Source organism: Exiguobacterium sp. ZOR0005, from assembly GCF_000798975.1.
GTDB lineage: Bacteria > Bacillota > Bacilli > Exiguobacteriales > Exiguobacteriaceae > Exiguobacterium > Exiguobacterium aurantiacum.
This window is the reverse complement of sequence record NZ_JTLB01000031.1, coordinates 1-57,671: the sequence shown is the minus strand read 5'-3', so window position 1 is coordinate 57,671 and position 57,671 is coordinate 1. Positions and strand designations below refer to the sequence as shown.

General features: G+C 52.8%; 52 protein-coding genes, 1 riboswitch and 1 other annotated feature (1 of these 54 running past the window's edge). Of the genes, 40 read left to right on the top strand and 12 right to left on the bottom strand.

Annotation, left to right across the window (positions count from 1 at the left end; genetic code table 11):
• Window positions 1-507, top strand: the 3' portion of a protein-coding gene (locus L971_RS13220; protein ID WP_047376242.1) for an epimerase. Its footprint begins 348 nt before the window's first position; only the last 507 of its 855 coding nucleotides appear in the window; the start codon falls outside the window, past its left edge; the stop codon is at window positions 505-507.
• Window positions 508-549: 42 nt separating this feature from the next.
• On the opposite strand, the gene L971_RS13215 is transcribed toward L971_RS13220, so the two are convergent.
• Window positions 550-1,527 (bottom strand): NAD(P)/FAD-dependent oxidoreductase, encoded by a 978-nt coding sequence (locus L971_RS13215; RefSeq protein WP_047376239.1) that lies wholly within the window; start codon window positions 1,525-1,527, stop codon window positions 550-552.
• Between the two features lie 267 nt (window positions 1,528-1,794).
• Between L971_RS13215 and L971_RS13210 the strand changes: the two genes are divergently transcribed.
• The 5 genes from L971_RS13210 (at window position 1,795) to ptsG (L971_RS13190) (ending at window position 8,292) form a co-directional block, all read left to right on the top strand.
• Window positions 1,795-3,006, top strand: a complete 1,212-nt coding sequence (locus tag L971_RS13210; RefSeq protein ID WP_024371282.1) for an NAD(P)/FAD-dependent oxidoreductase — start codon at window positions 1,795-1,797, stop codon at window positions 3,004-3,006.
• Window positions 3,007-3,135: 129 nt separating this feature from the next.
• On the top strand, window positions 3,136-3,453 hold the full coding sequence (locus L971_RS13205; RefSeq protein WP_024371283.1) for a YuiB family protein: 318 nt from the start codon (window positions 3,136-3,138) through the stop codon (window positions 3,451-3,453).
• A gap of 105 nt (window positions 3,454-3,558) precedes the next feature.
• Entirely contained in the window at window positions 3,559-4,404 is an 846-nt protein-coding gene (glcT, locus tag L971_RS13200) for a glucose PTS transporter transcription antiterminator GlcT (protein ID WP_024371284.1), read from the top strand.
• A gap of 217 nt (window positions 4,405-4,621) precedes the next feature.
• Window positions 4,622-6,148, top strand: coding sequence for a glucose-specific PTS transporter subunit IIBC (gene ptsG / locus L971_RS13195; RefSeq protein WP_024371285.1), 1,527 nt, complete (start codon window positions 4,622-4,624; stop codon window positions 6,146-6,148).
• Between the two features lie 113 nt (window positions 6,149-6,261).
• The gene (gene ptsG / locus L971_RS13190) at window positions 6,262-8,292 is read left to right on the top strand and encodes a glucose-specific PTS transporter subunit IIBC (protein WP_047376238.1); all 2,031 of its coding nucleotides are present in this window, start codon (window positions 6,262-6,264) and stop codon (window positions 8,290-8,292) included.
• Between the two features lie 46 nt (window positions 8,293-8,338).
• Here ptsG (L971_RS13190) and ptsP read toward each other — a convergent pair whose 3' ends face one another.
• Entirely contained in the window at window positions 8,339-10,057 is a 1,719-nt protein-coding gene (gene ptsP / locus L971_RS13185; protein ID WP_024371287.1) for a phosphoenolpyruvate--protein phosphotransferase, read from the bottom strand.
• A gap of 330 nt (window positions 10,058-10,387) precedes the next feature.
• Here ptsP and L971_RS13180 point away from each other — a divergent pair, with 330 nt between their 5' ends.
• Window positions 10,388-11,827 carry a leucyl aminopeptidase gene (locus tag L971_RS13180; RefSeq protein WP_047376237.1) on the top strand — a complete coding sequence of 480 codons (1,440 nt, stop codon included), beginning with the start codon at window positions 10,388-10,390 and terminating at the stop codon, window positions 11,825-11,827.
• Window positions 11,828-11,962: 135 nt separating this feature from the next.
• Window positions 11,963-12,622 (top strand): DUF429 domain-containing protein, encoded by a 660-nt coding sequence (locus L971_RS13175; RefSeq protein WP_024371289.1) that lies wholly within the window; start codon window positions 11,963-11,965, stop codon window positions 12,620-12,622.
• 4 nt (window positions 12,623-12,626) lie between these two features.
• Here the strand turns inward: L971_RS13175 and ytvI are convergent, their stop codons facing one another.
• Window positions 12,627-13,757, bottom strand: coding sequence for a sporulation integral membrane protein YtvI (ytvI, locus tag L971_RS13170; protein ID WP_047376235.1), 1,131 nt, complete (start codon window positions 13,755-13,757; stop codon window positions 12,627-12,629).
• Between the two features lie 84 nt (window positions 13,758-13,841).
• Here ytvI and L971_RS13165 point away from each other — a divergent pair, with 84 nt between their 5' ends.
• Window positions 13,842-14,621: a MazG nucleotide pyrophosphohydrolase domain-containing protein gene (locus L971_RS13165; protein ID WP_029334661.1), complete on the top strand. Its 780-nt coding sequence runs from the start codon at window positions 13,842-13,844 to the stop codon at window positions 14,619-14,621.
• Window positions 14,622-14,748: 127 nt separating this feature from the next.
• Window positions 14,749-16,659 carry an N-acetylmuramoyl-L-alanine amidase gene (locus L971_RS13160; protein ID WP_047376234.1) on the top strand — a complete coding sequence of 637 codons (1,911 nt, stop codon included), beginning with the start codon at window positions 14,749-14,751 and terminating at the stop codon, window positions 16,657-16,659.
• Between the two features lie 132 nt (window positions 16,660-16,791).
• Here the strand turns inward: L971_RS13160 and L971_RS13155 are convergent, their stop codons facing one another.
• The 3 genes from L971_RS13155 to L971_RS13145 are packed head-to-tail and all read right to left on the bottom strand — an operon-like array spanning window position 16,792 to window position 20,592.
• Window positions 16,792-17,832 (bottom strand): ribonucleotide-diphosphate reductase subunit beta, encoded by a 1,041-nt coding sequence (locus L971_RS13155; protein WP_029334663.1) that lies wholly within the window; start codon window positions 17,830-17,832, stop codon window positions 16,792-16,794.
• Window positions 17,789-18,295 (bottom strand): flavodoxin domain-containing protein, encoded by a 507-nt coding sequence (locus tag L971_RS13150; RefSeq protein ID WP_047376232.1) that lies wholly within the window; start codon window positions 18,293-18,295, stop codon window positions 17,789-17,791. Before L971_RS13150 ends, L971_RS13155 begins: the two co-directional genes overlap by 44 nt.
• Window positions 18,296-18,324: 29 nt before the next feature.
• Window positions 18,325-20,592, bottom strand: a complete 2,268-nt coding sequence (locus tag L971_RS13145; protein ID WP_024371295.1) for a ribonucleoside-diphosphate reductase subunit alpha — start codon at window positions 20,590-20,592, stop codon at window positions 18,325-18,327.
• 509 nt (window positions 20,593-21,101) lie between these two features.
• Between L971_RS13145 and L971_RS13140 the strand changes: the two genes are divergently transcribed.
• The 12 genes from L971_RS13140 (at window position 21,102) to L971_RS13085 (ending at window position 31,063) form a co-directional block, all read left to right on the top strand.
• Window positions 21,102-21,335 carry a DUF1871 family protein gene (locus L971_RS13140; protein ID WP_024371296.1) on the top strand — a complete coding sequence of 78 codons (234 nt, stop codon included), beginning with the start codon at window positions 21,102-21,104 and terminating at the stop codon, window positions 21,333-21,335.
• A gap of 12 nt (window positions 21,336-21,347) precedes the next feature.
• Complete coding sequence (locus tag L971_RS13135; protein WP_024371297.1) at window positions 21,348-21,596, top strand: NifU N-terminal domain-containing protein; 249 nt, start codon at window positions 21,348-21,350, stop codon at window positions 21,594-21,596.
• The gene (locus L971_RS13130; RefSeq protein WP_024371298.1) at window positions 21,593-22,393 is read left to right on the top strand and encodes a glycosyltransferase family 2 protein; all 801 of its coding nucleotides are present in this window, start codon (window positions 21,593-21,595) and stop codon (window positions 22,391-22,393) included. Before L971_RS13135 ends, L971_RS13130 begins: the two co-directional genes overlap by 4 nt.
• A gap of 3 nt (window positions 22,394-22,396) precedes the next feature.
• The gene (locus tag L971_RS13125) at window positions 22,397-22,891 is read left to right on the top strand and encodes an Lrp/AsnC family transcriptional regulator (RefSeq protein ID WP_024371299.1); all 495 of its coding nucleotides are present in this window, start codon (window positions 22,397-22,399) and stop codon (window positions 22,889-22,891) included.
• Window positions 22,888-24,072, top strand: coding sequence for an aminotransferase (locus tag L971_RS13120; RefSeq protein WP_047376230.1), 1,185 nt, complete (start codon window positions 22,888-22,890; stop codon window positions 24,070-24,072). Before L971_RS13125 ends, L971_RS13120 begins: the two co-directional genes overlap by 4 nt.
• Window positions 24,073-24,130: 58 nt before the next feature.
• The gene (locus L971_RS13115; RefSeq protein WP_047376228.1) at window positions 24,131-25,381 is read left to right on the top strand and encodes a lysine N(6)-hydroxylase/L-ornithine N(5)-oxygenase family protein; all 1,251 of its coding nucleotides are present in this window, start codon (window positions 24,131-24,133) and stop codon (window positions 25,379-25,381) included.
• Window positions 25,382-25,575: 194 nt separating this feature from the next.
• The gene (gene yugI / locus L971_RS13110; protein ID WP_024371302.1) at window positions 25,576-25,968 is read left to right on the top strand and encodes a S1 domain-containing post-transcriptional regulator GSP13; all 393 of its coding nucleotides are present in this window, start codon (window positions 25,576-25,578) and stop codon (window positions 25,966-25,968) included.
• A 93-nt stretch (window positions 25,969-26,061) separates the two neighbouring features.
• Complete coding sequence (locus L971_RS13105; RefSeq protein ID WP_029334666.1) at window positions 26,062-27,060, top strand: Gfo/Idh/MocA family protein; 999 nt, start codon at window positions 26,062-26,064, stop codon at window positions 27,058-27,060.
• 68 nt (window positions 27,061-27,128) lie between these two features.
• The gene (locus L971_RS13100; RefSeq protein WP_047376226.1) at window positions 27,129-28,292 is read left to right on the top strand and encodes an iron-containing alcohol dehydrogenase; all 1,164 of its coding nucleotides are present in this window, start codon (window positions 27,129-27,131) and stop codon (window positions 28,290-28,292) included.
• A gap of 106 nt (window positions 28,293-28,398) precedes the next feature.
• Window positions 28,399-29,748 carry a glucose-6-phosphate isomerase gene (locus tag L971_RS13095; RefSeq protein WP_024371305.1) on the top strand — a complete coding sequence of 450 codons (1,350 nt, stop codon included), beginning with the start codon at window positions 28,399-28,401 and terminating at the stop codon, window positions 29,746-29,748.
• A 102-nt stretch (window positions 29,749-29,850) separates the two neighbouring features.
• On the top strand, window positions 29,851-30,324 hold the full coding sequence (gene ytkD, locus L971_RS13090; protein ID WP_024371306.1) for an RNA deprotection pyrophosphohydrolase: 474 nt from the start codon (window positions 29,851-29,853) through the stop codon (window positions 30,322-30,324).
• The gene (locus tag L971_RS13085; RefSeq protein ID WP_024371307.1) at window positions 30,305-31,063 is read left to right on the top strand and encodes a S9 family peptidase; all 759 of its coding nucleotides are present in this window, start codon (window positions 30,305-30,307) and stop codon (window positions 31,061-31,063) included. The genes ytkD and L971_RS13085 overlap by 20 nt, the downstream gene beginning before the upstream one ends.
• 33 nt (window positions 31,064-31,096) lie before the next feature.
• Here L971_RS13085 and pckA read toward each other — a convergent pair whose 3' ends face one another.
• On the bottom strand, window positions 31,097-32,668 hold the full coding sequence (gene pckA, locus L971_RS13080) for a phosphoenolpyruvate carboxykinase (ATP) (RefSeq protein ID WP_024371308.1): 1,572 nt from the start codon (window positions 32,666-32,668) through the stop codon (window positions 31,097-31,099).
• A 316-nt stretch (window positions 32,669-32,984) separates the two neighbouring features.
• Window positions 32,985-33,104: riboswitch (SAM riboswitch) on the top strand.
• 130 nt (window positions 33,105-33,234) lie between these two features.
• Between pckA and metK the strand changes: the two genes are divergently transcribed.
• On the top strand, window positions 33,235-34,443 hold the full coding sequence (metK, locus tag L971_RS13075; RefSeq protein ID WP_047376225.1) for a methionine adenosyltransferase: 1,209 nt from the start codon (window positions 33,235-33,237) through the stop codon (window positions 34,441-34,443).
• 42 nt (window positions 34,444-34,485) lie between these two features.
• Here metK and L971_RS13070 read toward each other — a convergent pair whose 3' ends face one another.
• The gene (locus L971_RS13070) at window positions 34,486-34,974 is read right to left on the bottom strand and encodes a hypothetical protein (RefSeq protein ID WP_047376224.1); all 489 of its coding nucleotides are present in this window, start codon (window positions 34,972-34,974) and stop codon (window positions 34,486-34,488) included.
• A 162-nt stretch (window positions 34,975-35,136) separates the two neighbouring features.
• On the opposite strand from L971_RS13070, the gene L971_RS13065 reads away from it, so the two are divergent.
• Window positions 35,137-35,607 carry a GNAT family N-acetyltransferase gene (locus L971_RS13065; protein ID WP_029334672.1) on the top strand — a complete coding sequence of 157 codons (471 nt, stop codon included), beginning with the start codon at window positions 35,137-35,139 and terminating at the stop codon, window positions 35,605-35,607.
• A gap of 89 nt (window positions 35,608-35,696) precedes the next feature.
• Window positions 35,697-36,413 carry an alpha/beta hydrolase gene (locus tag L971_RS13060; protein ID WP_024371312.1) on the top strand — a complete coding sequence of 239 codons (717 nt, stop codon included), beginning with the start codon at window positions 35,697-35,699 and terminating at the stop codon, window positions 36,411-36,413.
• A 29-nt stretch (window positions 36,414-36,442) separates the two neighbouring features.
• Here the strand turns inward: L971_RS13060 and L971_RS13055 are convergent, their stop codons facing one another.
• Together L971_RS13055 and L971_RS13050 are read right to left on the bottom strand one after the other, a co-directional pair.
• Window positions 36,443-37,012 (bottom strand): class I SAM-dependent methyltransferase, encoded by a 570-nt coding sequence (locus L971_RS13055; protein ID WP_024371313.1) that lies wholly within the window; start codon window positions 37,010-37,012, stop codon window positions 36,443-36,445.
• Window positions 36,966-37,949 carry a TIGR01212 family radical SAM protein gene (locus L971_RS13050; protein ID WP_024371314.1) on the bottom strand — a complete coding sequence of 328 codons (984 nt, stop codon included), beginning with the start codon at window positions 37,947-37,949 and terminating at the stop codon, window positions 36,966-36,968. Before L971_RS13050 ends, L971_RS13055 begins: the two co-directional genes overlap by 47 nt.
• Window positions 37,950-38,119: 170 nt before the next feature.
• Here L971_RS13050 and L971_RS13045 point away from each other — a divergent pair, with 170 nt between their 5' ends.
• From L971_RS13045 to L971_RS13025, 5 genes are all read left to right on the top strand, one after another.
• Window positions 38,120-39,304, top strand: coding sequence for an MFS transporter (locus L971_RS13045; RefSeq protein ID WP_231557612.1), 1,185 nt, complete (start codon window positions 38,120-38,122; stop codon window positions 39,302-39,304).
• A gap of 131 nt (window positions 39,305-39,435) precedes the next feature.
• Window positions 39,436-40,182 carry a bacteriorhodopsin-like gene (locus L971_RS13040; RefSeq protein ID WP_024371316.1) on the top strand — a complete coding sequence of 249 codons (747 nt, stop codon included), beginning with the start codon at window positions 39,436-39,438 and terminating at the stop codon, window positions 40,180-40,182.
• Between the two features lie 58 nt (window positions 40,183-40,240).
• Window positions 40,241-40,458, top strand: a binding site (T-box leader).
• A gap of 41 nt (window positions 40,459-40,499) precedes the next feature.
• Window positions 40,500-42,902 (top strand): leucine--tRNA ligase, encoded by a 2,403-nt coding sequence (gene leuS / locus L971_RS13035; RefSeq protein ID WP_024371317.1) that lies wholly within the window; start codon window positions 40,500-40,502, stop codon window positions 42,900-42,902.
• A gap of 118 nt (window positions 42,903-43,020) precedes the next feature.
• Entirely contained in the window at window positions 43,021-44,088 is a 1,068-nt protein-coding gene (locus L971_RS13030) for a hypothetical protein (RefSeq protein ID WP_047376223.1), read from the top strand.
• Window positions 44,089-44,103: 15 nt separating this feature from the next.
• Window positions 44,104-44,613, top strand: a complete 510-nt coding sequence (locus tag L971_RS13025; RefSeq protein ID WP_024371319.1) for a hypothetical protein — start codon at window positions 44,104-44,106, stop codon at window positions 44,611-44,613.
• Between the two features lie 28 nt (window positions 44,614-44,641).
• On the opposite strand, the gene L971_RS13020 is transcribed toward L971_RS13025, so the two are convergent.
• The gene (locus L971_RS13020) at window positions 44,642-45,913 is read right to left on the bottom strand and encodes an NAD(P)/FAD-dependent oxidoreductase (protein ID WP_197053180.1); all 1,272 of its coding nucleotides are present in this window, start codon (window positions 45,911-45,913) and stop codon (window positions 44,642-44,644) included.
• Window positions 45,914-46,055: 142 nt separating this feature from the next.
• On the opposite strand from L971_RS13020, the gene L971_RS13015 reads away from it, so the two are divergent.
• The gene (locus L971_RS13015; protein ID WP_047376221.1) at window positions 46,056-47,753 is read left to right on the top strand and encodes a polysaccharide biosynthesis protein; all 1,698 of its coding nucleotides are present in this window, start codon (window positions 46,056-46,058) and stop codon (window positions 47,751-47,753) included.
• Window positions 47,753-48,463, top strand: coding sequence for a pseudouridine synthase (locus L971_RS13010; RefSeq protein WP_047376220.1), 711 nt, complete (start codon window positions 47,753-47,755; stop codon window positions 48,461-48,463). Before L971_RS13015 ends, L971_RS13010 begins: the two co-directional genes overlap by 1 nt.
• 85 nt (window positions 48,464-48,548) lie before the next feature.
• On the opposite strand, the gene L971_RS14990 is transcribed toward L971_RS13010, so the two are convergent.
• On the bottom strand, window positions 48,549-48,770 hold the full coding sequence (locus L971_RS14990) for a DeoR family transcriptional regulator (RefSeq protein ID WP_081637897.1): 222 nt from the start codon (window positions 48,768-48,770) through the stop codon (window positions 48,549-48,551).
• Window positions 48,771-49,077: 307 nt separating this feature from the next.
• Here L971_RS14990 and pepV point away from each other — a divergent pair, with 307 nt between their 5' ends.
• The 8 genes from pepV (at window position 49,078) to L971_RS12970 (ending at window position 57,646) form a co-directional block, all read left to right on the top strand.
• Complete coding sequence (pepV, locus tag L971_RS13005; RefSeq protein WP_029334680.1) at window positions 49,078-50,463, top strand: dipeptidase PepV; 1,386 nt, start codon at window positions 49,078-49,080, stop codon at window positions 50,461-50,463.
• A gap of 60 nt (window positions 50,464-50,523) precedes the next feature.
• Window positions 50,524-51,675: an MFS transporter gene (locus L971_RS13000; RefSeq protein ID WP_024371324.1), complete on the top strand. Its 1,152-nt coding sequence runs from the start codon at window positions 50,524-50,526 to the stop codon at window positions 51,673-51,675.
• A 5-nt stretch (window positions 51,676-51,680) separates the two neighbouring features.
• Window positions 51,681-52,256 carry an RNA 2',3'-cyclic phosphodiesterase gene (thpR, locus tag L971_RS12995; protein ID WP_024371325.1) on the top strand — a complete coding sequence of 192 codons (576 nt, stop codon included), beginning with the start codon at window positions 51,681-51,683 and terminating at the stop codon, window positions 52,254-52,256.
• Window positions 52,226-53,065 carry an NERD domain-containing protein gene (locus L971_RS12990; protein WP_047376219.1) on the top strand — a complete coding sequence of 280 codons (840 nt, stop codon included), beginning with the start codon at window positions 52,226-52,228 and terminating at the stop codon, window positions 53,063-53,065. Before thpR ends, L971_RS12990 begins: the two co-directional genes overlap by 31 nt.
• A gap of 21 nt (window positions 53,066-53,086) precedes the next feature.
• Entirely contained in the window at window positions 53,087-55,252 is a 2,166-nt protein-coding gene (gene pulA / locus L971_RS12985; RefSeq protein WP_047376216.1) for a type I pullulanase, read from the top strand.
• Window positions 55,253-55,302: 50 nt separating this feature from the next.
• Complete coding sequence (locus tag L971_RS12980) at window positions 55,303-56,088, top strand: phosphotransferase family protein (RefSeq protein WP_052200398.1); 786 nt, start codon at window positions 55,303-55,305, stop codon at window positions 56,086-56,088.
• A 295-nt stretch (window positions 56,089-56,383) separates the two neighbouring features.
• Window positions 56,384-57,031: a tRNA (guanosine(46)-N7)-methyltransferase TrmB gene (gene trmB / locus L971_RS12975; RefSeq protein ID WP_047376212.1), complete on the top strand. Its 648-nt coding sequence runs from the start codon at window positions 56,384-56,386 to the stop codon at window positions 57,029-57,031.
• A 105-nt stretch (window positions 57,032-57,136) separates the two neighbouring features.
• Window positions 57,137-57,646, top strand: a complete 510-nt coding sequence (locus L971_RS12970) for a hypothetical protein (RefSeq protein WP_231557611.1) — start codon at window positions 57,137-57,139, stop codon at window positions 57,644-57,646.
• Window positions 57,647-57,671 lie beyond the last annotated feature (25 nt).

The window sequence follows — 57,671 nt, the reverse complement described above, 5'->3', positions numbered from 1 at the left end:
CATTACGATTACCACCTCGAAGCAGATCATGACTACGGACAAGGTAAACGGGAGGCCGAATCGTACTTCTTTCATCGCGCCTCGTTCCCGGTCGCGACCGTCCGCTTTCCGATCGTGCTCGGTCCGGACGACTATACGGACCGTCTCAAGTTTTATGTCGACGCGATTCGTCGGGAAGAGCCGATCGTCCTCCATCATCCGGAAGCAAAAATGGGCTTCATCTCAAGCTTTGAGGCGGCCGCCTTTTTGGAATGGGTCGGCCGGGCGAACGTGACCGGGCCGTTCAACGCGGCGAGCGACGGGTTGATCTCGATGGGCGCGCTCATGGAGCGGATTGGTCATCATCTCGGTAAACCGGTCCACATCGTCAAAGACGGGGAGTCGTCCCCGTACGACACGGACGTCGATTACTACATGTCGATCGCGGAGGCGAAAAAAGCCGGATTCGTGTTCACGCAACTTGATGATTGGATTGACCGCGTCATCATTCAGACGATTCGCAAATAAAAAAAACGGCCTCTCATCAATCAAGATGAGGGGCCGAATTGATTATTTCCCGGCAAATACCGAGGTCGAGTGTTGCGGGTGGCGTGCTGTCGGGTCGACGAGCTGCTTCACTTGGTTGACGGCGATCGGTGCTTCGCCGAAGCCGGTCGCGATCAATTTCACTTTGCCTTCGTACGTGGCGATGTCACCGCAAGCGAAGATGCCGGCGACTGTCGTCTCCATGCGTGAGTCGACACGGATCGTGTTCTTCTCGAACTCCATGCCCCAGTTTTTGATCGGGCCGAGTGACGAGACGAAACCGTAGTTGCAAATCAAGTCATCGACTTCGACGAACTTCGAGGTGCCGTCCTTGTCGGTCAACTCGATCGATTCGATGTGCGTCTCACCAGAGAGCGACTCGATGTTATATGGTGTCCAGACGTTGATCGTCGATGCCTTCATCTGTTCGACCGTGTGCTCATGGGCACGGAAACGGTCACGGCGGTGGACGATGTGGACTTCTTTGGCGATGCCTTCAAGCATGAGCGCCCAGTCACCGGCTGAGTCGCCGCCACCGGCGATCATGACGCGGCGGTCACGGAATTTCTCCATGTTGTCCACGAAATAATGAAGGTTGGCAAAGTCTTCGCAACCATCAATCCCGAGCGGACGTGCGGCGAATGCCCCGTTCCCGGCAGTGATGATGATCGCTTTCGTATGATACTCGTCTTTGTTCGTCGTGATTTGGAACGTGCCGTCTTCTAACCGTTCCACCGTCTCGACCGTCTCGCCTAAACGATAGTCCTGCTCGAACTGGTCAGCCTGTGCTTTCAGCTGGTCGATCAAATCTTGGGCTTTCACTTTCGGGAAGCCGGCGATGTCGTAAATATATTTTTCTGGATAGAGCGTTGACAATTGTCCGCCGAGTTGTGGCAAACTTTCGATCAACGTCGCATCGAGTTGTCGCATACCTGCATAAAATGCGGTGAACAGTCCGACCGGGCCGCCACCGATGATGATCACATCTTTCGTCGATTTCATCGAATTCCTCCTCAAAACGTATACATCTATTATAGTGACATTCGTCAATTAAATCCATTCTGTACAAACATGCAATACATTCAAAAAAAATTCAAGAAGATAAGCTTTTCCATTGAGAAAACGAAACAAAGAGCGTACAATGACATAGAAGCAATTGTGAACATTGGTTGAACAAGGTTTAGGCTTTATTGTGAACAATCATGTGAAAAAAGACACAACATGGTTGTTCAAGAAAACAAAACTATGAAACATAAGGTGGAAATGAACATGAAACGACCTAACATTGTTATTCTCGGCGCGGGTTTTGGCGGGCTCATCACAGCAGTCAATCTTCAGAAGACACTTTCAGCCGGAGATGCGAACATCACGCTTATTAACAAGCATGATTACCATTACCAGACAACGTGGCTTCACGAGCCAGCGGCAGGAACGATGAAACCGGATCAAGCTCGCGTTTACATCAACGACGTCGTGAACCCGTCACGAGTGAAATTTGTCAAAGGGATCGTCGATCGCGTCGATACTACGGCTAAACAAGTATTGCTCGAAGACGGTTCGACTGTTGAATACGATTATGTCGTGTTCGCGCTCGGCGGCGTACCGGAAACGTTCGGTATCCCAGGTCTCAAAGAGAACGCGATGACGATCAGCTCGCTCAACAGCGTCCGTAAAATCAAAAACCACATCGAGTACTCGTTCTCAGAATATAAATCAAAAAATTCGACAGATCGCTCTTACGTCACGATCGTCGTCGGTGGCGCAGGCTTTACCGGCATCGAGTTCCTCGGCGAACTCGTCAACCGTATCCCTGAGCTTTGCAAGCAATACGACGTACCGCGTGAAGCGGTTCGCATCGTCAACATCGAAGCGGCGCCAACGGTTCTCCCAGGTTTCGACCCGGAACTCACGACGTATGCGCAGAAATGGCTCGAGCGTAACGGCGTCGAGATGAAACTCGGCAACGGAATCAAAGGTGTCGAACCTGGTCTTGTCACGTTCGGTCCACTCCAAGGTGACACGACGGAGACGATCGCTGCGAACACGATCCTTTGGACAGGCGGCGTCAGCGGTAGCCCAATCATCGAGAAATCTGGCTTTGAAGCGGTCCGTAACCGCGTCATGGTCGAAGCGGACAACCGTGCCCCTGGCCACGACAACGTCTTCATCATCGGTGACTGCTCGGCCGTCATGGACCCGGTATCAAACCGCCCATACCCGCCGACAGCCCAAATCGCGACGCAACAAGCACATAACGTTGCGAAAAACATCGCGGCCCTCATCAACGGAAAATCGACTTCGAAGTTCACGTATGAGAGCAAAGGGACAGTCGCTTCACTCGGCCATAACGATGGGATTGGAATCGTCATGGGCAAAAAGATCTTCGGTCGCAACGCTTCGTTCATGAAGAAAGTCATCGACAACAAACACTTCATCGAGCTCAAGAAATATGGTCTTGTCCTTAAAAAGGGTAAATTCTAATTCAGTTGAGCCAACGCGCAGCCTGTTCATGAGAACGGGCTGCTTTTTCGTGTCGACAATCCGGTGAACTTCTTTGACCAAGCGGAAGTCGATTCGGTATAATAGATATCGGGAAAAGGGGGCAATCGCATGCATATCATCCAGGCCGTCATCGGCGCGATTTTATATTTGGTCATGTTCTTTAGCATCGGCTTCATCTTGAACATGTTGCTGAAAAAGACATGGACGCTCGTGTTCATCTATCCGATCTTCGTCATTTTGATGATTGATAACGTCAAGCTCTCAAGTTACGTCACAGAAACGTCGACGGCACTCGCGAACGTGTATGAACGTTTGCTCGGGCTGCAGTTTCTTGACATCTTCATGCTCGGTTTCGGCTTGCTCGGCACCATTTTGGCTGGCGTGACGATTCGATTCTTGCGCAAGAGCGGTTATTCGATGTTCTAAAGACGACAGAAATGTTCGTCTTTTTTGTTTTCCGCCTACTTTTTTAGAAGCTGAACCGATATACTAGATAAGATAACGATTTAATTAGTAAGGGATGCGATACGAATGACATTACCGATGTATACGATCAAAAAAGTGTTGAATAATAGCGTTGTCATTTGTCAACATGATACGGATCCGGAAGTCATTCTACTTGGGAAGGGGATTGGCTTTGGCAAGAAGGCGGGCGATCTCGTCGACCCGGCCAGCGTCCCGGAGAAAGTGTATCAGTTGACCGATAAAGAAGAACAGTCGCAGTACCGTGAACTCGTCAAGCACGTCGATGAGGACTTTATCGCCTTCATGCAAGAAATCGTCGGCTTCATCGAGATGAGTACGGGCAAAAAGGTCGATGAACATATTCATATCGGCTTGACCGACCACTTGTTCTTCACGATGAAACGAATCGAACAAGGGATGGAAGTGACGAATCCGTTCTTGCTGGAGACCGAATCGCTCTATCCGAACGAGTACGCGCTCGCCGAACGCATCGTCGATATGATTCATGAGCGGCTCGACGTGTTGTTGCCGGACGCCGAGGTCGGTTTTATCGCCCTTCATATCCATTCGGCGACGACGTTTAAAAACGTGCTCGAAGTGAACCGTCACAATCAAATCATCGGGCAAATCGTTCAGACGATTGAGAGTCGGTTGAACGTCAAAATGGATCGGACTTCACTCGATTATAAGCGCTTACTTCGGCACTTACGGTACGCCGTTGAGCGGGTTGCGACCGGTGAGCTCGTCGAGGCCCCACAAAAAATAGAAAAGGTATTGCGTGAAGAATATCCGCTATGCTATAGTACTGCTTGGGAGCTGATGGGTATCATGGAACGCGAATTAAAGCGTCCTGTCCCACGAGGTGAAGCGACATATTTGACGATGCATCTCCAGCGCCTTACAAGTAGATAAATGATACCACGTATCTTACGTGTTACTGATTCGATCAGGCATGAGTAAGGAGTGGAACGGCTTACGATTTCTCCATTGGGAGAGGTCTACGTTCTATCCCTTGTTCATGCCTGTTTCTGTTTTTATAAACGTTTATTATGAAAACGTTTAGATACGTCGGTTGTCTGACATCTACAGTCGTCTTTCCGTACAAACCATTTCAAAAGGAGGATTTATCATGTTTAAGCAGATTTTTGGTGTTCTTCAAAAAGTCGGTAAAGCGCTTATGCTTCCTGTTGCGATCTTGCCGGCCGCCGGTCTTCTTCTTGCATTCGGTAACGCGATGCAAAACCCGGCCCTTACATCACGCGCTGGTTGGTTAACGAACGCAGGCGTCGTGAAATTCGCTCAGCTCATGGAGCAAGCGGGTGGCATCATCTTCTCGAACTTGGCACTCTTATTCGCTGTCGGTGTCGCAATCGGTTTAGCAGGGGACGGCGTTGCCGGACTCGCAGCTATCGTCGGGTTCCTCATCATGAACAAAGTTATGGGTGTGTGGCTCGAGCTCACGCCTGAAATTATCGCACAAGGTGACCCGGCTTACGCATCAGTCCTTGGTATCCCGACACTTCAAACAGGTGTATTCGGTGGTATCATTATGGGTCTGATCGCCGCCTGGGCATATAACAAATACTTCAACATTCAACTGCCGCAATTCCTTGGCTTCTTCGCTGGTAAGCGTTTCGTCCCAATCGTCACGGCTGTCGCCGCGGTCGTCGCTGGTTTCGTCATGCTTCTCATCTGGCCACCAGTTCAGCACGGCTTGAACTCATTCTCAAACTTCATGTTGACTGAAAACCGCACGCTCGCGGCGTTTGTCTTCGGTTTGATTGAACGTTCATTGATCCCGTTCGGTCTTCACCACATCTTCTACTCGCCGTTCTGGTTCGAGTTCGGCTCGTACACGGATGCAGCTGGTACGATCGTCCGTGGTGACCAAGCGATCTTCTTCGCACAAATTCGTGACGGCGCTGAACTTACAGCCGGTACGTTCATGACTGGTAAATACCCGTTCATGATGTTCGGTCTTCCAGCAGCAGCACTCGCGATGTACCATGAAGCACGTCCTGAGCGTAAAGCAGTCGTCGGTGGTCTTTTGGCTTCGGCAGCACTTACATCGTTCTTGACTGGTATCACTGAGCCGATCGAGTTCTCATTCTTGTTCGTCGCTCCACTCTTGTTCGCAGTACACGCCGTCTTCGCTGGCCTTTCATTCATGGTCATGCACATCTTGAACGTCAAAATCGGGATGACGTTCTCGGGCGGTTTGATCGACTACCTTCTCTTCGGTGTTCTTCCTAACCGTACAGACTGGTGGCTCGTCATTCCGGTCGGTCTCGTATTCGCAGTCGTTTACTACTTCGGATTCCGCTTCGTAATCCGCAAGTTCAACCTTAAAACACCGGGCCGTGAAGATGAAGTCGTTGAGCAATCAACTGCTACTGGTTCGGAACTTGCACAAGATATCCTCGTTGGTTTCGGTGGTTCACAAAACATCAAACACTTAGACGCTTGTATCACACGTCTTCGCGTTGAAGTTAAAGATAAGAACCAAGTGAACAAAGAAGAGTTGAAACGTCTCGGGGCAGCTGGTGTCCTTGAAGTCGGAAACAACATTCAAGCGATCTTCGGACCGCGTTCGGATGCATTGAAATCAGAAATGCAAGCGGTCATCGCGTCAGGTAACGAAAAGAAAGCTAACTAATTTTAGTTGAAAGCCAATCCTTTATGGGTTGGCTTTTTTTGTATCGGGAAAACGGTTTCAGCCATATGTCAGATGGGGAAAAGTAAGTATTCTGACAAAAGGAGGGAACCAAGATGTGGAAGAAAGTGTTTGGTGTCTTGCAACGGATCGGGAAGGCACTCATGCTTCCGGTTGCGATCTTGCCGGCAGCCGGTCTCTTACTGGCGTTCGGTACCGCATTCCAAAATCCTGATCTCGTTGCACTCTTACCTTTCTTGGCAAACGATTCACTCATCCTCGTCTGGCAGGTCATGACCGATGCCGGGGATATCGTGTTTGCCAACTTAGGTCTGTTGTTCGCCGTCGGGGTCGCCATCGGGTTGGCCAACGGGGACGGTGTCGCCGGGTTAGCAGCTATCGTCGGGTATTTGATCATGAACAAAGTCATCAGCACGTGGAACGGGATCACTTCGGATATCGTCCAAGGGGACCCGCAGTACGCAACGGTGCTCGGTATCCCGACGCTCCAAATGGGGGTGTTCGGGGGGATTATTGCTGGTCTAGTCGCCGCATTTGCCTATAACAAATACTTCAACATCAAGTTGCCGGATTTCTTAGGGTTCTTCGCCGGGAAGCGGTTCGTCCCGATCGCCACAGCGGCGTTCAGTTTGATCATCGGGATCGGGCTCGCTTACATTTGGCCGCCGATCGGAGTCGCGATCAACACGTTCTCAAGCACGATCATCGAAGCGAACGTGGCCGTCTCGGCCTTCGTCTTCGGGTTGGTCGAGCGGTCGTTAATCCCGTTCGGGCTACACCACATTTGGTACTCTCCGTTCTGGTTCCAGTTCGGGGAATACACGAACCAAGCCGGGGATCTCGTCCAAGGGGACCAACGGATCTTCTTCGCGCAGTTGCGTGACGGCGTCGAGTTCACGGCCGGGACGTATATGACCGGGAAATTCCCGTTCATGATGTTCGGGTTGCCGGCTGCCTGTCTCGCGATGTATCACACCGTACCGAAAGAACGTCGGAAAAACGTCGAAGGCCTTTACTTCTCGGCAGCGCTCACGTCGTTCCTCACAGGGATCACAGAGCCGGTCGAGTTCTCGTTCGTCTTCGTCGCACCTCTTCTATTCGGGATTCACGCGGTATTTGCCGGACTGTCCTTTATGACGATGCACTTACTGAACGTCAAGATCGGGATGACGTTCTCGGGCGGACTCATTGACTATCTGTTGTTCGGGGTATTACCGAACCGGACGGCCTGGTGGCTCGTCATCCCGGTCGGCCTCGTGTTCGCCGTCATCTATTACTTCGGGTTCCGCTTCGCGATTCAAAAGTTCGACTTGAAGATTCCCGGACGTGAAGCCGTGGTCGAAGGAAAAGAGGCACGTACCGTCGTCGGTGACGATTTGCCTTATGAAGTGCTCGTCGGTCTAGGCGGACCGGAGAACATTAAGCACCTCGACGCCTGTATCACGCGACTTCGTGTCACTGTAAACGACGTCAAACAAGTCGATAAAGATTTGCTCAAAGACCTTGGTGCCGCCGGTGTCCTTGAAGTCGGAGACAACATTCAGGCGATCTTCGGGCCGAAGTCGGACACGCTCAAATCTCAAATCGCCGCGATCATTGAAGGCGGCGAGTACAAGCCGAAAGAAAAAGCTGTCATCACACCTGAGGCGGCGGAACAGGCCGATCATCGCTTCCTCGCACCGATGTCAGGTGTGATCTTGTCACTCGACGATGTGCCGGATCAAGTGTTCTCCGGTCGGATGATGGGTGAAGGATTTGCCATCGAACCGAGCGCGGGCCAAGTCGTGTCTCCTGTCACCGGACAGATCACGACGTTCTTCCCGACGAAACATGCGATCGGGTTGCTCGCGGATGATGGACGAGAAATCCTCATCCACGTCGGTCTCGACACCGTCAATTTGAAAGGGGAAGGCTTCACGTCGAAAGTGAAAGAAGGCGATCGCGTCGAAGCGGGGGATGTCTTGCTCGACGTCGACCTCGACTTGATTCGCGATAAAGTACCGTCGCTCATCACGCCGATCATTTGGACAAACGGGGATGGCAAAACGGTCATCGTGCCGTTCGGAGAAACGGTCGTCGCGGGTGAGGCGCTCGACTTCAGAACGGATGATAAAGGGGCGGAATAAAACAAAAAAAGATGGCTCTCACATCGTGCGAGAGCCATCTTTTTGATTACGCCTTAATATCGAATTTTTCGCTGAGGAAGTTCACGACTTCTTCTGCTGTATCCATGTTGAGAACTTCGTTGACGATCGCTTCTGTTTCCGATTTCGTCAAACGTTTCACGAGGCTACGTGCGCGCAATACGCTCGAAGCTGACATCGAGAACTCGTCAAGTCCGAGTCCGAGAAGGATTGGGATCGCGAGCTCTTCTCCTGCCATCTCGCCACACATGCCGACCCATTTGCCTGCTTTGTGCGCTTCTGTGATGACGTTGTGGAGAAGATTCAAGATGGCCGGGTTGAACGGTTGGTACAAGTACGAGACTTTCTCGTTCATGCGGTCCGCTGCCATCGTGTATTGAATCAAGTCGTTCGTGCCGACCGAGAAGAAGTCGACTTCTTTCGCGAACTGTTTCGCCATGACGGCTGTCGATGGGATTTCAACCATCATCCCTGTCTCGTAGTTGCCGACAGCGACGCCTTCTGCTTTCAACTTCGCTTCTTCTTCGAGAAGAAGGGCTTTCGCGGCACGGAACTCTTCGAGTGTCGCAATCATTGGGAACATGATCGCGAGGTCACCGTGAGCCGAGGCGCGGAGAAGGGCGCGAAGTTGTGTGCGGAACAAATCAGTTTCCTCAAGGCAAAGACGAATCGCACGGTAGCCGAGGAATGGGTTCATTTCTTTCGGCAAGTCGAGGTAAGACAATTCTTTGTCGCCGCCGATGTCGAGTGTACGGATGACAACTTGTTTGCCTTCCATGCCTTCAAGGACTGTCTTATACGCATTGTATTGCTCTTCTTCAGTCGGGAACGTCTCAGAGTCCATGTAGAGGAACTCGGTACGGTAGAGACCGATCGCGTCCGAACCGTTCTTCAAAACGCCTTCGAGGTCGTTCGGTGTTCCGATGTTGGCCGCAAGTTTGACTTTATGGCCGTCGGCTGTGACCGACTCTTCGTTGACGAGTTGTTTCAACTCTTCTTTATACGCTTCGAATGAAGCACGTTTTTCGTTATATTCGTTGACGAGTTCTTCAGACGGGTTGACGAACACGTCGCCCTCTGTGCCGTCGATGACGACGAGATCGCCATTTTTGATTTCTTCAAGCGCTACTTTTGTTCCGACGACAGCCGGGATTTCGAGTGAGCGTGACATGATAGCCGAGTGTGACGTACGGCCACCGATGTTCGTCGCGAATCCTTTGACGTACTTACGGTTAAGTTGTGCTGTGTCAGACGGCGTCAAGTCTTCTGCGATGATGATGACTTCTTCAGAGATTGAAGCGGGTGTCATGAATGTCACGCCAAGAATGTGAGCCATGACGCGTTTCGTGACGTCACGAACGTCCGCTGCGCGCTCACGCATGTATTCGTTGTCCATCGACTCGAAGATCATGATCATCGTTTGAGCCACTTCGTCGAGGGCTTTCGCGGCGTTCATGTGTTCGCTTTCAATTTTCTCGTTCACTTGTGAAACGATCTCTGGATCTTCCACGATGAGCAAGTGTGCCGAGAAAATCTCTGCTTTGTCTTCACCAAGTTCACGAAGTGTGATTTGGCGAATTTCTTCGAGTTCTACTTTCGACTGAGCGATGGCCGCCTCGAAGCGTGCCTTTTCAGCTGCTACATCCTCGATTTTGTTCGTTGGGATGTCGAATGAAGGTGTTTCCATGACGAATGCTTTTGCGACTGCGATTCCCGCAGATGCGCCAATACCTTTAATGTGTGACATAAGCGTAGTCCCTCTCTTCAAAGAAATAGTGTGCTTCCAACGTTACCTCGTTAGTTCTTACCCGAAATGAAAAAGGAATTAACGAAAACGCAGAAGATTAGAGTAGCAACGGTCTGCGACTAGGGGAAGCCTCGACCGAACAAAATGGCCTCACCTCAAGAATAAGGGGTGCCGGATTGCGTACTTACCTATCCTATCATAAAATAAAACCTCGTCACAACGAGGAGATGGCGCCTGAATTCGAAGATTTCTTGACTCTTACGCATACCGTTTCATTATTTTAGAGAAGTTCGTTATGCTAACTATATATAAAGAAGGGAAGTGACACACATGTATCAAGTAAAAGACTTGGATTGGACCGATTCATATGACACGATTGTCGTCGGAATCGGGGCTGCCGATACGATCGATGAGGGGCTCGATGCCTTGTATAATGGTCGGGTCAAGTCGCTCATTCAATCAGCGGACATCTCGACGAAGACTGGGGAACTGTCAATCGTACCGACGTTTGAGGGGACAGTGAAGCGAATCTTGTTTGTCGGGCTCGGACAACGTAACGAGAACACGACAGAGAACGTCCGCAACTGGTTCGGGAAAGTGGCGAAAGAGATCAAGGCCCGTGCGTTCACAGACGTGGCGATCGCGCTCGAGACGTTCGAGTCGAACGGTGCTTTGTTCGCTGAAGCTTACGAGATGGCAACTTACGAGCACCCTACATACAAGTCGGCGCCGAAAGACAGTGCGCCGGAGGTGACGATCACCTTGCTCGGGAATGTCGATCAGACGGAAGTCGAGAAAGGGGCCGCCCGAGGTCGCGGGGTCAACGTGGCTCGCAAGTTGACGATGATGCCGGCGAACATTTTGACGGCAGAGGCGCTTGCCGACTATGCGGTCGAATTGGCAGAGCGCCACGGGTTTAACCATCGTATCGTGGAGAAAGAAGAAATGGAAGGGCTCGGGATGGGCGCGTTGCTGGCCGTCAATCAAGGGTCAAAACTCCCGCCGAAACTAATCGTGCTCGAGTATAACGGGGCCGGGGAAGAAGCCCCGATCGCCGTCGTCGGCAAAGGCGTCACGTTCGACACGGGCGGTTATTCAATTAAGCCGAAAGACGGAATCGTCGGTATGAAAGGCGATATGGGTGGGGCGGCGACCGTCATCGGGTTGTTCGAGACGCTCGCGACGACGAAACCGGCTGTCAACGTGCTCGGTGTCATTCCGGCGACAGATAACATGATTTCCGGTGACGCCTTCAAACCGGACGACGTCATCACAGCGATGAACGGGAAGACGATTGAAGTGTTGAATACAGACGCCGAAGGGCGCCTCGTCCTTGCTGACGCGGTGACGTTCGCGAAGACGTATGACCCGCAAGTGATCATCGATGTGGCGACGCTCACGGGCGGTGTGCTCGTCGCGCTCGGAACCGATGTCACAGGCTGTCTGACGAACGACGATGCACTCTACGGCGCACTCGAAGAAGCGAGCCGTGAGACGAATGAACTCGTCTGGCAAATGCCGTACTTCGATGTGTTCATCAATAAAGTCCGTAAGTCGGAAGTGGCCGATTTGAACAACTCGCCGGGCCGTTTCGGTCACATGATTTTCGGCGGCGCGTTCGTCGGTGAGTTCGTCGGAGATACGCCGTGGCTTCATCTTGACATCGCCGGCACGAGTGAACGCCCGGCGGCGAACGAACTCGGTCCTAAAGGGCCGACGGGTGTCATGGTACGCACGCTTTCCACTTTACTCGACGGGTGGAATCGTTGAAACTAGGAGTGGGATTGGTTGGCTTTGCCGTTCTAACCGGCTTCGGTTACACGGCTTGGCCTTCTCAATGGTTGTTAGGGATCACCGTCTTTTGTGCGGTGTTCGGAATATTGGTTTTCATGCAGGAGGTACGCCGTGGTAGGAGTAGGAATTGATGGGGCACGGGGAAGCTGGGTACGCATCACGTACGACAGCATCTCGCTTTGCCTGACCATCTCAGAGCAGTTAGAAGATTTGTTGATCGATGGGGCGGTGCATTTCGTCGACATGCCGAAAGAGTTAGGGACGACCGAGAAACCGGATCGTACTTGTGATGCTTACTTGCGGTCGCAGTTGACGAAGCGGAAGTCGTCCATCTTCACACCTCCGATTGAAGAAGTGTTGAATGAGGAGACGTATGAAGCGGCGAACCTGAAGAGTCGCGAGCTCATCGGGAAAGGGATCAGCAAGCAGGCGTGGAACCTCGCGCCGCGCATCCGGGAGTTCCAAACGTTGGACCGTGACGATGTGTTCGAGTCCCATCCTGAAGTCTGCTTTGCGGTCATGACGGGACGCGAGGCCGAGTTCAGTAAGAAGACGGAGGCTGGTGAGGCAGAACGGATTGAGCTGCTACGCCGCTATTCGAACAGCTCGCCGTGGAAATGGAAGATGTCGAACGTACAGGTCGATGATATTATCGATGCCTGTATATTGGCCGTCGCCGCATATGAAGCGGGAACGACCGGGATGTCGACTTATCCCGACCGAACTGAAGGAGAACCGTTCGTGGCGGTACCCACGATGAAAGAGCGATGACGTGTCATCGCTCTTTTGGTATGGTCGTCGGTCCGATGATGAAGCGCCACACGTAATAAAAGACGCGAGCGTTGTACAGTGCTTTCAACAACACGGCGATCACTGGTCCTAATATGAACCCAAGGACGCCGAAAAGTTTGAGTCCGACAAATATCGAGACGAGAGCGGCGAGCGGATTCAACCCGATATGCGACCCGACGATCTTCGGCTCGGCCAAGTTGCGTTGAACGATGACGATGATGTAAAGGACGAGCACGCCGATGGCGACGAACCAGTCACCCGAGATGGCGGCATAAGCGGCCCAAGGGATTAACAGTGTCCCGACACCGAGATAAGGCAATAAGTCAAAGAAAGCGGCGAGGAGAGCGAACGAGAGTGGGTTGTCGACCCGGAGGATGAACATGCCGACGAGGACGATCCCGAACGTGATCGAGATGAGCGTCAACTGGGCCCGGGTGTATCCGAAAAGAGCGGCCCGTAGGTTCAACATGACCTCTTCGAACTCTTTAAACCCTTTGCGCTCGTTCAAACGATCGATTTGCCGCATGTAAGCCGGCCAGTCTTTCGTGATGAAAAACCAAGCGAGGACGATGACGATGAAGAGCAACAAGACGAGCGGCAAGGCGCCGAGCAGGCTTTGCAACAATCCGGCGAGACCGCGTGAGAGCACTCCGATCGCCGCCCCGAGCTGCACACCGAGCTCGGTGATGCCGCCTTCGATCGACGTCGTTTGACTCGGGTTAAGCCGCTCGATGCTGTCGTAGGCGTCATTGACGAACGGGGCGATCTTCTCATTGAACACACGCTGAGCGAAAGCGGTGAACGTCTCGATTTGAGTCGGGAGTTTTTCCGCCGCGATCGTCGCGTAACGAATCAATTGGGAGACGACGATGACGATCACCCCGGAGACGAGTCCCATGACGATGAGAAGAGCGAAGAGCGTCCCGAGGGCCCGCGGTATGTTGGCTTTTCGTTCAAACAAGTTGACGAGCGGTACGGTCAACAAGGATAACAAGAACGCGAGGACGAAAGGATACGTGTACTGAAAGATGATACCGAGCAACCAGATGACAGCACTCATCCCGAGAACGACGAGGACGAGACGAACAAGTTGCCAAAGCCGGACAGACGACATGAGGCATTGCCCCTTTCCGTACAATTGGATTGAGCATAGTATACCATGCGGCTGGTAAATAGAGCAGAAGGATAGGTGAAGGAAATGAGAGAGATACAACGACAAGTGGATCAGATGATCATTCATTTAGGGGGGTATTGGCGACCGTTGTCGGGCCTTGCCCGTTTGTTAGAAGAAGTCGGGGAAGTCGGGGGTGCGCTTCACGATGATGACAACACCGCGCTCGTTGAAGAGTTGCTAGACGTCTTCGTCATTTCGACGTGTCTCGCCAATCAGTATGCGATCACGCTTCATTCCCCGACAAGCGATGCCGACGATGCACCGATTCATGTGACGTATTTCGCGCTCGCCCGTGAAGCGGGGGAGGTCGCTCGCATTTTGAACGCATACGAAGGGGACAAAAAATTGAAGGCCACCGCCACACCGGGGTCGTTGCAGCGACACATCGAAGGCGTACAACGGGCAGTCGTAAAGATGGCCGAGCGGGTCGGGCTAGACGTATACGAATCGATCGGGGCACTCGTGGAAGAAAAGTCGTCGCGGGACTTCGGGCGGTTCGATCATACACCGGACCCGATTACCGAGCCGTCGGTGCGATCCTTTTCTCGTCATGTGACGGGACGGTATTGGGGCGGGATTGAACCTAAACCTTTCGAGACATTTGACCGATATAAAGAGAGAGAACATCATTTGACCCGTTTCTTCAAGGTCGCCCCTGTCGAAGGATTGGACGGGTTTGTCATTCGTTTGCGTGATCAAAATTGGACGCTGACGGATGAGACGCTCAAATTAGCACCTGGGTTTTACATCACAGAAGAAATATATGGGAATGACAAATACATGGTCATTCGACAACTTAACTAAAAATCATTCCCCTTTTTATCAAAAATATTCATCTTTTTTTCAAATACTTACTTTTTTTTAAAAAGCATTATGCTAATATGAAGTTGTTGTTAGTAGTAAGTAGCGCGAGAGGAAAGGAATATTTTGGATGAAAATGAAACTATTGAAGGTTGCTCTTATCCTGTCGCTTCTTTTGTTCGGTGCCCAAATCCCAGCGGTTGAGGCCTCAACATTAGATGGCGAAACGACTGTCAATTTGAACGTACGTTCGACAGCAAGCACGACTGGAACGCTCATCACGACGTTACCGAAAGGTACAAAAGTAAAGTATGGGATTCATAACCAATCATGGCATAAAGTGTATTTAAACAATCGTACATACTATGCCTCGGCCCAGTACATCAAACCGATGACGGCGCCGACGACGGTAACGACCCAAGCTGCTTCGTCAACAGGCGTGACGACGGAGAACTTGAACATCCGTGTAACATCACATCGCGATGCCCAAGTCTTTACAACGCTCAAAAAAGGGACAGAAGTCCAGTATGCTCCCCATAACACATCATGGGTGAAAGTGTTTTTGAGCGGGAAGACGTATTATGCGGCAAAGGCGTATATCGCGCCGAAAGTCGTGGCGGCAGCCCCGCAAAAGCAAACCGGTTATACGAACCGGACGATCGAGTTGTTCAATCGGACGTTGCAGACATCTCCGGTCGTCAAGACGATTCCGGCGAACCGCACGGTCACGTTCAGCATCCACAACTCGAGCTGGTCGGTCATCTATGAAGGGACGAGCACTTATTTCACGCCGACGCGAGGCATCACGGCCGGCACGCTCCAACCATCGGTGACGAAAGAAAACGGTTATGCCAACCGCGAAATGAAATTGTTCGAAACGCGCAACCAAGCTTCAAAAGTTATGAAAGTTCTTCCACTGCATACACCGGTCGTCTCGAGTAAATATAATTCGAGCTGGTCGATCGTATACGATGGAAGTGCCACGTATTACACGCCGACGGCATGGATCACACCAGGGGCACCACCGGTCCAACCGCCGACGACAACGACGCCGGAACCGGCGAAAGTACAAGGGTATGCGAACCGAAACATTAACTTGTTCGGCCAAACCCATCAGAGTTCACCCGTCTTGCTCGTGTTACCACAGTTCACGGCAGTGACGTACAGCACGCACAACTCAAGCTGGTCGGTCGTCCATATCGGGACACAGACGTACTACACGCCGACATCATGGTTGACGGCTGGCACGGCACCGTCAGCACCAGTCGCCTCACCGCAAGGAAAAGTGTTCACGAACACACCGGGCGATGCGTTGAACGTTCGTTCGACGGCGTCAGCAAGTTCTGCCATTCTCGGCAAGCTCGCTCACGGGACGCAAGTCGACCATTACGGATTGACGAACGGCTTCTATAAGATCAAGTACAACGGACGCGACGGCTTCATCTCGGCGGCGTTCACGATGGCGACGAAACCGAGCGTATCGAGCGGTGCTGTCATCGTCCTAGACGCCGGCCACGGCGGAACCGACCCAGGTGCCGTCAGCGGATCGCTGTATGAGAAGACGGTCGTGCTCGACGTCACGAAACGCGCTGAAGCGTACTTGCGTTCGAAGTACGACTATCAAGTACGTTTGACCCGTTCAACGGATGTTTATTTGACGCTCGACCAACGTGTACAAATCGCCAAAAACCTTCGGGGAGACTTGTTCGTCAGCTTGCATGCGAATGCGGCGACTTCGTCAGCGGCCAAAGGGATTGAGACGTTCTACTCATCATCTTCTGCCCATAGCGCCCGGAGCCGCGTGTTAGCGACAAACATTCAATCGAACTTGGTGTCGTCGATGTCAGGCATGACGAATCGTGGTGTCAAAACGGCGAACTATTACGTCATCCGTTACAACACGATGCCGTCAGCGCTCGTCGAACTTGGTTTCATCTCTTCACCGCAAGATATCATTCATTTACGTAGCGAGGCATCGCGTCAACGCATGGCTGAAGCCATCGCTGAAGGGATCGCTCAATACGTCAGAGCATATCACTGATTCTGACCTGCTCGCGCAGGACGATGTCAACAAGCCCTCGACCACGGTCGAGGGTTTTAGTTTTGTAAAGAGACAAAAGCACAAAGGCGCAGGACTCCATCTGAATGATGGGGTCCTGCGCCTGTTCATGATTTATAAGTCGTCGAAGCCGTTAGCGTCCGTGACTTTCGCGTAAGAGCGAGATTTTTGTTCGAAGAAATCGGATTTCGTCGCATTGAGCGAGTCGTCCGAGTAAGCGCGGATCCAAGGCATGACGTCTTCATTGAAGCCTTCATACAAGTCGTTCAAGCCGATGACGCGCAGGCGCTTGTTGGCGAGGTACTTGACGTAGTCGCGCATCTCGCTGACGTCCAGGCCGTCGAGGTCACGGAGGACGTATTCGCACCATTCGATCTCTAAGTCGACCGCTTCTTTCATCGTGTCATAGACGAATTGGCTGAAGCTGCCGTCGGCGTCGATTTCCGGGTTCTCCGTCAAGACGGCGCGGAGCAGCTGGCTGACGAAGTACGAGTGTTGCATCTCGTCACGTTGGATGTAACTGATCATCGTCGACGTGCCGACCATCTTCTGGTGGCGGGCCAAGTTATAGAAGTAGGCGAAGCCGGAATAGAAGTTGATCCCTTCGAGAATGATTGAGGCGACGAGCGATTTGGCGAACGTTTCAGCCGTCTGCTCGGCCCGGAAGTCTTCGTATAAGTCCAAGATGAACTGGTTCCGTTTCATGACCATCTCGTCGTCTTTCGCGATATCGAAGATGCGATTTTGTTCGCTGAGCGGGACGAGGCTCGAGAGGACATAACTATATGATTGGTTGTGGACGACTTCTTGTTGGGCGATGACCGCCAGCACCGCATGGACCGATGAGTCAGACGAGAACATCGACGATTCGAGGATGTAGCGCGTCTGGACCGAGTCAAGGATCGACAACAAGCCGATGATGCGTTTGAACGCGTCTTGCTCGCGCTCGCTCAACTGAGGCCATTGCTGCATGTCTTTTGACATCGAGATCTCGTCTGGGATCCAGAAGTTCGAGAGCAGCTGTTTATAAATCGTGTAAAACTGCGGATAGGCGATATCGTTCCAGTTGACGATGGAACTCGTCTCGCCCCCGACGATGGCTGTCGCCCGGTTAGGATGTTTGGGCGACAGTAGTTTGATCTTTTGAATGGTCATAAGCGTATACTCCTTCTTCGGCGTTTCGTGCCAACCGCTCTGTCCAGTGGCGGACGTTGTACGGCTGGTTGCGCGGCGACTGTTCGATTTTCAACAGTTCGCCGACGAGGGGGATTCCATATTTCGAAAGGTGGTACGCCATTTCGTCAACGGCTCGACAGAAGTGGACGAACATTTTATCACCGGTGCCGAACACGGCAGCTTGTCGGATCGGAACGGACAACTCCTTCAAGACGAGGCGGAACGTGTCTTTCATCTCGTCAGGGAGCACCCCGTCGGCCCACGTGTATGACCCGAAGTAGACGAGGTCATACGACGCAAGTGACATCGCTTCCCGATGCCCGATGCGATCGGTCTCGAACGTGACGACCCGGTCGCCGCGTTCGAGGTGGGTCGCCTCGACGAGCGCGGCGACTTCCTCCGTATTTCCGCTCATTGAACTATAAACGATTGCGATGTTCATGGTCGGTCCCACCTTTCTTTCCACTCAACTTATGAAGAGCAAGACTCACACTCGTCGACTTCGACGGTCGTCGAGCGCGTGTAATAGATTGATTTCATGCCGAGCGACCATGCCTCGAGATGCATCGTGAGGAGTTCGGTCGCCTTGACATCGTTTTTGACGTACAAGTTGAAGCTGATCGCTTGATCGATGTGGCGCTGACGTGCCGCGTTCTGACGGATGCTCCAGAGCTGGTCGACTTCAAACGCTGATTTATAGAACCAGTTCGTTTCTGGGTTAAGATCAGGTACCGTGACCGGGATCTTATAGTTTTTCTTCTCTTCCGAGTAGACTTTCTTATATACCGGGTCGATCGATGCGGTGCTGCCGGCGATGATAGCCGTCGATGAGTTCGGAGCGACAGCCATCATGTAGGCGTTGCGGACACCGTTTTGATGGACCGCTTCGGCGAGGCCGTCCCAGTCGAGGTCGTCGTGTGAACGGTAGTTGCGGCGCTTGAAGTACTCACCCGTATGCCATTCAGAGCCTTCGAACACGCGGAACGCGCCTTTCTCTTTAGCCAGTTCCATCGACGCCTGGATTGTGAGGTAGGCAATCTTCTCATACAGTTTTTCTGCATACTGGACAGCGTCGACCGACTCCCAACGGATCCCCTCGAGGGCGAGCAGGTGATGCCAGCCGAACGTACCGAGACCGACGGCCCGATATTTTTGGTTCGTGATCATCGCTTGCGGCACTTCAATCGTGTTCAAGTCGATGACGTTATCGAGCATCCGCATTTGAATCGGGATGAGTCGTTCAAGGACGTCCGACTTGACGGCGCGGGCCAAAGCGATCGAACTCAAGTTACAGACGACGAAGTCGCCTGGCGTCTTCGTGATGACGATTTTCCCGTCCTCGGTATACTCCTCGTCGATTGTCGTCGGCGACATGTTCTGAGCAATCTCTGAGCAAAGGTTCGAGCTGTAGATCATGCCGGCGTGTTTGTTCGGGTTCGCGCGGTTGACGGCGTCCCGGAAGAACATGTACGGCGTGCCGGTCTCGAGTTGCGAGCGCATGTACCGTTTGACGAGGTCGATGGCCGGGACGCTCACACGCGAGAGTTCCGGCGTATTGACGCAAGCCATATATTTCTCCGTGAACGAACCGCCGTTCTCCGTCTCGTCGTAGAAGTCTTCAAGGCTGAAGCCCATGACCGTACGGATCTCGTGCGGGTCGAACAAGTGCCAGTCACCGCGGGCTTCGACCGTACGCATGAACAAGTCTGGCAAACAGACGCCTGTGAACAAGTCGTGCGTCCGGAGGCGCTCATCACCGTTGTTCAGTTTCGCGTCGAGGAACTCGAAGATGTCCTTATGCCAAATGTCGAGGTAGACCGCGATTGAGCCTTGGCGCATGCCGAGCTGGTCGACCGATACGGCTGTGTTGTTCAACTGCTTCATCCAAGGGAGGGCACCGCTTGAGACGCCTTTGAATCCTTTAATGTCACTGCCGCGTGAGCGAATCTTGCCGAGGTAGACGCCGATTCCGCCGCCGCCTTTTGAGAGTGTGGCGACGTCCGTGTTCGAGTCATAGATCCCGCGGAGCGAATCGTCGACCGTGTCGATGAAGCACGAGCTGAGTTGGCCGTAAGACTTGCCGGCGTTCGATAACGTCGGCGTCGCGACCGTCATATATAGGTTAGAGAGCGCCCAGTAAGCCTCTTCGACGAGCTTCACGCGCTGCGCTGCGTTTTCTTTTTGCATGAGCGTCATGGCGATGACCATGAACCGCTCTTGCGGGAGCTCATACAAGTTTTTGACGTGGTCGCGTCCGAGATAACGGTCCGACAACGTCCGGAGCCCAATGTATGTGAACAAGCGGTCACGTGACGGATCGATCAACGTCTCTAAGTAATCGATGTCTTCTTTCGAATACGTGTCGATCAAGGCGGATGTGAAGATACCTTTCTTCGTGAGCGTCTCGATCATCGGATAGAGAGCACCGTAACGCATCGACGCATCGTAGCCGCGATTGCGTGCCGCTTCCAAGTAGAGGCGGTTCAAGTACATCTCGGTCGCCACGAACGTCCAGTCCGGCTCCTCGGCCTTCAACATATCGAGGGCGTGCATCGTCATAAGGTCATATACTACATCTTGTGTCAGTGTTTTGGATTCGAGCGCTCGAACCAAACGTTCTTCATATCGTTCCACACTGAGTTGTGGGTAGCGTTGTGTGATGGATTGGATCAAAGTCGAGACGTCTGTGAGCGTTGGTGTCACAGGCAACATCGTCTCGTGGTGGATAGGGGATGTCAAAATGATCACTCCTTCTTAAGATGTAGATATTATAAAGGTATAACTCGGAATACCGTGCATACCGTCAATATAGAGATAAGCGTCGTTTTTGCTTTTAACTATATATTGACGTTTTTTTGTCTTTTTAATCATAAATCACCTATATTTAGTTTTGCAATCCTTGACATTCACCAAACCGTTTCACGGTATATTGCTTTCACCGTAAAATGGCGCTGTCATCCGATTTGAGATGGGATTTGAGATAGAAAAAAATTTATATGCAGTTGCTCGGGTGACGGCGCTGATTTTTATGTAAGCGGTCAATTGAGTCAAAAGGAGAAAGAAAACACACATGTGATTATTTTCACGTATAATTGCCTCCACCTTTTTGACGACGTCCGAATACTATATATAGAAGATCGACACTTTTGAAAAGAGGGAAATCAGAGCGGGTGCTAGCGTCTGGAGGGAAAGTGAGGTAGATTGAGGAGGTAAGGTTTGAAATGAGCTTAAAAAGAAGGGTTTAACAAATGAGAGCAGAAGACTTATTATTAGCATGGGACCCACTCGGTTACGGGGTCGGGTCGTATGGACCAGAGTTTGATGACATCGTGGTGGCGCTCACGCAACTCGACACAGAAGGCGAATTGGACGCACATATCCGACACGTGTTGACGGATGCGTTCGGCGAATGCCCGCCTGAGTCGGAGACACGCGCCATGGCGAGACAATTACTCGCGTCTTCACAATCTTGTCAACTATAAGGGGGAACTTACATGTTACGAATCGATCCAACACCTAATCCAAACGCAATGAAAATCACACTTCCAGAAAACGTCTTCGGCACGAAAAGCCAAAGCGTGAAAGCAGGCGAGGCGACAGACCAACCGCTCCTCGCGAAACTCGTTGAAATCGAAGGCGTCGAGAGCGTCTTCGCGTATGGTGATTTCGTCACCGTATCAAAAGAGAACGGCGTCAGCTGGGAAGCGATCTTACCGCACGTCGAAACTGCTTACCGCGGATGAACCCGCTCGTTTCAATCGTCATCCCGGTTTATTCGCGGGAGACGGAACTGACCGAACTGCTCGAAAGTCTCGTCGTCCAGACGTTTCAGCAGTTCGAAGTTATCGTGATCAATAATGACGGGCCGCCAAAACAACATCTTTTGGCGCCTTTTTTGAATCGCTTGTCGATTCGGTTGGTAGAACTCGGAGAGAACCATCACGTCAAGGCCCGAAACCGTGGCGTGAACGAGGCGAAAGGTGATTATATTTTGTTGCTCGATGACGATGATCTGCTCATGCCACAACACATCGAGCAGGTGCTTCGAGACATCGAGACGGCCGACCTCGTCTTTCCTGACGCCGAACTGTTTCGTTTTGAATGGAAGGACGGCCGCCGTGTCGTCACCGATTGGGAACCGTTCGCCTATGACCTCGATTTCGAGCGCCTCCGGCAAGACTCGACATATATCCCGTCCGGCACGTTATACCGGAAACGGATTCACGATAAGATCGGTCCGTTCGATGAGTCGGTGTACAACTACTGGGACTGGGACTTCATTTTGCGGGTGAGTGAGCACGGCACGATCGTTCATCCGGCGCGGGCGACCGTGCTGTACGCGTTCAACGGCAGCGACAACTTGTCGGCGAAACAAGATGAGACGCGCCGCCGCTACTTTGATCGTTTCTGTCAAAAGCACGGGCTCACCGATATGGAGATGAAAAATTTTCACATCGTCCAGTCCGAGCGACGGGAATTTGTGAGACCGACAGAGAGAACGTTCACAGGGGGATTCCCCGGTAGAACGGAAGGAGAATAAACCATGTATACATCAAAAGAACTAGAACTTTTAGAGTTGCTTGAAGAAAAAGGATATCTCGAGACGAAGATGCTCGCCGAGATGCTCGCCACCGATGTCGCGACGGTCGAGGCGATGCTTGAGAAGTTCAAACAGGACGGGATCTTACTCGGATTCCGGGCCATGGTGAACTGGCAAAAAATCAACCGGCATGACGTCACAGCGTTCATCGACGTCAAAGTGACACCGAAACGCGGACGCGGGTTCGATGAAGTCGCCGAGCGGATTTATCGCTTCCCCGAAGTGACGGCGCTCTATTTGATGTCAGGCGCCTACGACTTGCAAGTCGTCATCCGGGCGAACTCGCTCCAAGACGTCGCCTCGTTCGTGTCCGACAAACTGTCGCCGCTCGACTCGGTCGTCTCGACGACGACGCACTTCAAGTTGAAGACGTATAAACATGACGGCATCTTGTTCACCCCGCAAGTCGAAGACAAACGGTTGAACATCACGCCATGAAGTCGCTATCGAATCAAGTCGTCTCGATGAAGCCGTCCGGCATCCGCCGTTTCTTTGATTTGGCACAAACGATGGAAAACGTCGTCTCCCTCGGGGTGGGGGAGCCTGACTTCATCACACCGTGGAACGTGCGTGAGGCGAGCTACGCGGCGCTTGAACAAGGCTATACCGCCTATAGCGCCAACGCCGGACTACTCGAATTGAGACAAGAGATTGCAAGTTATATGAAAGAACGGTTCGACGTCGAGTACGACGCCGGCACCGAGCTGATCGTCACGACAGGAGCGTCTCAAGCGCTCGATATCGCGTTCCGGGCTTTGTTGAACCCTGGGGATGAAGTCATCGTCGTCGAGCCGGCGTTCGTCTCGTACGGACCGCTCATCGAATTGGCGGGCGGAAAAGTCGTCCCGGTCGCATGTCGTCCCGAGACGGGTTTCCGTTTGAACCGTGACGACGTCGAGGCGGCGATCACGGAACGGACGAAATCGATCTTGCTCTGTTTCCCGTCGAACCCGACTGGCGCGACGATGACCGGTGAAGAACTCGGTCAAATCGCGGAGCTCGCGACGAAGCATGACCTTTGGGTCGTCAGCGACGAGATTTATGCGGAGTTGTCGTACGATGAGCCGTTCACGAGCTTTGCGACGCTTCATGATATGCGCGACCGGACGATCGTCGTCAACGGCTTCTCGAAGGCGTTCGCGATGACGGGATGGCGACTCGGCTTCACGTGCGCACCCGAAATCGTGACGCGCGAGATGCTCAAAGTTCATCAGTATGGGATGATGTGTGCCCCGACGCTCGTCCAGTTCGGCGGGCTCGAGGCGTTGCGGAGCCGAGACCAACACGTCCCGAAGATGGTGAAGAGTTATCGTCAGCGCCGGAACTATTTCATTCAAGCGCTCAATGATGCCGGACTACCGACCCATGTGCCGGGAGGAGCTTTTTATGCGTTCCCGTCGATTCGGCATACGGGTTTGTCGAGTGAAGAGTTCGCCGAGCGGCTCTTGCTCGAGGAGCGGGTCGCCGTCGTACCGGGCAACGCGTTCGGGGCGAGCGGGGAAGGGTTCGTCCGCGCGAGTTACGCGACGTCAATCGAACAGTTACAAGAAGCGATTCGTCGCATCGACCGGTTCATGAGCCAGTTCGAAGTGACCGTCACATCAGACTCTCAGCAATGAGGGTCTGTTGACGTTTTATTGCGATAATGAATGGGAATAAAGGGGCGAGGTGAGGGAAATGGAACGAGTGGATTTTGTCGCCGTCGGTTGTGGGCCCTACAATTTAGGGTTGATGGCGTTGGCGGACAAGACGACGTTACGAGGCGTGTGTTATGAACAACGAGCCGAGATGATGTGGCACGAGGGGATGCTGATCGATGGGATGACGATGCAAACGCATTATTTGCAGGATCTCGTCACGGTCGCCGACCCGACGAACGAGGCAAGTTTTTTAAATTATTTGAGTGAGACAGGGCGACTGCAGACGTTCATCACGCAAGAACGAAACACGATTCCTCGGACGGAATACAATCGTTACCTTAGATGGGTGGCCGAGAGCCTGTCGACCGTCAAGTTCGGTCACCGGGTGTCGGATGTGACGGCCGACGAGGAAGGGTATGTCGTGACGGTCGAGTCGAACGGACAGACGACGCAACTTCGTGCTGCACACGTCGTGCTCGGTACGGGCATGACGCCGCTCGTTCCAGACGGATTCGAGCAAGTCATCCATACGAGCGAATATATGACATATCGGGATGTGTTGAAAGACAAGTACCGTGTCGGCGTCGTCGGGAGTGGACAAAGTGCAGCGGAAGTGTTCCTCGACTTGCTGCGTGACGCGACAGATGAGCAACGGGTCGACTGGATTACTCGGTCGGACCATTTCGAGTCGCTTGAGGCAGGGAAGTTAGGCGATGAGATTTTTAGTGTGGACTACGTTCGTTACTTTCACAGCTTATCGTACTCGTCACGACAAGCGTTGCTCGGGTCGTTCGAACGGTTCCGGCATGGGGTCAACCCGGAGACGATGACAGCGATTTATGAGACGATGTATCATCGAACGGCAGAAGGTGGGCCGACCGGGCAGCAAACACAATTACTCACGCAAGTTGAAGTCGAAGCGATCACTTATGATTGGTTGACCCATCAGTTGACAGGCAAACATGTGTATACGGGAGAAGTGGTTGAACGGACGTACGACCTCGTCGTCGTCGCGACGGGATATCGTCCGCTTCTTCCGTCTTGGATTGACCGATTGCCAATCGTATGGGAAGCTGAGGATGCATGGCGAGTAAGTGAAACGTATGAGGTCCAGATGGAAGAGAAGCTAAGTGGGAAGTTGTTCACGCATACGAACATCGAACATTCACACGGTCCTGCCGCGACGAACCTCGGCATGGCGGTGTATCGAAACGCGATCATCTTGAATGAGATGGCGGGGGAGACGCTGTACAAAGTAAACGTACAGAAGCCGTTCACAACGTTTTGAACAAAAAAAGGGCTAGGCCTCAGCCTAGCGGAATCAGGGGGGAATACTTGAAGTCTTGCTTGATTTGTATTTACCCCGAGGTCCAACTTTAAAACGTAAAAATGTTTCCGAATAATCTTTTTTACTAATTTCTACACTTTATCGAAAAAAGTATGTTATAGTAAGTTGATGAATTTAGCATAGGAGTGTTTGTAATGGCAAAATACGAAAAAGATCAAGTTTTAAAAGGTAAAGTAACAGGAATCCAACCTTTCGGTGCGTTCGTCGCACTCGATGACGAGACTCAAGGTCTTGTCCACATCTCTGAAATCTCACACGACTACGTGAAAGACGTGAACGAGTACGTTCAAGTCGGTCAAGAAGTTGAAGTGAAAATTCTTGAAGTTGATGAAGCTTCTAAGAAAATCAAGCTTTCAATGAAAGCGACACAAGAAGCTCCAAAACGCGAAAAGTCGGCTAAACCGGCTCGTCGTGGTGGCCAACGCCGCAACGAAGCTTCTAACTTCAAGCAAGAAGAAGCACCAGGCTTCACTGTCCTCAAGGACAAGCTCGAAGACTGGATCAAAAACACGAACTTCAAAAAGTAAGTGATTGAGACGACCTATTCGTAGGTCGTCTTTTTTTTTGTACAGGAAATTGGGCACTCCTTCCCGAACAGTACAAAAAAAGGAGGGATTGTCATGAACATCGGAATCATTGGAACAGGAGGGATTGCCACTTCGGCCCACATCCCGCAATATATCGCGGCCGGCGCAAACGTCGTTGCCGTCATGAACCGGACCCGCGAGCGCGGTGAGGCGGCGGCCCGACAATTCGGGATCGAGCGCGTGTACGGGACCGTCGAAGCGATGCTTGAAAACGAGACGCTCGATGCCGTCAGCGTCTGTACGCCGAACGCGCTTCATAAAGAGCAAGTCATCGCGGCGCTTGCGGCCGGTTGCCACGTCCTTTGCGAGAAGCCGCCCGCCATCTCTGCCCGTGAAGCGATGGAAATGCTAGAAGCGGCCAAAGCGGCGAACCGGACGCTCCATTATGGGTTCCATTACCGGCATCGTTCAGATACGCAACTGTTGAAACGAATGATTGAGGCAGGTGAACTCGGTCATCTCTATGCGGCGACCGCGCTCGCGCTAAGACGTCGCGGTATCCCGGGATGGGGCGTGTTCACGGACAAAGAGCTGCAAGGGGGCGGCGCGTTATTGGACCATGGCGTCCACATGCTCGACTTGGCGCTTTACTTGATGGGGTACCCGAAACCGGTCGACGTGATCGGACATATCGGTCAATATCTCGGGACACGACCGGGTGTCGGCTTGATGGGGACGTGGGATCCGGACACGTTTTCCGTCGAGGACACGGCACGGGCGATGGTGAAGTTCGAGAACGGTGCGTCGCTCTTATTTGACGGGAGCTTCATGGCCAACGTCGGTCCAAGAGACACGATGCGGGTCGAATTACGGGGTACGGAAGGCGGGGCGACACTTTTCCCTCTACACGTCCACACGGAAGCGTACGGTGCACTGTTCGATCAGACGCCGGCCCATCTCGAACATGTCGACCCGTATGCCGTCCAAATTCAAACGTTCCTTGACGCCTGCCAGCGAGAGCCGGAGTTTGAGCAAGGGGAACAGGCTGTCATCCTGCACACGATCATCGATCGCATCTACGGGGAGGCGTGATGCTTTTCATTCGAGAAAAACAGGGTATATAGTGTAGGTGTTACATATTTTCGTGAGGAGGATGAATCATGCACAACTTTGAATACAAAAACCCGACGAAACTCATTTTCGGGACACATCAAATCGAAAAATTGGCCGGTGAGCTCAAAGCGCTCGACGCGAAGAAAGTGATGCTCGTCTATGGAGGCGGGAGCATCAAAAAGAACGGGACGTATGAAGAAGTCGTCGCCGAATTGAACAACGCCGACATCGACTTCGTCGACTTCTCGGGCGTCGAACCGAACCCGCGTATCGAGACGGTGCGCCGTGCGGTCAAACAAGCGCGTGAAGAAAACATCGACGCCTTGCTCGCCGTAGGGGGCGGATCGGTCATCGACTGCACGAAACTGATCTCGGCGGCCATTCCGTACGATGGCGACGCATGGGACATCGTGCTCCGCGACCACATCCCGACAGAAGCGGTCCCGTTCGGAACGGTGCTCACGCTCGCTGCTACCGGTTCTGAGATGAACTCAGGCTCGGTCATCACGAACTGGGAGACGCAAGAAAAATACGGCTGGGGTCATCCGCTCGTCTATCCGACGTTCTCGATCCTCGACCCGCGTTACACCGTATCGGTACCGAAAGACCAGACGATTTACGGCATCGTCGACATGATGAGCCATTGCTTCGAACAATATTTCCACCCGAACGATGCGCCGGTCCAAGAGCGCATGACCGAAGGTGTGTTGAAAGCGGTCGTCGAGTCGGCGCCACAACTCGTCGATGATTTAGAGAACGTCGATTTGCGCGCCATCATCTTGTTCTCGGGCACGATCGCCTTGAACGGCGTGTTGCAAATGGGCGCATCAGGTGACTGGGCGTCTCATAACATCGAACACGCCGTCTCGGCCGTCCACGACATTCCCCACGCCGGCGGTCTCGCCATCTTGTTCCCACGCTGGATGGAGCACGTCCTTGATGAAGGCAACGCGGCGCGCTTCGCTCGCCTCGGGACAGAAGTGTTTGACGTCGAGTCAGGAGAGAACGCCATGGAGACGGCACAACGGACGATCCAAGCGATCCGTGCGTTCTTCGACAAACTAGGGGCGCCGAGCTCGCTTCGTGACTACGATATTGACGAGTCGACGTTTGAGGCCATCCTTGACTCGGCGATGAAACGCGGGTCGTTCGGACGTTTCCGTACGCTCGAGCGGGAAGATGTGGCAGCCATTCTTGAGTTGAGCAAATAAGGCGATTTCATGCCTATTTTGCAATAATGATTGAACGAATCCGGCGTTTCCGTTTATGATGAGTCATGTATGGCTCTTTGATGAGCGATTTAAAGGAGGAAATGATATGTCAACTGTACGTTTCGATTATTCTAACGCCCTGTCTTTCGTCGGGGAACATGAGATCGATCAAATGCAAGAAACGGTAAAAGCACTTCACTCGGTCATCCACGATCGCAGTGGGGCGGGCAGTGATTTTCTAGGCTGGGTCGACCTTCCAACGAACTTCGATACGGACGAGTTCGCCCGCATCAAAGCGGCAGCGGAGCGGATCCGTGCCAACTCGGACGTTCTCGTCGTCGTCGGAATCGGCGGTTCTTATCTCGGTGCCCGCGCGGCGATCGAGATGCTCCAACACTCGTTCTTCAACGTGTTGTCAAAAGAAGAGCGCCAAGCGCCACAAGTGTTCTTTGCCGGACATAACATCTCGTCAACTTACATGACAGAGTTGCTTCACGTCTTGAAAGACAAAGACGTCTCGGTCAACGTCATCTCAAAATCAGGGACGACAACTGAACCGGCCATCGCTTTCCGTGTTTTGAAACAGTTCATGGAAGAGAAGTATGGACAAGACGGCGCCCGTGACCGCATTTATGCGACGACGGACCGGGCCCGCGGTGCCTTGAAGACGCTCGCTGACGCTGAAGGCTACGAGACGTTCGTCATTCCAGATGACGTCGGCGGCCGTTTCTCGGTCTTGACACCGGTCGGGTTACTTCCGATCGCAGCTGCCGGAATCGACATCGACGCCCTCATGGAAGGCGCCCGTGACGCGGAGAATGCGTACAGTTCACCTGAGCTTTCAGAGAACGAGGCGTATCAATATGCGGTCGTGCGTAACGCCATGTATGCGAAAGGCAAGTCGATCGAGCTTCTCGTCAACTACGAGCCGGCTCTACACTATGTCTCAGAATGGTGGAAGCAGCTTTATGGAGAGTCGGAAGGGAAAGACAACAAAGGGATCTTCCCGGCGGCGGTCGACTTCTCGACAGACCTTCACTCGATGGGGCAATACATCCAAGAAGGACGCCGTGACTTGTTCGAGACGGTCATCCGTGTCACGAACGTTCGCCACACGATGAACGTGCCGGAAGACGCGCAAGACCTTGACGGCTTGAACTTCCTTGCCGGCGAGACGATCCAATTCGTCAACGACAAGGCGGCAGAAGGGACGCTCCTCGCTCACACGGACGGAAACGTTCCGAACCTCGTCGTCGAATTGCCGGAAATGACACCGTATCACCTCGGCTACATGTTCTACTTCTTCGAGAAGGCATGTGCGATGAGCGGTTACATCCTCGGTGTGAACCCGTTCAACCAGCCAGGCGTTGAAGCGTACAAAGCGAACATGTTCGCGCTTCTCGGAAAACCGGGCTATGAAGAGCAAAAAGCAGAGCTTGAAAAGCGTTTGAAGTAATGAGTTCAAGTCGATCCACTTCGGTGGATCGATTTTTTTTGTTTGAAACTAGGGTGAGACAAGGTAAAGTGAGAGTAGACACGGGAAAGAAAGGGATGGACTATGTTGACATTCACGGACTACTATCATAATCAAGTCGAGTTGAGCTTCACCCACTATCCGTTCTCAGACAAACCGCTTCACGTCTGGGTCGTCGCCCGTTACGGCGACAAATGGGTTTTGACGAAACATAAACAGCGAGGTCTTGAGTTTCCGGGGGGGAAAGTGGAGCCTGGGGAGCATGAAGATGACGCGGCCATCCGCGAGGTGTTCGAAGAGACCGGGGGAGTCGTCGAGTCGCTCCATTATCTCGGACAATACCGGGTGCTCGGACGGGGGGACACGGTCATTAAAAACATCTACTTCGCCGTCATCGAACGGTTCGAGGACCATCCGGCCATCGAAGAGACGGACGGCGCCGTTCTTCTCGATGAGTTGCCGAAAAATCTGCTGCGCAACCATCAATACAGTTTTATGATGAAAGACCGGGTGCTCCCGGAGACGATGAAGGTGCTCCATGCTAAGAAAATGGTTTGACCGGGTCGAGGTGCTCCCGCCTTATGCGGGGTACCCGGTCCATCGTGGATGGTACGAGACGCGCGACGGCGAGGACGTCGTCGCGTATACGATCACACCGAAACGTCCGAACGGACAAGTCCTCTTTTATTTGCGCGGCGGTACAGGTCGAATCGGCGATGTGCGGCTTCCTCGCTTGATGCAGTTCGCCGCCCGCGGCTTCCACGTCGTCGCCCCGGTATACCGTGGCAATCATGGAGGGAGCGGGAAAGAGGATTTTGGCGGAGACGATTTAGAAGACGTGTTGTCACTTTACGACCGGGTCGAGAAGACATGCCCGACGATCCACGCCCTCGGTTTCTCGCGTGGCGGCATGATGGCGCTCTCTTTGGCCGCGGCGCGCCCGCTCACCTCTGTCACTTCATGGGCGGGGGTGACGAACTTGGCATGGACGTATGAAGAGCAGCGGACGATGCGTAAGATGCTTCGCCGCATGACCGGGGGCGACCCGGAGACGGCTAGCGAGGCGTATATCGAAAGATCACCGCTATTTAAGGAGTGGCAAGCCCCGACGCTGCTCATTCACGGTACCGACGATGAACAGGTGCGGTTGCGTCACGCGACGGCAGTCGCCGAAAAACTCGGGGCGCAAGCCGAGCTGTGGGTCGTGCCGTTCGCCCATCAACTGCCATTTTGGAAAAAGTGGGAGACGACGGAACGGGCGATGGATTGGATGATCGAGAAGACGACAAAAAAATGACTAGTGCCGCTCGAGGCACTAGTCATTTTTCTGTTAGAAGACGATCGGGCCGGCCGCGACGACCGACTCACTCGCTTTTGTGAATCGTTTGAAGTTGTCTTGGAACTTATGAGCGAGCGCTTTCGCCTCGACATCGTAACGTTCAGCGTCTTTCCACGTCTCCCGTGGATTGAGCACGTCTTGAGGCACGCCTGGGATGTCGAGCGGGATCTCCACGTTGAAAATGTCGTGCCGCATCGTCTTGACGTCACGTAGTTCACCGTTGACGGCCGCGTTCACCATCGCCCGTGTATAGGCGAGCTTCATACGCGATCCTTCTCCGTACGCGCCGCCCGTCCAGCCGGTGTTGACGAGATAGACGTCGACCTCATGCTTCTCGATCAACTTGCCGAGCATATCGGCGTAGCGCTCTGGTGCGAGCGGCAAGAACGGTGAGCCGAAGCAAGTCGAGAACGTCGCCTGCGGTTCGGTGACACCGCGCTCGGTGCCGGCCAGCTTGGACGTATATCCAGAGAGGAAGTGATACATCGCCTGTTCTTTCGTCAGCTTGCTGATTGGAGGCAACACCCCGTAAGCATCGGCCGTCAAGAAGACGATTGTGTTCGGATGACCGGCTCGCGACGGAAGCATGGCGTTATCGATGTAGTTGATCGGATATGCCGCGCGCGTGTTCTCCGTCAATGAGATGTTTTTATAGTCCGGGGACCGGTCATCGTTCAACACGACGTTCTCGATGAGTGATCCGAAGCGGATCGCATCATAGATTTGCGGTTCGTTCTCGCGTGACAAGTTGATCGTCTTCGCGTAGCAACCACCCTCGATGTTGAAGATACCGTCCGGTGACCAACCGTGCTCGTCATCCCCGATGAGGTGGCGTTCCGTGTCAGCAGAAAGCGTCGTCTTCCCAGTCCCAGACAGTCCGAAGAAGAGGGCTGTCTCATTCTCATCGTTGACGTTTGCCGAGCAATGCATCGAGAGGACGTTTTGCTCAGGCAACAGGAAGTTCATGACCGAGAAAATGGACTTCTTGATTTCGCCACCGTATTCTGTTCCCCCGATCAGAATTGTACGTTTGGCGAACGAGACGAGGATGAACGTCTCGGAGTTCGTCCCGTCAACGGCAGGATCAGCCTTATAACTCGGCGCATAGATGACCGTGAACGGGTCAAAGGCGCCTTTAGTCGGCCATTCCCGTAAGAACAACTGCTTGGCGAACAAGTTGTGCCATGCGTATTCTGTGATGGCCCGTACCGGTAACGTGTAATGTTCGTCAGCCCCGGCTGACGCCTCGAGGTAGTAGAGCTTGTCTTTCGTTTCGAGGTGGGCGAGCACTTTGTCGAGCAGTGCCGAAAACTTCTCTTCGGCGATCGGTTGGTTGACTGGACCCCAGTCGACCAAGTCGTTGCTAACTTCATCTTTCACGACGAATTTGTCCTTTGGTGACCGTCCTGTGAATTTGCCGGTACTGACGGATAAAGCCCCGTCTTTTGTCAGTACGCCTTCCCCGTTGCGAATGGCCTCTTCCACTAGTTGCGGAACCGTCAAGTTCCGTAATACATCGGCACCGTTAATTAATTCTTCGATTTTCAGGAGCGTTGTCGCCATCCCGAATCCCACCTTTCCCCTAAATAGATGTGGATGAAATAAGCATACTTCCGCGATTAATTAGTATGACGTTTTTATTATATGTGACACACTAATCAAACACAAGCGTTAATTCACTCTTTAAAGTAAGCGCTTTCTTACACTGTCATTCTAACATATTCTGTACCAGGTCATAGTACAAAAACGGAAACGGACAAAAAAATGTTTATTATTTCACAAACATAACTATTAGGAGGAATGTGAAAACTTTTACGAATTCAGTCGATACGCTTGACAGAACGGTACGGCATTTATATGATGGTCTTCGTAACGGATACTCTTATTCTGAGCGGTGGAGGGAACAAGGCCCTACGAAGCCCAGCAACCGTCCGATTTGTCAAAGTTATTCGGAAAAGGTGCTATCCTGAAGCGAAGCGTAAGCTTCGAACGATAAGAGGGTAAGGAAGAACGATTCAACCTTTCCCATTGAACGTGGCGAGAGGTTTTTTTCATTACCGTCCCAAAGCAACGCGTAAGGGGAACGAGTACCGTCCACACATCACCCTTATTATAGGAGGTTTTTCGAAATGGCAAACTTGAACCGTCGTCTTTTCACTTCGGAGTCCGTCACGGAAGGACATCCGGATAAAATTTGTGACCAAATCTCAGATGCGATTTTGGATGCGATTTTAGCTGAAGATCCAAACGCCCGCGTTGCGGCTGAGACATCTGTCACGACAGGTCTCGTGCTTGTAGCAGGTGAGATCACAACATCAACTTACGTGGATATCCCGAAAGTTGTTCGTGAAACAGTTCGTGAGATTGGCTACACACGCGCGAAATATGGTTTCGACGCAGAGACATGTGCTGTTTTGACGTCAATCGACGAGCAATCAGTCGATATCGCTCAAGGTGTCGACCAAGCACTCGAAGCACGTGAAGGTCAGATGACCGAAGAAGAACTCGACGCAATCGGCGCCGGAGACCAAGGTCTCATGTTCGGTTATGCGACGAAAGAGACACCGGAACTCATGCCGCTTCCGATCTCGATCGCACACAAACTGTCACGCCGTTTGGCGGAAGTCCGCAAGAACGGTACACTCGCTTACCTTCGTCCAGATGGTAAGACGCAAGTGACAGTCGAATACGACGAAGCGAACAACCCGGTCCGCATCGATACGATCGTCATCTCGACACAACACGCTGAAGACATCACGCTCGAGCAAATTCAAGCGGATCTTAAGAAACACGTCATCGATGCAGTCATCCCGACTGAGCTCATCGATGCCGATACGAAATATTTCATCAACCCGACTGGCCGTTTCGTAATTGGTGGGCCACAAGGTGATGCAGGTCTTACAGGACGTAAGATCATCGTCGATACGTACGGTGGTTACGCTCGTCACGGTGGCGGCGCGTTCTCTGGTAAAGATCCTACAAAAGTTGACCGTTCAGCAGCATACGCGGCTCGTTACGTGGCGAAAAACCTCGTCGCAGCTGGCCTTGCTGACAAAGCGGAAGTCCAACTCGCGTACGCGATCGGTGTCGCTCACCCTGTATCGATCGCGGTCGATACGTTCGGCACTGGTAAATTGAGCGAGACAGAGCTCGTTGAACTCATCCGTGAGAACTTCGACCTCCGTCCGGCCGGCATCATCAAGATGCTCGACCTTCGTCGCCCAATCTACAAGCAGACGGCAGCTTACGGCCACTTCGGTCGTACGGACGTTGAACTCCCATGGGAGCAAACGGACAAAGCAGCGGTGCTTGAAGAAGGCGCGAAACGCTTCGCTTAACCAAATGAAAGACGACCTTTCTCGTGAAAGGTCGCCTTTTTTTTATGATTTTGATGTTTGGTCAGTCGATGTACCGTCTTGTCCGAGCGCGGTATCTTTCGCCTCGACGACTTTCTCGCCGATGTCTTGCAAGTCGGCTCTTGCTTCTTGCGCCGTTTCGACGACTTTATTCACGTCTTGCTTGACCGTCTCGGCTTCACCGGCGACTTTCTCGTACACGTTTTGTACGTCTGTCGCGACTTCTTGGATGATGCCTGAGGCGGATTTCACTTGATCGATCACTTGTGACGCTTTACCGGCCGGATCTTCTTTCACCGTGTCGACGAGTCCACCGACCGAAGCTTTCGCATTCGTGAGCGATTGTTTCGTGTTCTCACGGTTCGATGAGCTGAGCATGGCGATCAAACCGCCGACGAGGGCACCGAGCAACATACCGGTGACGACGTTGATCTTCGGGCCGCCCGACTCGTGCTGGTCAAACTGACGGTTCGGGTTGTTAGGTTGTGTGTCATTTTGTAATGGTGGTTGCATACAAACACTCCTTTATAAGTTGGCATTGGTACCTTTATACCCTTGTCAAATTGGAAAGTAACGTTCTGTTCGAATTCGACATGAAAAAGTAATGAAACGGCAGGATATTTTTGGCGCGAGAGGGAATGATAGTACTAGATTGGCCAAAAGGGGGAAGCTGTCATGAAGATGAGGGAAGCCGTGCCGGAAGATGCCGCTTTGATTCGCGAAATCGCGCTCGCGACGACGAGTGTGTCAAACGACGTGCGATCGAGAGTCATGGAACGGGCTTATCAGCTCGAGGAAATTGTCCGAGCCATCAGTTCGAGCGAGGAAGCGAAAGAACAGTTGTTCATCGTCGGCGAGTCTGACGGCGACGTCATCGGATTTTACCATGCGATCGACCGAGGCGATGTGTGGGAAGTGCTTCGTCTTTATCTTCACCCGGCCCATCACCGCCAAGGGTTAGGGGCAAAGTTGCTGACGCATCTAGAGGAGCGGAAGACGCAACCGATCGAACTGTACGTCGAAAGCTCGAACGAGCAGGCGATCGGATTTTTGCACCATCATTCTTTCACCGAGCTAAATCGGATTCAAGAAGAAGTATATGACCAACCGATGGAACTTATCCATTTACGCTATGACCCACGCTAAGACTCCAGACGGATTTTCTTCCAAACATCAGTCGCGGCTGATGTTTTTTTGATAGAATTAAGCAGACATACTAATAATGAGGTGACAGCATGACATATGAAGAAACATCACGAAAAGGGGTCATCGTGATCGTTTATCCGCTCCAGTTCTCGTCGCGCGTCAGCGAGGCGTTCTTGCAACGTTTGAGCGTAGACTATGAGGTACTCATCGTGAGCGGTCAAACGGTCGGGATCACGGCGGAAGAGCATAAGCAACTGATCAAGAAGACACTCCGTGAGGCGGGCCAGTATAAAGTGCCGATCCATGTCGTCGCTTTCAGCCTAGGAGCACTCTTGACGAACCGCCTGTTGCAAGAGTACGATGTGCCGCTCGGCAGCTTGACGTACATCTCACCGTTGTTTGATTGGCATGCGTCTCGTCAAATCGGCGGGTTAAAGCAAGCCGTCGCCAGCGCCGTCGACCGGTTCCGTCCCGATTTGCCGCTCGGCATGATGACGTTCACTGGAGGCGGGGAAGAAGCTTCACGCTTCGGGGAGATCACCTATGCCCAGTACCGGGAAATCGAAGAGGAAATCGTCGAGCATCAAGAAGAAAAGAAACATTTACCTCGCTTGCCGCTCGCTTGTTTTTATGCACCGGACGATCGTTTCGCCGATGTGAAACTGACGCTGAACGTTTGCCGCAAGATTGGCGGCGACCAAGTGTACATCCGTCGGCTTGAAGGATTCCCACATTTCGGATATGAACGATTGAACACGAAGTTCGCCGAGACGCTGTTGACGTTCTATGAATTGATTCAAGAATAAGTAAAGGCGACTCACGTGAGTCGCCTTTGTCATGCCCGTTTTTCGATTGCCACGATAAATGGCGGGTGGTTCACTTGGTTGATGAAGCCGTAACGAAGCACACCGGCCTTCTTTTGATCGAGTGCTTCGACGTAGGCGAGCACGTCGTCCCGTTCCGCCTTGCCGCTGTCGTGTCCGTGATAGATGACGACGACGATGACCCCGCCGACCGCCATGATGTCGAGCAACTGTTCGAGGGCGTCAATCGTCGTTTGCCCTGAAGTCGTGACCGTCTTGTCGCTTCCCGGTAAGTAACCGAGGTTGAAGACGGCTGCCGTGATCGGACGCGTCTCATCCGTGACGACTTCCCGTACGGTATGGTGGCTGTCATGGATGACGCTCACACGTTCCGTTAGCCCCGCTTCCTCGAGCCGTTGCCGAGTGGCGAAGACCGCGGCTTCTTGGACATCGAACGCGTACACATGGCCGTTTTCAATAAGTTCCGCTAAAAATAACGTGTCATGCCCGTTACCGGCCGTCATGTCGATGGCGACCGTTCCAGGCTTAGCGTGTTCACGTAACAGATGTTTCGCGAACGGTAAAACTCTCATTAATCCCATGTATCTCATCCTTCTTTTTTCCTTGGAAGGAATCACGGCGCTCCAGCTCGGCGTGGATGGCGTTCAAAACAGCCATTTTTTGCCGGCTCCACATCGGTCCGATCAACAGGTCGGGCGGACCGTCTCCGGTCAAACGATGCACGATGATGTTTTCAGGCAAATACTCGAGCTGGTCGCAGACGAGCGAGATATACGTCTTCTCGTCCATCAGTTCGAGCAATCCTAATTCGTATTGCCGTGCGAGCGGCGTCTGTTTCAAGACGTGGAGCAAATGGATCTTGATTCCTTGTATGTCCATTTTAGCAACTTCTCGGGCTGTGTCGAGCATCATCTCCGTCGTTTCTCCTGGAAGCCCGTTAATAATATGGACGCACACCCGGATATTGTGGCGCCGCAGTTTGGCCAGCCCGTCGAGGAACGTCGCATAGTCGTGTCCGCGGTTGATTTTCTTGCCGGTCTTGTCGTGAATCGTCTGCAACCCGAGCTCGACCCATAAAGACGTCCGCCCGTTCAACTCGACGAGGTAGTCGACGACATCGTCCGGCAGGCAGTCGGGACGTGTCGCAATCGACAGACCGACGACCCCTTCTTCTTCGAGGGCGGGCTCAAACAGTTCACGCAAACGCTCGACCGGAGCGTATGTGTTGCTGAACGCCTGGAAATAAGCGATATAACGCGCGTCTTTCCATTTCCGATGCAACCGGGCTTTCCCTTCCGCGAACTGGACCGGGATCGGGTCACACGCGTTCCCGGCGAAGTCTCCGCTCCCATCGTCAGAGCAAAACGTGCAACCGCCTCGAGAGACGAGACCGTCCCGATTCGGACAGGTGAAGCCCCCGTCGAGCGGGACTTTGAATACTTTGCCGCCGTATTCGCGACGATACGCCTCATTCAATTTGTTGTATCTGGCTTCGCCAAATGGATTGTTCATGGTCATCCTCTCCTTCTTTGCTCATGCTATCACAAGGAAGCAAGTGACAAACTTCAGAATGAGTACTTTTTCTTGACAGTTATAGACCGTTCCGTTAGCTTGGAGAAGGACTAATTTTGAATTCGGCCGTCGTGCCGAATTTTTATCGTTAAGGCGATGGGAAAGGAGGAATTGGCGTGAACAAGAAAATGCCGATCTCAATATGGATTTTGGTCATCGCGATGGCGCTCAATACGACGGCGGCGTCTTTTTTATGGCCGTTTAACACGTTATATATCAATGGCTACTTAGGAGAATCGATGACGCTTGCCGGCGTCGCGCTTCTCGTCAACTCCGCCCTTGCCATCGTCGGGAACTATATCGGTGGGACACTGTTCGACCGGCTCGGCGGCAAGACGACGCTCGTGATCGCGGTGTCGTTACTTCTTGCCAGTTCGCTCGGGTTTCTGTTGTTCCATGCGACGTTCAGCGGGTATTTGCTCTGGCTCGGACTCATCGGTTTCTCAGGCGGACTCGTCTTCCCGACGGTGTACGCCTTCGCCGGTTTAATTTGGCCGGAAGGGGGGCGCCGTTCGTTCAACGCAATTTACGTCGCTCAAAACGTCGGGGTCGCCGTCGGTACGGCGATGAGCGGTCAAGTGGCGCGCATCAACATCGAGTGGATCTTTTATGCGAACTTCTTCTTGTCGGTCTTGTTCGTCGTCGTCCTCTTGTTCGGGTTCCGTTACTTGAAAGAAACGACCCGGCCGGTCATCGAGTCGCAGCTTGAGACCGCCGCGACGACATTGTCCGGTGCGACGATGAAGTCGATGTGGTACGTCGCCATCGGGTATGCCGTCCTTTGGTTCGTTTACGTCCAGTGGCAAGGGACGATCGCCGTCCACTCGCAAGGGCTTGGTGTGACCATTAGCCAGTATTCACTTCTTTGGACGGTGAACGGGGCGATGATTGTGTTCGCACAGCCGCTCCTCAACCGGATGCTCCGTCAATTCGAAGACGACTTGAAGCGTCAACTCGTCATCGGCGGTATCATCTTCCTCGCCGCGTTCGCAATCGTACCGTTCGCAGGTGCGTTCTCAATGTTCATGGTCGCGATGATCGTCATGACGATCGGGGAGATGTTCATCTGGCCGGCCGTCCCGACGATTGCCGCCAAACTTGCACCGGCAGGGAAAGCCGGACAGTATCAAGGGCTCGTCAATATCGCCGCCTCGGTCGGCCGGATGGTCGGTCCGACGTTATCCGGGTTGCTCTACGATATGCTCGGAATGGGCGCCGTCTTTATTCTGTTGTTCGTCTTGAGTTCGATGGGTCTCTTCTTCTTTACAAAAGCGGGTTCATTGAATCGTCAAACATCATAAGGATAAGCATATTGGTAGCATCTTCAGATTCACACGACTCTTGTCTCTTCATTTAAAATATAGTAAAGGATCCTTTCACATAGAATGAGCTGTCGTCTTTAGTCTGTTCTCATACGAAGGAGAGGGACAGAATGAACGAAGAAGTCAATTTGCTCGTGTTGGCGACACAGTATATGTTTTGGGTCGGTTTTGTCGGGATGGCAGCAGCGACGCTTTACTTTTTAGTGGAACGGAACAGTTTGGACCCGGAATATCGTTCGGTCGCGACTGTCGCGGCGCTCGTCACGTTTGTCGCTGCGATTCACTACTACTTCATGAAAGACGCGGTCGGCGATACAGGGTTGTTGTCAGAAATCACAGGCTTCCCGACGGAGATACGGTATATCGACTGGCTCGTCACGACGCCGCTCCTGCTCGTCAAGTTTCCCCTCTTGCTCAGTCTGAAAGGAAAGATGAAGTCGGGGTTGTTGACGAAGCTGATCGTCGCGGACGTGATCATGATCGTCGCCGGATATCTCGGAGAATCCTCGATCAACTTGAACGGCGGCTTCACCCAACTTGGACTGTGGGGATATTTGATTGGCTGTTTGGCGTGGATTTATATCATCTACCTTCTGTTCACGAACGTCACGAAAGCGGCCGAATCATCGCCGGCACCGATTCGGAAAGCGCTCCTCAATATGCGGCTGTTCATTTTGATTGGTTGGGCCATCTACCCGATCGGCTATGCCGTCACGCTGTTTGCGACAGGGGTCGAAGTGCAATTGGTGCGTGAATTGATCTACAACGTGGCCGACTTGGTGAACAAAGTCGGGTTCGGCTTGATCGCGTTCTTCGCCGTCAAAACGATCTCGACGATGAAACAAATCAAGACGTGACGAAAAGTTGACGTTGACGCGGTTTTTTATCTTGAGATAGAATGAAGAAGTGAGATAAATAATCGCGATGAAAAGGAATAGTATCGTCTTGTCTGTATTGTAGAGAGCCGGTGGTTGGTGCAAACCGGTATATGGACGTCGAGAACTCGCCTTGGAGCAGTTTGCCTGAACGAAGAGTAGGGTGAACCGGAGTTACGCCTCGTTACCGGCGTCTCAAGTGGCAGAAATGCAACATGGGTGGTACCGCGGAGAGCTTTCAAGCCTTTCGTCCCATTACCGGGGCGGAGGGCTTTTTATTATGCAGAGGAGGAAGAATTTTGGACTATTTTAAACATCAAGACATCGAGCCGAAATGGCAAAAACGTTGGGAAGAGCGCGACTCGTTCCGGACGACAGAAGACCCGGACAAGGAGTGTTTCTACGTCTTAGACATGTTCCCTTATCCGTCAGGGGCCGGCCTTCACGTCGGACACCCGGAAGGTTACACGGCGACGGACATCATCGCCCGCATGAAACGGATGCAAGGGTACAACGTGCTTCATCCGATCGGCTGGGACGCGTTCGGTCTTCCGGCCGAGCAGTACGCCTTAGATACAGGGAACGACCCGCGCGAGTTCACGGAACGCAACATCGGCACGTTCCGCCGTCAGTTGAAAGAACTCGGCTTCTCGTACGACTGGGACCGTGAAATTAGTACGACCGATCCGAAATACTACAAGTGGACACAGTGGATCTTCACGCAACTTTACGACCGTGGCCTCGCCTACGTCGATGAAGTGGCCGTCAACTGGTGCCCGGCCCTCGGTACGGTGCTCGCGAACGAAGAAGTCATCGACGGTTTGTCAGAACGCGGCAACCATCCAGTGTACCGTGTCCCGATGAAGCAGTGGGTGCTCCGCATCACGGAATACGCGGAACGGTTGCTTGATGATTTGGAAGGGCTCGATTGGCCAGAGAGCGTCAAAGAGATGCAGCGCAACTGGATCGGGAAGTCGGTCGGCGCCGAAGTCGACTTCAAAGTCGACGGTCACGATAAAGTCGTCACCGTGTTCACGACACGCCCGGACACGCTTTACGGGGCGACATACGTCACGCTCGCGCCGGAGCATCCGTTCGTCAAGGCGATCGCGACGCCGGAACAAGCGGTAGCAATCGAAGCGTATACCGAGGAAGTATCGAAGAAGACGGACCTTGAACGGACCGACCTCGCCAAAGAGAAGACCGGTGTCTTCACGGGTGCATACGCCATCAACCCGGTCAACGGCGAGAAACTCCCGATTTGGATCGCCGACTACGTCTTGTCGACGTATGGGACAGGCGCGGTCATGGCCGTACCTGGACATGATGAGCGCGATTACGAGTTCGCGCAGACGTTCGATCTTCCGATCCGGGAAGTCGTCAAAGGCGGTAACTTGGATGAGGCCGCTTACGTCGAGGACGGCGTCCACGTCAACTCAGGTAGCTTGGACGGTCTCAACAAAGCTGACGCCATCGCCAAAATCATTGAAGAACTTGAACTCGCCGGCACCGGCCGTGCGAAGACGACGTATCGTCTCCGTGACTGGTTGTTCAGCCGCCAACGCTATTGGGGCGAGCCGATTCCGATCGTTCATATGGAAGACGGCACACTCAAGACAGTACCGGTGGAAGACCTTCCGCTCGAGCTCCCGATCATCGATGAAATCAAACCGTCAGGAACAGGGGAGTCACCGCTCGCCAATGCGGATGAGTGGTTGACGTACACGGATCCGGTTACTGGGGAGAAAGGCCGTCGCGAGACGAACACGATGCCACAATGGGCCGGCAGTTGCTGGTACTATATCCGCTACATCGACCCGCATAACGAAGACATGATCGCCGACCCTGAGAAGCTCAAGCGCTGGCTTCCGGTCGACTTGTATATCGGCGGTACGGAGCATGCGGTGCTTCACTTGCTTTACGCACGTTTCTGGCACAAAGTGCTTTACGATATCGGCATCGTCCCGACGAACGAGCCGTTCCAAAAGTTGTATAACCAAGGGATGATCCTCGGTGAGAACAATGAGAAGATGTCGAAATCAAAAGGCAACGTCGTCAACCCGGACGATATCGTCAAGTCGCACGGAGCCGATACGCTCCGCCTTTATGAGATGTTCATGGGTCCACTCGATGCGGCCATCGCTTGGTCGACGAACGGTCTTGACGGTGCCCGTCGCTTCCTCGACCGCGTCTGGCGTTTGTTCGAACAGACGAAACTAGAAGACAACGCCCCGACGGCCGACTTCGAACGCACGTATCATCAAACGGTGAAAAAAGTGACCGAAGATTACGAGGCGCTCCGTTTCAATACGGCGATCTCGCAACTTATGGTGTTCATCAATGAGGCGTATAAGCAAGACACGCTTCCGAAACAAGAGATGGTCAACTTCATCAAGATGCTCGCCCCGGTCGCACCGCACTTGGCCGAAGAGTTGTGGGAACGTCTCGGCATGACGGAAGACTTGACGTACGCGGCATGGCCGACGTTCGATGAGTCGAAACTCGTCAGCGACACGATTGAAGTCGTCATCCAAGTGAACGGGAAGCTTCGCGCGAAGATGCATGTGGCTCGTGACGCTTCGAAAGACGTCCTCGAGACGGAGGCGCTCGGAAACGAGCGCGTCCAAGAGTTCACAGAAGGGAAGACGGTCCGTAAAGTCATCGTCGTCCCGGGCAAGCTCGTCAATATCGTCGTAGGATGACCGAGAAGAACGTGTGACATTGTCACATGTTCTTTTCTTTTTCTTGACGCCGTTTTCTTTTTCGGATGGGTTTGTTACACTAAAGGGCGATACTGCAGAAAAAGGGGACAAAACGTCCATGAAACGTTCTTACGTACTATATACGACGTCGTTCGCCGTGTTGGTCGGGGTGATTCTCTGTTACGTGTTCGTCTTCTCAGACGAAGAGATTCAACGACAAATCGGCGCGACGTTCGAAAAAATCGACATTCAAACGAGCCATCAAGCGACGCCGCTCCCACCGGTCGAGGCCTCGCCTGACGAGGATGACGTCGATACGACTGATGCGCTTGAACAGATTCAAAACATCGATGAAGTATATTATAGCGATACGATCGGCGCTTACTTGGTTCTAACGAAAAACCTCGAGTTTTTCGAAGTGAGCGGGAACGCCAATCGCGTCATCTCGTCGCTTCAACTAAATAATGACGGACAAGACTTGAAGCTTAACGAGTTCATCGGCATGCGCATGATCACGGAGACGAAAATTTTTGCGGTCACCGCCAACGGTGTGCTCGTGACGATCGAACGGGAAGGTGGGCGTTGGGTCGAGCAAGAACGGAAAGTGATTGAACGGATCCGTCCAGACGATCGTCTGTTCGGGCTCGGTTATGATCAAGCGACAGAACGTCTCATCATCATGAACCGGAAGTCTGGAACGACTGATGTCGAACTCCTCTATGTCGAGGAGCGGATCATTGAAGCGAAGACCGAGCAGACAGACGAGTCAACGAGTGAACCGAATGAGGAATCAGAACCGACCGAAGAGACGATTGAGGTGGATGCGGTCGCGCCGGAAGACGAAGCGCTCCAAGCGGACGAGCCCGCACCAGAAGTCGAACCGTTGAGCGAGTGGGCGATCGAATCCCGCAAAGCGCTCACGACGACGGGCATGAGCGCCTCGATCCAACAAAAGTTCGAGAAGTTCCGCGGTGTCGGTCTCGTCGAACGGCAAGGCCGGATTTACGTACTCGACTCAGAAGAACTCGTCTTATATACGATCAACCCGAATGAAGGAACGATGAACGGGCAGATGGTGACGCCGCGCGTGTACGGTTCGACCGGGATGTTCCTGCAAGACAATGAGATATTTGCAATTGTACGACCAGACGTGTTCGATCTTGATGCGTTCGTCTCGGTCGACTGATGAGGAGATGACAAGATGAGCAAACGATATTTTTATGAAGAAGTCCGCCAATTCCATGAGACGTTCGGTCACCCTGAGGCGAAAGCCCCTGAACCGATCGCGCTCGACCGTGCCGTCAAGCGCTCGGTATGGACCGCGGAAGAGGCAGTCGTCGAATTTTTACACCAATCGTCACGAAACGAGGAAGAGTTTCTCCAAGCCGTGGCGACGTTCAAACAAGGGTTTGAAAACGCGGTCGAGAAGTCGCTTAAAGAAGCCTCACCGACGACCGACGTCGAACGGCTCGTCGGTCAAGGCGATGCCTTGACCGATGCCCTCTACTTCGTCATGGGCAGTTTCGTCGAGCTCGGTCTCGACCCGGTCCCATTGTTTGAAATCGTACAACGGGCGAATATGGCGAAACTCGGTCCGGACGGGAAACCGATTTTACGCGAATCGGACAACAAAATCATGAAGCCAGAAGGATGGATGCCGCCAGAGCCGGAACTTGAGGCCGAAGTGCTCCGCCAGATGGCAAAAAAATAAGAGCGTGTGGTCAAATGACCACGCGCTCTTATTTCGTCTCGACGGCAGAAAATTGTGCCGCATGTGATCCGGCGCAATGTCCGGTCGTGAAAGCGGCTGTGATATTGTAACCGCCAGTGTAGCCATGGATGTCGAGCACTTCACCGGCAAAGAAGAGGCCGGGTGCTTTCTTCGACATCATCGTCTGCGGGGCGACTTCTTTCACGGAGACGCCGCCGCCTGTGACGAACGCCTTGTCAAAGTCGAGCGTGCCGGTTGCGTGGAGCTCGAACGTCTTCAAGGCGGTGGCGAAGTCGATGACCGACTGCTTTTTTAACTGACTCGCGTCTTCTTCACCAAATGATAGGAAAGCGAGCAGCAAGTCGAGCATCCGTTCCGGGATGAACCCTTTCCAGACGTTTTTGACGGCACGTTTCGGTTGGGCCTGCACTTGTTTCCATAATTCTTGGTACAGCTCGTCGCGCGTCATGTCCGGGAACAAGTCGAGAGAGAGCAGGACGACACGTTCTTTACTGCGCTTCCGTTCTTTAATCGTATACTGGCTGCAGCGCAGGGCGATCGGGCCAGAGACACCGAAATGGGTGAAAATCATGTCACCGCGATGCGTCTTGATCGGCTTCCCTTTTTTTCCGTGAACGGTGAGGGCGACGTCCCGAAGCGACAGCCCTTGCAATTCCTTTGTCCCGATAAAGTCGTCGTTCAACTTGATCGGCACCTCGGTCGGGAACAGCTCGGTGATCGTGTGGCCGGCTTTCTCGGCCCACGGATAACCGTCACCGGTCGAGCCGGTGTGGGGGACCGATTGACCGCCGACGGCCATGACACAAGCGCTCGCCTCGATGCGTTCACCGTCCTCGAGTTCGACGGCGGTGAACTCGTTCGCTTCATTAAAATGGAGCGTCTTCACTTTGGCATTTTTTCGAATCTCGACACCGAGGTCGCTGATGGCTTGCAAGAGCGTGTTGACGACGTCTTGTGCCTTATCGGTCACCGGGAACATCCGGCCGTTGTCTTCTTCTTTCAACGGGATGCCGAATCCGGTGAACAAGTCGATGATCGACTGATTGTCGAACTGGGCGAGGGCGCTGTAAAGGAAACGACCGTTTCCAGGGATGAACTGGACAAGTTCGTCGACCGGTTTCCGGTTCGTCACGTTGCAACGGCCGCCGCCTGAGATGGCGAGCTTGCGTCCGAGTTTTGAGCCTTTGTCGATGAGGAGCGTATTGGCGCCGGCTTTCGCGGCGGCGTAAGTCGCCATGAGGCCGCTCGGCCCTCCTCCGATGATGATGACGTCTTTCATGATGGTATACCTCGTTTCTATCAAATCAATCGGTAAAATTATCGTAACTTTATTATCCGCAACAGTAAGAGTATAATGAGAAACGATTGTTTTGTAAAACGAAGACATTTCACAAGTTGTCAAAAATAGATGGAGGTAACTCATGTCATCAAGCGTCAAACAAGATTCAGGAAGAGAGTCCTTCGTCAAAGGCACGCTCCTTTTATCGGCCGGGAACTTGATTTCCCGGATGCTCGGACTGTTGTATACGTTCCCGTTCCAAGCGATGGTCGGGATTGCCGGTGTCACGCTCTATCAGGCGGCGTATACGTATTATGCGCTCATGATCGCCATCTCGACGGCGGGCATCCCCGTTGCCGTCTCGAAGTTCATTGCGAAGTATAATGCGCTCGGTGAGTACGGGACGAGTCAGCGGTTGTTCCGTCAAGGGATGAAACTCATGCTCGTCACCGGGGTCGTCGCGTTTTTAGTGCTGTTTTTCGCGGCCCCGTGGCTATCTGAGCTCATGGTGCGTAACTCAGACAACAACCAACAGTACGTCGACTCGCTCACGCTCGTCACACGCAGCGTCAGTTTCGCGCTCTTGCTCATCCCGGCGATGAGTATGGTCCGCGGTTATTTCCAAGGCCATCAAGATATGGCCCCGACCGCGATTTCCCAGGTCATCGAACAAATCGTTCGCATCCTATTCTTGCTGAGCGGAACGATGCTCGTCTTGTTCGTCTTGTCTGACTCGAACCTCGTTCGACCACTCGCCGAAACGTTAGGCGGGACCGGGGCGGTCGAGACGACCGAGTTGAACGGACTGAAAGTGCTCGCCGTCACGATTGCGACGTTCAGCGCGTTCATCGGCGCGATTGGAAGTATCGTTGTCCTCGCGATGTACTGGCGCAGACGAAAAGACATTCATCGCCAGACTGAAAATCCTGCCGGGACACCGGTCCGCTCGATGAAGTCACTCTTACTCGAGCTGCTCAGCTATTCGATTCCAATCGTCATGGTCGGATTGTCGACACCGCTCTACCAGTTCGTCGACCAGTTGACGATGGTCAACACGCTCCTCAACTCCGGTAAGACGGTGTCCGAGGCGACGTCGGCGTTCGGTTTCTTGACGGGGAACGCCCATAAGATCGTCTTGATTCCAGTGTCGATCGCGGCCAGTGTGTCGATGGCGACGATCCCGCTCGTCACGCGCTCGTTCACACACGGGGACATGACGAAAGTCCGTGACCAAGTGAACCACATTTTCCAAGTGTCATTTTTCGTGACGATCCCGGCTGTCATCGGGCTCGTCGCCTTGTCGGAACCGCTGTTCGGGACATTGTTCCCGCGCGACCGTGAAGGTTGGGTTTACTTGCTTCATTATGCACCGAGTGCCTTTTTCCTCGCTTACTATTCCGTGGCAGCGGCGATCTTGCAAGGGATCAACCGGCAGTATTTCACGATCTTTGCGACGGCGATGGGACTTCTCGCCAAAGTCGCCTTGAACGTGCCGTTCGTCTACATGCTCGGCGGGATCGGGGCCGGCTATGCGACGATTGCCGGTTATATCGTCGCCATCATCCTCATGGTGTGGAAAATTCAACGAGCCCTTCACTTCCCATATAAACAGTTGTTGCGTCGGACGATGCTCATGTTTGCGATGGGGGCGGCGATGTTCATCGTCGTGTACGGTTCCTTGTTCGTCACGTTGGACGATGTACCGAGCTGGGGGAATGACATATGGGCGACGTTCGTCGGCTTCGGCCTCGGTCTCGTCGTCTACGGTTATCTCGGCTGGCGCAGTCATTTGGCTGGAAAGCTGTTAGGAAAACGATTCCAGTATCGGAGGAAGAACTAATGCGGATTGATAAATTGTTAGCGAACATGGGTTATGGTTCACGGAAAGACGTCAAGATCTTACTGAAACAAGGGGTCGTCCGCGTCGACGATCAACTCGTCAAAGACGCGAAGCGGCAAGTTCATCTAGAGACGGAACGAGTGACCGTCCAAGGCGAAGTGGTCGAGTATCGTCCGTTCGTCTACTTGATGATGAACAAACCGGCCGGTGTCGTCAGTGCGACTGAAGACAAGGTCGAATCGACAGTGATCGAGTTGATTGATCCATCGTATGCCCATTACGAGTTGTTCCCGGTCGGACGTCTCGATAAAGACACGACGGGCCTATTGCTCTTGACGAACGACGGGGCGTTCAATCATGCGCTCATGTCTCCGCGTAAACACGTCGACAAAGTGTACGTCGCCGAGGTCGATGGCGAGATGACGGTCGACGACGTCCGCCACTTTGCCGAAGGCGTCGAGCTAGAGGACGGCTATACGACGAAGCCGGCCCGGCTCGAAGTGCTTAGTCGGAACGGTCGTCGCTCGACGATCCGTTTGACGTTGTCAGAAGGAAAGTATCATCAAGTGAAGCGGATGGTCGCGGCCGTCGGCAAGCACGTCGAACAACTCGAGCGCGTCCAAATCGGTCCGCTCGAACTCGATCCTGCGCTCGCCCCGGGTGAATATCGGGAACTGACCGCAGCCGAGGTAGATCAACTCACCACGTAAACAAGAGAGTCTATGGAGCGTCCTCCATAGGCTCTTTTTTCAATGAAAAAGGGATCCCGTTACACAGGATCCCTCGTAATTTTATTCAGTTTGCCGTTTTGAGCGAACGTTTTGAAGATGTCCACGTGCCGCGGCTCGGGCTTTCAACAAGATTGTTGTATTCAAGTACGTTCAAATCACGCTGTACGGTGCGTGATGTGATCCCGAACTCCTCTACTAGTTCTGAAGTGGTAACGCATTCCCTCTCATTAATAAACAAATAAATTGACTTAATACGGGTTAGCATACGATCTGTTGAACCTTTCATTGGATGACCTCCCAATGCGTAGAATGATGAAAGACAAAACCTACGGACGACAAAATGAAATATGAAATTGTTATTTTCTAAAATTACATCTTCAGTATAACGCTCTGACGAATAATTGCAAGTGAAAAGCACGAACAATCAAATTGTAAAGTTGTTGTTATGAACGTAAATATCGAATGAAGATATTGTAAAACGATTATAATATCGATAAAAGACGAACGAAAAAATATTTTCGAAATGAATGTTCGTCTTTCTAACATTTGGATATACTAGTAAGGGAGAGTACATTCGTAAAGGGGAGATTAACATGAACTGGAGACAGGAAATCGATGCACGAGAAGAGGCGTTTTTAGACGATTTGAAAGGCTTGCTTCAAATCCCGAGCGTCCTTGACGAATCGAAGGTCGGGCCAAACGAGCCGTTTGGTCCCGAAGTGCGTCGCGCCCTCGACTACATGCTTGAGCTCGGTAAGCGCGATGGGTTCACGACGAAAGACGTGAACGGTTATGCGGGACATTTAGAATATGGTTCAGGCGAAGAACTCGTCGGCATTCTTTGCCATTTGGATGTCGTGCCGGCCGGGGAAGGGTGGACGTATGGGGCGTTCAACCCGACGATTGTCGATGGAAAAATCTACGCGCGTGGAAGTAACGACGATAAAGGGCCGACGCTCGCCGCTTATTATGGCCTCAAAATCGTCAAAGAGCTCGGCTTACCGCTCTCGAAACGAGTCCGCCTCATCGCCGGCTGTGATGAGGAGAGCGAGTGGCGCTGTGTCCGGGAATATTTCAAACAAGAAGAAATGCCGACGTACGGATTTGCACCTGACGCCGACTTCCCGATCATCAACGCTGAGAAAGGGTTATACGACGGTGTCTTGAAGCAAGTCCCAATCCAGCGCACGTCAGGAGCGAAGTATGAGTTACGCTCGTTCATGAGTGGCGAACGCCCGAACATGGTGCCTGACTTTGCAACCGCCGTGTTAAAGACGGACGATGTTCTAGAAGAGAAATTTGAAGCGTATCTAGAGAAATATGAAGCGGACGGGACGTGTGTGTACGACCGGGGCGAGTACACGTTTACGATGAAAGGCGTGGCTGCCCACGCCATGGAGCCGGACAATGGCGTAAATGCGGCCTACGTGCTCGCCGGATTCCTGTTGCCGCTCTCGCTCGACATCCAAGGCGAGCGCTACATCGAATTCGTCCGCCACGTCTTCGCCGACTCGCGGGGCATCTCGCTAGGCATCGAGGCGAGTGATGAGACGGGTGACTTGACCGTTAACGGCGGCGTGTTCCGTTATAGCGCGGATGAACGCACGGCAACGCTCAACATCCGTTACCCGTACACGGCAAAGTTCCCGGAACGATTGCAAAACTTGAAAGAAATCGCCTTGTCGTTCGGTTTCGAGTTGACGACACGTCATCATATGCCGCCGCATCACGTGGCAGAGGACCATCCGCTCGTCAAGACGTTGCAAGCCGTCTACGAACGTCAGACGGGCGAATCGGCTAACTTGATGGCGATCGGCGGCGGGACGTACGCCCGTTCGCTCGAAGCGGGTGTCGCGTTCGGCGCCTTGTTCCCGGGCGCGAAAGACGTCGCGCACCAAGTCGATGAATATATGGAAATTGAAGATTTGTTCCGGGCGGCCGCAATCTATGCGGAAGCCATCTATGAGCTCGCTAAATGAAAAGACTCAGAGAGCTGACTGAACTGGTCAGCTCTCTGTCTGTTAGGAAGGAAGTTTGTTGTGAACCAGCAAAAACGTTTATTTCAATCCATCTATGTTGCTATATTCTTCGCCCAAGGTGCACTGATCCCCTATATGGCCTTGTTCTTCTCGCAGGATCGGTTCGATTTGTCACCGAGCGAGGTCGGGACAATCGTGGCCATTTTGCCAATTCTCTCCATCGGGGTCCAACCGCTTTGGGGGATGCTCGCCGATCGGACCGGTCGCGTCCGGGCTTGGCTCGTGCTCGCGATGGTTGGTGCGGCCGCGTTATCGCTCACATTCTTGTTTGCGACGGCTTATGTATGGATCGTCTTGTTGATGGTCGCCTGGTCGGTCTTCCAATGTGCCCACATCCCGCTCGTCGATATGATGACGCTCGACTATACGGCCCGTGCTAAAATTGATTACGGGGCCATCCGTCTGTACGGTTCAGCCGGATTTGCCATCGCCGTCTTCATGATGGGTCGAATCTCGGATACGGCGTGGGGGTTGTCGAGCACGTTTCTTCTCAGTGCCATCGTACTCGTCATCGGGAGCGTCGTGTTGAGACAAATCTCTGAAGTCGAGGCCCCGCGCCCAACCGCAGTCGCACCGTTCGCTTGGTCAGCCGTTTGGAACAAGCAGTTCGTCGCGTTTCTCATCGGCGGGATGCTCGTGTTCGGTCCGATTTATGCGAACAACTATTACTTCGGTATTTATGTGACGAGCATCGGAGGCTCGACGACGCTCATCGGGACATTGTTTTTAGTCGCCGTACTTTGTGAGATCCCGTTCATGAAAGTGGCCCATCAGATCGTCTTCCGCCTTGGGACGGTAAACGTGCTCGCAGGCGCCGCCTTCATCTCGGCTTTACGCAACGGATGGTTGGCTTTCGAGCCGCCACTTTGGGTCGTTTGGTTGCTCGCGATCGTCCAAGGACTCGTTGTCGGTTTGCTCATCCCTGTAGCTTTGCAGTTCGTTCGCAGTCTCGTCAGCTTAAACGTGACGTCGACGGCGATCGGCGTCTACATGGCTGTCACATCGGGCTTGGCGACGGCCGGATTCAACCAGCTCAGTGGAATCATCATTGAATATGACAGCATCATCGGTGTATTTTGGATGTACACTGCGGTCAGCTTCGCAGGTGCGCTTTTATTCTTGGGACTACGACGGTTCCATCGGAAAGGGTGAAGTCGATGTCGACACATTACTTTTTAGCGTTGCCGATCGAGTCCGCGGAATTTGAACGGATTCAACGGGAGGTCTTGCCGTACTATTCGTATCATCGCATTTATCGACCTGACGAATTTCACGTGACGCTTCAATTTTTAGGTGCGTTAGACGATGACCAAGTTGAGGCGGTCCGAGAAATCACGAAGCGCGTGGCGGACGAAACGTCACCCTTCACGTTGACGTTTCAACGATTGGACCACTTCGGTCGATCGGATCGCCCGCGTGTGTTGACGATCGTGCCGGAACCGGAACAAGCACTTATGACGTTTGTGAGTGAGTTACGGGGCCGGTTGTCTGAAGATATTCCGGCGCTCGATCGGAAGCCGTTCGTCCCTCACGTCACACTCGCGAAAAAATGGGACAGCGGGACGATCGCGCCCCATGTCGCTCCCGCGTTTAATATTATAGAGAAGATCGACGCTGTCGTACTATATCGAATCAATCCGGGTCATAAACCGGCATATGAGGCGATTGACGTATTCCCGCTAGCGCGTTCAGAGGAGGAGTCATGGCGATCCCGATTAAAATTTTTGACGTAATCTCAAAGTATGAACGAAACGTTTTAGACCAGTACAATCGCTACCAAGAATACGTGGAGTCGGACACGGCGCGCCTTCAACGTCTTCATGAGTTGAATCGGTTGAATCCGCCTGAAGTGATCGAGTTCGAGAACCCGTGGTGGAAGTTTTGGCGCCGCGTGGAGCGAATCAAATTGGAGCCGACGCCATTGACGGATACGCAATTTCAAGCGATGTTGACGGCAAGGCGCCGGATTCAAAAATTGCAATTCGCTTGCGAAGGTGCGACAGAAGCGGACGTTCCGATGCTGGCGTTTCTGCGCGAGTATGGGTACCGCCGAATGCTGTTGGAGTGGAACGAGAAACATTTCTTCATGTATCGTCCCGTCGTCAACTGGAACGGGGCGACTGTGGAACTGAGTCATCTCATCATCGGTCCGTCGCACATTTATATGGTCGAATGGCTCGACGGGGACCGAAGTATTTACCACATATCAAAAGAGAAGACGTGGATTCATCAACCGCTCAAAGGGGAAAATAACCGTGTAGTCAATCCGCTTATCGCATTGACACGCACAGAAGAGATCGTTCGTCAGTTTCTTCCGTCCTATGACGGGGTTTTCCAAAAAGTAACGGTGGCCCCGAACGGCTATTTCGATCACGTTCCTACATCCAGTACGACCCAGTTCGTTTCCCGGTCAGATTATGACCAATGGATGAGACAAGTGAACGGGCGTGCCCCGATCGTCAAAGCCCAACAAATTCGAGATGTGGCGACACTACTAGATCAGACAGCACAGATGCCGTTTCGACAATTTTTGGACCAGTAGGTAGGAGAGGATGGAACACGTATGCATCACACACCAGACCAGCAAACGACAACCCATGCGACAATCGAACGGGCATCGCTTCTGTCGTTCGAACTGATCCGGCTTGAAGTTGTCCCTGAATATGTTGCCATTCCCGTTCAAATCGAGCAGAACGGTCGCCCAATCGAATACACCGTCGTCAAAGAGCGATGGACCGAGACGGGAATGATTGAACGTGACTTGAAATTGACGCGGCCCGTCTCATTAGAAACCGTCTATACAGTCTTTCATCCAGGCCACAAAACGATCGTCGTCGTTCCGCGAGAAATCGTTCAGACTGAAGAATTCGAGCGTCGGTATGCCTACGATGGGCCGCTCGGGCTCGTCTTTGGTTCGACCGACATCGAGGCGTTCGTCTGGTCACCGGTCGCGTTCTCGATCTGGGTGACGGTGCACGATGAGGAGACGCATCGCGAAATCGAGCGTTTCCGGATGACGAGACAAGCCCGTGGCGTTTGGCATGCCGAAGTTCCACGACTTTATGAAGGCTTGCTCTATCGCCTTCACGTCAAAACGCCAGTTGAAACGAATGACGTCGTCGACCCTTACGCGAAAGCCGTCAGCGTTAATGGCGAATTTGGCGTATTGGTCGATGTCGAAGCGCATATCGCCGAACACGTCGAGACGACCGAGCGGACGCCGCTAAGGAAAGCGACCGATGCTGTCATCTATGAACTCCATATCCGGGATTTCACGAGTCACCCGTCATCGACGAGCCGATTGAAAGGATTATATGGCAGTGTCGCTGAAACGGGGCTCTTGACGAGCGTCGGACACAGCGCCGGCCTCGACTATATAAAAGAACTCGGCGTCACGCACATTCAGCTATTGCCGGTCCATGACTTCGGCAGTGTCGACGAGTTGACGCGCATGCCGTACAACTGGGGGTACGATCCGATTCACTGGTTCGCCCTGGAGGGAAGTTACGCCTCGAATCCGCTCGCGCCGCTCGCTCGGGTGTCAGAATACGCCCAACTCGTCTCCGATTTGCATCGGTCCGGGCTTCGGGTCGTCGTAGACGTCGTCATGAACCACGTCTACGTACGGGAGCAATCGTCGCTCGAGGCTCTCGTCCCGTACTACTATTTCCGTTATGAGCATGACGGGACAGTCGCGAACGGTACCGGTGTCGGCAATGATACCGCCTCCGAACGTTACATGATGCGCCGCATGATCGTCGATTGTGTCACGTACTTCGCGACCACGTACGACGTGGACGGATTCCGATTCGACTTGATGGGGATCCACGACGTCGAGACGATGAACCAAGTCCGGGCTGCGCTCGATAAGATCGACCGGTCGATCCTCATGTACGGGGAAGGATGGGATTTAGCGACGCCGCTTAGCCCATCTGTGAAAGCGACGTCCCACAATGCGGCCCATATGCCAAGGATCGGTCATTTCAACGACATGATGCGCGACGCGCTCAAAGGCTCCACGTTCAATGACCGAGAGCAGGGATTCGTCTCTGGGAACGAATGGCGCGAATGGGAGCTGCGGGAATGTCTCACCGGTGCGGTCCAAATCCCGAACGTGACCGTCGGACGTTTCCCGAGTCCACAGTACACGATCAACTACGTCGAAGCACACGACAACTACACGACGTATGACAAGCTCCAGCTCGCCTGTGAAGAGACGGATGAGGCGACGCGACTACGCATGCAACGTTTTGCGACGGCTATTGTCATCACGTCACAAGGCGTCCCGTTTTTACATGCCGGCCAAGAGTTCGGACGGACGAAACAAGGGGTCGAAAACAGTTACAACGCCCCAGACCGCATCAACCATTTCGACTGGGACTTGCGCGATGAACGGCTCGCTGAAGTCGAATATGTAAAAACGTTGCTCAAATTACGGCGTCGTCATACGTGTTTCCGGTTCGACACCCGGCAAAAAGTAGTGGAACAGTTCAAGTTCCTCCCGTCTCCGCCCGGCGTCATCGCCTATGAAGTGACGGCGAGTCATTCCTATGACGCTTGGCAACGGGTACGTGTGTATTTGAATGGAACGCATGGCGACGTCACGTTCCATGCGGACGGGGAATGGAACGTCTACGTTCAAGGGGAGCGGGCTAGCCTCACACCGATTGTCCGGAATCCAGTCGAGATTCAAGTCGAGTCGTTGTCAATGACGATTATCGCGTGTTAATATGGTGATTGTATCTTTTTAATTTCTTATGAGATTTGAGCGTGATGAATATGTATTCAGATATAATCGGTGCGCTCGGCGAGGAGTGGACGGTCGCCTCGGCAGGTGGGATCACAGGTGAGGCATACGTGGCGACGACGCGCCAACAGAAAATTTTCGTCAAGCGGAACTCGTCTCCGTTTTTAGCGATTTTATCCGCCGAAGGCATCGTTCCGAAATTATTATGGACGAAGCGAATGTTCAACGGCGATGTCCTAAGTGCGCAACAGTTCATCGAAGGGCGAGAGTTGTCCCCGGACGACATGAACCGTCCCGACGTGGCGGCCCAGCTTGGGAAAATCCATCATTCGAAAGAGCTATTGTTCATGCTACAACAATTGGACCATACGCCCGTCACGTCTGCCCTGTTGCTCCGGCAATGTGCCGCCTATGGACAAGACGAGTCGAACGAGACGATCGACGAGGCGGTTCAATGGTTGATGAGCCACCGCCCGGTCGATGACGAGCAAGAACTCGTCGTCTGCCACTCGGATTTGAACCATAACAACTGGATCGAAGACGAGTCCGGTCAACTGTATTTGACCGACTGGGACGATGCCATCATCGCGGATCGGGCGTTTGACTTGGCGATGGTGCTCTATAGTTATGTCGACGAAACAAATTGGGAAAACTGGTTCCGGCAATACGGAGTCACTTTGACCGAAACGTTGCGTAATCGGATGCACTGGTACGCAATCGCCCAGACGGTGCTCACGATTTATGGGGAGCAGAGTGAGATGGAGCGACAAGAGGGACTTTCCGTCTTGCAAGAACTTCTCGACGAAACGAACGAATAGAAATAGAAAAAGGGATGGCCCACAGCTGGGTCATCCCTTTCAATATGCATTATACATCATCAGGTTTCATAAAGAACGCCCATACGAACGTCGCGATGACAGCGGCGAAAAAAGTTAACGGGGCCGCATAAAAAATTAAGAATTGGTCCAACGTGCTCATCAATCTAACCTCCTCGGAAGGATGATATACGTTCATTAAACAACGATTTCGTGTATAATCGCAAGGGGACTGCTCGCTTGAAGCGGCACAGTCAGATCAAACTTGAACATTTCATGAACGAAAGGTAGGATTTACATGCGATTACGCCACAAACCTTGGGCGAAAGACTATATGCAAGCTCAAGAACACGTCTTCATCACTGATCCCGCGTCGTTGAAAGGGAACTGGGCAACCGAGTTCGGCAATGACCACCCGCTCTTCATCGAGGTCGGGTCAGGGAAAGGACAATTCATCTTAGGAATGGCCAAACAACATCCGGACGTCAATTTTATCGCGATCGAGCTTTTCGAGAGCGTTGCCGTCTCGATCGTCCAAAAACTTGTCGAAACACCGATGCCGAACGTACGGGTGTTGACGGTCGACGCCAAGCAACTCGTCGATTATTTCGAAGCAGGAGAGGTCGACCGCGTCTACTTGAACTTCTCGGATCCATGGCCGAAGACACGCCACGCGAAGCGTCGATTGACGTATAAAACGTTCCTTGCCACGTACGAGTCGGTCTTACCGCGCGGAGGAGAAATCCATTTTAAAACGGATAACCGCAGTTTGTTCGAATACTCGCTCGAAAGCATGAGCCAATACGGGATGTACTTCACAGATATTTCACTCGATCTTCACGTGAACGAGCCGGCTGACAACGTTCGTACCGAGTACGAAGAGCGCTTCAGCGCAATGGGACAGCCGATTTATCGGATGGAGGCCGCGTTCCGTCCGAAAATTTGACACGCTTTTTTCTTATTTTAATAGCATTTTCTTCACACTTTTTTCTTTCTTCTTGGTACAATAGGAATGACGCTAAATTGGAATTAGAGAAGGGGGAACATGGGGATGTTGAAAAAAGCATGGGCAAGCCTGCTTGCAGTAATCTTCATTCTAACAATCGCACCACTTAATACCTCGGCTAACGAGGCGTTCTTGGACGCCCTAGAAGAGGACTTGAAGGCAACGCATTATGACTACAAAGAAGGAACTGCGGAAATCATCAAGCAAGAGACACTCACGTCTTCGAACGGAAATGAGATCATTGCAGCGGTCGTCGAGCTCGACACGATTCGTGACGGCATCTTCATCACGCGTAAAACAGAGTTCCATTACTTTGACGCGACCGACAACAAGATTTTAGCGACGGCCGACCTCGGTGAAGTCGAAGGTGCGACCGAGTTTGCTGATGCGAACATCGACATGCTCGGACAAAAAGTCGTCTACTGGTTGCCTGTGTTGATCATGTTGTTGTTGATTGCGATTCCAGCACTCATCTTGTTCTTCGTCGTGCCACGTTTCTACTCGACGACGGAATACATGAACCCGATTTACGAAAAAAACGATAATCCACGTTAAAAAAAGAGCCGATTGGCTCTTTTTT

Excerpts from the sequence above, each read along its gene's own strand:
- L971_RS13215 (WP_047376239.1), bottom strand. The coding sequence starts at position 1,527 with ATGAAATCGACGAAAGATGTGATCATCATCGGTGGCGGCCCGGTCGGA.
- L971_RS13210 (WP_024371282.1), top strand. The coding sequence starts at position 1,795 with ATGAAACGACCTAACATTGTTATTCTCGGCGCGGGTTTTGGCGGGCTC.
- L971_RS13205 (WP_024371283.1), top strand. The coding sequence starts at position 3,136 with ATGCATATCATCCAGGCCGTCATCGGCGCGATTTTATATTTGGTCATG.
- glcT (WP_024371284.1), top strand. The coding sequence starts at position 3,559 with ATGACATTACCGATGTATACGATCAAAAAAGTGTTGAATAATAGCGTT.
- ptsG (WP_024371285.1), top strand. The coding sequence starts at position 4,622 with ATGTTTAAGCAGATTTTTGGTGTTCTTCAAAAAGTCGGTAAAGCGCTT.
- ptsG (WP_047376238.1), top strand. The coding sequence starts at position 6,262 with ATGTGGAAGAAAGTGTTTGGTGTCTTGCAACGGATCGGGAAGGCACTC.
- ptsP (WP_024371287.1), bottom strand. The coding sequence starts at position 10,057 with ATGTCACACATTAAAGGTATTGGCGCATCTGCGGGAATCGCAGTCGCA.
- L971_RS13180 (WP_047376237.1), top strand. The coding sequence starts at position 10,388 with ATGTATCAAGTAAAAGACTTGGATTGGACCGATTCATATGACACGATT.
- ytvI (WP_047376235.1), bottom strand. The coding sequence starts at position 13,757 with ATGTCGTCTGTCCGGCTTTGGCAACTTGTTCGTCTCGTCCTCGTCGTT.
- L971_RS13165 (WP_029334661.1), top strand. The coding sequence starts at position 13,842 with ATGAGAGAGATACAACGACAAGTGGATCAGATGATCATTCATTTAGGG.
- L971_RS13160 (WP_047376234.1), top strand. The coding sequence starts at position 14,749 with ATGAAAATGAAACTATTGAAGGTTGCTCTTATCCTGTCGCTTCTTTTG.
- L971_RS13155 (WP_029334663.1), bottom strand. The coding sequence starts at position 17,832 with ATGACCATTCAAAAGATCAAACTACTGTCGCCCAAACATCCTAACCGG.
- L971_RS13150 (WP_047376232.1), bottom strand. The coding sequence starts at position 18,295 with ATGAACATCGCAATCGTTTATAGTTCAATGAGCGGAAATACGGAGGAA.
- L971_RS13140 (WP_024371296.1), top strand. The coding sequence starts at position 21,102 with ATGAGAGCAGAAGACTTATTATTAGCATGGGACCCACTCGGTTACGGG.
- L971_RS13135 (WP_024371297.1), top strand. The coding sequence starts at position 21,348 with ATGTTACGAATCGATCCAACACCTAATCCAAACGCAATGAAAATCACA.
- L971_RS13130 (WP_024371298.1), top strand. The coding sequence starts at position 21,593 with ATGAACCCGCTCGTTTCAATCGTCATCCCGGTTTATTCGCGGGAGACG.
- L971_RS13125 (WP_024371299.1), top strand. The coding sequence starts at position 22,397 with ATGTATACATCAAAAGAACTAGAACTTTTAGAGTTGCTTGAAGAAAAA.
- L971_RS13120 (WP_047376230.1), top strand. The coding sequence starts at position 22,888 with ATGAAGTCGCTATCGAATCAAGTCGTCTCGATGAAGCCGTCCGGCATC.
- L971_RS13115 (WP_047376228.1), top strand. The coding sequence starts at position 24,131 with ATGGAACGAGTGGATTTTGTCGCCGTCGGTTGTGGGCCCTACAATTTA.
- yugI (WP_024371302.1), top strand. The coding sequence starts at position 25,576 with ATGGCAAAATACGAAAAAGATCAAGTTTTAAAAGGTAAAGTAACAGGA.
- L971_RS13105 (WP_029334666.1), top strand. The coding sequence starts at position 26,062 with ATGAACATCGGAATCATTGGAACAGGAGGGATTGCCACTTCGGCCCAC.
- L971_RS13100 (WP_047376226.1), top strand. The coding sequence starts at position 27,129 with ATGCACAACTTTGAATACAAAAACCCGACGAAACTCATTTTCGGGACA.
- L971_RS13095 (WP_024371305.1), top strand. The coding sequence starts at position 28,399 with ATGTCAACTGTACGTTTCGATTATTCTAACGCCCTGTCTTTCGTCGGG.
- ytkD (WP_024371306.1), top strand. The coding sequence starts at position 29,851 with ATGTTGACATTCACGGACTACTATCATAATCAAGTCGAGTTGAGCTTC.
- L971_RS13085 (WP_024371307.1), top strand. The coding sequence starts at position 30,305 with ATGCTAAGAAAATGGTTTGACCGGGTCGAGGTGCTCCCGCCTTATGCG.
- pckA (WP_024371308.1), bottom strand. The coding sequence starts at position 32,668 with ATGGCGACAACGCTCCTGAAAATCGAAGAATTAATTAACGGTGCCGAT.
- metK (WP_047376225.1), top strand. The coding sequence starts at position 33,235 with ATGGCAAACTTGAACCGTCGTCTTTTCACTTCGGAGTCCGTCACGGAA.
- L971_RS13070 (WP_047376224.1), bottom strand. The coding sequence starts at position 34,974 with ATGCAACCACCATTACAAAATGACACACAACCTAACAACCCGAACCGT.
- L971_RS13065 (WP_029334672.1), top strand. The coding sequence starts at position 35,137 with ATGAAGATGAGGGAAGCCGTGCCGGAAGATGCCGCTTTGATTCGCGAA.
- L971_RS13060 (WP_024371312.1), top strand. The coding sequence starts at position 35,697 with ATGACATATGAAGAAACATCACGAAAAGGGGTCATCGTGATCGTTTAT.
- L971_RS13055 (WP_024371313.1), bottom strand. The coding sequence starts at position 37,012 with ATGGGATTAATGAGAGTTTTACCGTTCGCGAAACATCTGTTACGTGAA.
- L971_RS13050 (WP_024371314.1), bottom strand. The coding sequence starts at position 37,949 with ATGACCATGAACAATCCATTTGGCGAAGCCAGATACAACAAATTGAAT.
- L971_RS13040 (WP_024371316.1), top strand. The coding sequence starts at position 39,436 with ATGAACGAAGAAGTCAATTTGCTCGTGTTGGCGACACAGTATATGTTT.
- L971_RS13030 (WP_047376223.1), top strand. The coding sequence starts at position 43,021 with ATGAAACGTTCTTACGTACTATATACGACGTCGTTCGCCGTGTTGGTC.
- L971_RS13025 (WP_024371319.1), top strand. The coding sequence starts at position 44,104 with ATGAGCAAACGATATTTTTATGAAGAAGTCCGCCAATTCCATGAGACG.
- L971_RS13020 (WP_197053180.1), bottom strand. The coding sequence starts at position 45,913 with ATGAAAGACGTCATCATCATCGGAGGAGGGCCGAGCGGCCTCATGGCG.
- L971_RS13015 (WP_047376221.1), top strand. The coding sequence starts at position 46,056 with ATGTCATCAAGCGTCAAACAAGATTCAGGAAGAGAGTCCTTCGTCAAA.
- L971_RS13010 (WP_047376220.1), top strand. The coding sequence starts at position 47,753 with ATGCGGATTGATAAATTGTTAGCGAACATGGGTTATGGTTCACGGAAA.
- L971_RS14990 (WP_081637897.1), bottom strand. The coding sequence starts at position 48,770 with ATGAAAGGTTCAACAGATCGTATGCTAACCCGTATTAAGTCAATTTAT.
- pepV (WP_029334680.1), top strand. The coding sequence starts at position 49,078 with ATGAACTGGAGACAGGAAATCGATGCACGAGAAGAGGCGTTTTTAGAC.
- thpR (WP_024371325.1), top strand. The coding sequence starts at position 51,681 with ATGTCGACACATTACTTTTTAGCGTTGCCGATCGAGTCCGCGGAATTT.
- L971_RS12990 (WP_047376219.1), top strand. The coding sequence starts at position 52,226 with ATGGCGATCCCGATTAAAATTTTTGACGTAATCTCAAAGTATGAACGA.
- pulA (WP_047376216.1), top strand. The coding sequence starts at position 53,087 with ATGCATCACACACCAGACCAGCAAACGACAACCCATGCGACAATCGAA.
- L971_RS12980 (WP_052200398.1), top strand. The coding sequence starts at position 55,303 with ATGTATTCAGATATAATCGGTGCGCTCGGCGAGGAGTGGACGGTCGCC.
- trmB (WP_047376212.1), top strand. The coding sequence starts at position 56,384 with ATGCGATTACGCCACAAACCTTGGGCGAAAGACTATATGCAAGCTCAA.
- L971_RS12970 (WP_231557611.1), top strand. The coding sequence starts at position 57,137 with ATGTTGAAAAAAGCATGGGCAAGCCTGCTTGCAGTAATCTTCATTCTA.